51 protein-coding genes (1 of these 51 only partly in view) are annotated in these 57,102 nt (G+C 68.7%); 26 read left to right on the top strand and 25 right to left on the bottom strand.

The window, feature by feature from the left end:
* Positions 1–56: 56 nt before the first annotated feature.
* From ACWCOV_RS17815 to ACWCOV_RS17825, 3 genes are read right to left on the bottom strand one after another with little or no spacing between them, the layout of a single operon-like run.
* Positions 57–2,015 (bottom strand): vWA domain-containing protein, encoded by a 1,959-nt coding sequence (locus ACWCOV_RS17815; RefSeq protein ID WP_449830356.1) that lies wholly within the window; start codon positions 2,013–2,015, stop codon positions 57–59.
* Between the two features lie 2 nt (positions 2,016–2,017).
* Positions 2,018–3,415, bottom strand: coding sequence for a sigma 54-interacting transcriptional regulator (locus ACWCOV_RS17820; RefSeq protein WP_449830357.1), 1,398 nt, complete (start codon positions 3,413–3,415; stop codon positions 2,018–2,020).
* Positions 3,416–3,460: 45 nt separating this feature from the next.
* Positions 3,461–4,738, bottom strand: coding sequence for a serine hydrolase domain-containing protein (locus ACWCOV_RS17825; RefSeq protein ID WP_449830358.1), 1,278 nt, complete (start codon positions 4,736–4,738; stop codon positions 3,461–3,463).
* Positions 4,739–4,792: 54 nt separating this feature from the next.
* On the opposite strand from ACWCOV_RS17825, the gene mug reads away from it, so the two are divergent.
* Positions 4,793–5,275: a G/U mismatch-specific DNA glycosylase gene (gene mug / locus ACWCOV_RS17830; RefSeq protein WP_449830478.1), complete on the top strand. Its 483-nt coding sequence runs from the start codon at positions 4,793–4,795 to the stop codon at positions 5,273–5,275.
* Here the strand turns inward: mug and ACWCOV_RS17835 are convergent.
* Positions 5,268–6,197: an alpha/beta hydrolase gene (locus ACWCOV_RS17835; protein ID WP_449830359.1), complete on the bottom strand. Its 930-nt coding sequence runs from the start codon at positions 6,195–6,197 to the stop codon at positions 5,268–5,270. The two genes, mug and ACWCOV_RS17835, sit on opposite strands and share 8 nt — an antisense overlap.
* A gap of 107 nt (positions 6,198–6,304) precedes the next feature.
* On the opposite strand from ACWCOV_RS17835, the gene ACWCOV_RS17840 reads away from it, so the two are divergent.
* Positions 6,305–6,877 (top strand): TetR/AcrR family transcriptional regulator, encoded by a 573-nt coding sequence (locus ACWCOV_RS17840; RefSeq protein WP_449830360.1) that lies wholly within the window; start codon positions 6,305–6,307, stop codon positions 6,875–6,877.
* Between the two features lie 30 nt (positions 6,878–6,907).
* Positions 6,908–10,219, top strand: coding sequence for a hypothetical protein (locus tag ACWCOV_RS17845; RefSeq protein ID WP_449830361.1), 3,312 nt, complete (start codon positions 6,908–6,910; stop codon positions 10,217–10,219).
* 274 nt (positions 10,220–10,493) lie between these two features.
* On the opposite strand, the gene ligD is transcribed toward ACWCOV_RS17845, so the two are convergent.
* Positions 10,494–11,474 carry a non-homologous end-joining DNA ligase gene (ligD, locus tag ACWCOV_RS17850; RefSeq protein WP_449830362.1) on the bottom strand — a complete coding sequence of 327 codons (981 nt, stop codon included), beginning with the start codon at positions 11,472–11,474 and terminating at the stop codon, positions 10,494–10,496.
* Between the two features lie 234 nt (positions 11,475–11,708).
* A complete protein-coding gene (locus tag ACWCOV_RS17855; RefSeq protein ID WP_449830363.1) occupies positions 11,709–12,587 on the bottom strand; it encodes a helix-turn-helix transcriptional regulator in 879 nt (292 codons plus the stop codon).
* 137 nt (positions 12,588–12,724) lie between these two features.
* Here ACWCOV_RS17855 and ACWCOV_RS17860 point away from each other — a divergent pair, with 137 nt between their 5' ends.
* Genes ACWCOV_RS17860 through ACWCOV_RS17870 form a run of 3 tightly spaced genes read left to right on the top strand, consistent with a single transcriptional unit; the run spans position 12,725 to position 15,509 of the window.
* The gene (locus ACWCOV_RS17860) at positions 12,725–13,750 is read left to right on the top strand and encodes a zinc-dependent alcohol dehydrogenase family protein (protein WP_449830364.1); all 1,026 of its coding nucleotides are present in this window, start codon (positions 12,725–12,727) and stop codon (positions 13,748–13,750) included.
* Entirely contained in the window at positions 13,747–14,985 is a 1,239-nt protein-coding gene (locus tag ACWCOV_RS17865) for a multidrug effflux MFS transporter (protein ID WP_449830365.1), read from the top strand. Before ACWCOV_RS17860 ends, ACWCOV_RS17865 begins: the two co-directional genes overlap by 4 nt.
* Before the next feature lie 44 nt (positions 14,986–15,029).
* Positions 15,030–15,509, top strand: coding sequence for a lipocalin-like domain-containing protein (locus tag ACWCOV_RS17870; protein WP_449830366.1), 480 nt, complete (start codon positions 15,030–15,032; stop codon positions 15,507–15,509).
* Between the two features lie 236 nt (positions 15,510–15,745).
* On the opposite strand, the gene ACWCOV_RS17875 is transcribed toward ACWCOV_RS17870, so the two are convergent.
* The 7 genes from ACWCOV_RS17875 to ACWCOV_RS17905 form a co-directional block, all read right to left on the bottom strand.
* Positions 15,746–16,717, bottom strand: coding sequence for a glycoside hydrolase family 43 protein (locus tag ACWCOV_RS17875; protein WP_449830367.1), 972 nt, complete (start codon positions 16,715–16,717; stop codon positions 15,746–15,748).
* The gene (locus ACWCOV_RS17880) at positions 16,714–18,738 is read right to left on the bottom strand and encodes a beta-L-arabinofuranosidase domain-containing protein (RefSeq protein ID WP_449830368.1); all 2,025 of its coding nucleotides are present in this window, start codon (positions 18,736–18,738) and stop codon (positions 16,714–16,716) included. Before ACWCOV_RS17880 ends, ACWCOV_RS17875 begins: the two co-directional genes overlap by 4 nt.
* On the bottom strand, positions 18,629–20,065 hold the full coding sequence (locus ACWCOV_RS17885) for an alpha-L-fucosidase (RefSeq protein WP_449830369.1): 1,437 nt from the start codon (positions 20,063–20,065) through the stop codon (positions 18,629–18,631). Before ACWCOV_RS17885 ends, ACWCOV_RS17880 begins: the two co-directional genes overlap by 110 nt.
* Before the next feature lie 66 nt (positions 20,066–20,131).
* Complete coding sequence (locus ACWCOV_RS17890; protein ID WP_449830370.1) at positions 20,132–21,814, bottom strand: ABC transporter substrate-binding protein; 1,683 nt, start codon at positions 21,812–21,814, stop codon at positions 20,132–20,134.
* A 36-nt stretch (positions 21,815–21,850) separates the two neighbouring features.
* A complete protein-coding gene (locus tag ACWCOV_RS17895) occupies positions 21,851–22,801 on the bottom strand; it encodes a carbohydrate ABC transporter permease (protein ID WP_449830371.1) in 951 nt (316 codons plus the stop codon).
* Positions 22,798–23,790: an ABC transporter permease gene (locus ACWCOV_RS17900; RefSeq protein ID WP_449830372.1), complete on the bottom strand. Its 993-nt coding sequence runs from the start codon at positions 23,788–23,790 to the stop codon at positions 22,798–22,800. Before ACWCOV_RS17900 ends, ACWCOV_RS17895 begins: the two co-directional genes overlap by 4 nt.
* Before the next feature lie 26 nt (positions 23,791–23,816).
* Positions 23,817–26,189: a glycoside hydrolase family 95 protein gene (locus ACWCOV_RS17905; protein ID WP_449830373.1), complete on the bottom strand. Its 2,373-nt coding sequence runs from the start codon at positions 26,187–26,189 to the stop codon at positions 23,817–23,819.
* Between the two features lie 137 nt (positions 26,190–26,326).
* Here ACWCOV_RS17905 and ACWCOV_RS17910 point away from each other — a divergent pair, with 137 nt between their 5' ends.
* The 6 genes from ACWCOV_RS17910 (at position 26,327) to ACWCOV_RS17935 (ending at position 32,573) form a co-directional block, all read left to right on the top strand.
* A complete protein-coding gene (locus ACWCOV_RS17910; protein WP_449830374.1) occupies positions 26,327–27,646 on the top strand; it encodes an L-fuconate dehydratase in 1,320 nt (439 codons plus the stop codon).
* Positions 27,643–28,368, top strand: a complete 726-nt coding sequence (locus ACWCOV_RS17915; protein ID WP_449830375.1) for a FadR/GntR family transcriptional regulator — start codon at positions 27,643–27,645, stop codon at positions 28,366–28,368. The genes ACWCOV_RS17910 and ACWCOV_RS17915 overlap by 4 nt, the downstream gene beginning before the upstream one ends.
* Before the next feature lie 10 nt (positions 28,369–28,378).
* The gene (locus ACWCOV_RS17920; RefSeq protein ID WP_449830376.1) at positions 28,379–30,412 is read left to right on the top strand and encodes an alpha-galactosidase; all 2,034 of its coding nucleotides are present in this window, start codon (positions 28,379–28,381) and stop codon (positions 30,410–30,412) included.
* A 95-nt stretch (positions 30,413–30,507) separates the two neighbouring features.
* Entirely contained in the window at positions 30,508–30,786 is a 279-nt protein-coding gene (locus ACWCOV_RS17925) for a twin-arginine translocation signal domain-containing protein (protein WP_449830377.1), read from the top strand.
* Positions 30,787–30,801: 15 nt separating this feature from the next.
* Positions 30,802–32,181, top strand: a complete 1,380-nt coding sequence (locus tag ACWCOV_RS17930; RefSeq protein ID WP_449830378.1) for a DUF4331 domain-containing protein — start codon at positions 30,802–30,804, stop codon at positions 32,179–32,181.
* A 47-nt stretch (positions 32,182–32,228) separates the two neighbouring features.
* Complete coding sequence (locus ACWCOV_RS17935) at positions 32,229–32,573, top strand: hypothetical protein (RefSeq protein ID WP_449830379.1); 345 nt, start codon at positions 32,229–32,231, stop codon at positions 32,571–32,573.
* Between the two features lie 60 nt (positions 32,574–32,633).
* Here ACWCOV_RS17935 and ACWCOV_RS17940 read toward each other — a convergent pair whose 3' ends face one another.
* Entirely contained in the window at positions 32,634–35,078 is a 2,445-nt protein-coding gene (locus ACWCOV_RS17940; protein WP_449830380.1) for a X2-like carbohydrate binding domain-containing protein, read from the bottom strand.
* A 403-nt stretch (positions 35,079–35,481) separates the two neighbouring features.
* Here ACWCOV_RS17940 and ACWCOV_RS17945 point away from each other — a divergent pair, with 403 nt between their 5' ends.
* Positions 35,482–36,234 carry a class I SAM-dependent methyltransferase gene (locus tag ACWCOV_RS17945; protein WP_449830381.1) on the top strand — a complete coding sequence of 251 codons (753 nt, stop codon included), beginning with the start codon at positions 35,482–35,484 and terminating at the stop codon, positions 36,232–36,234.
* A 327-nt stretch (positions 36,235–36,561) separates the two neighbouring features.
* On the opposite strand, the gene dusB is transcribed toward ACWCOV_RS17945, so the two are convergent.
* From dusB to ACWCOV_RS17975, 6 genes are all read right to left on the bottom strand, one after another.
* Positions 36,562–37,683: a tRNA dihydrouridine synthase DusB gene (dusB, locus tag ACWCOV_RS17950; protein WP_449830382.1), complete on the bottom strand. Its 1,122-nt coding sequence runs from the start codon at positions 37,681–37,683 to the stop codon at positions 36,562–36,564.
* Positions 37,684–37,685: 2 nt separating this feature from the next.
* Complete coding sequence (locus ACWCOV_RS17955; RefSeq protein WP_449830383.1) at positions 37,686–38,363, bottom strand: hypothetical protein; 678 nt, start codon at positions 38,361–38,363, stop codon at positions 37,686–37,688.
* A 2-nt stretch (positions 38,364–38,365) separates the two neighbouring features.
* Positions 38,366–39,751: a glycine--tRNA ligase gene (locus ACWCOV_RS17960; RefSeq protein WP_449830384.1), complete on the bottom strand. Its 1,386-nt coding sequence runs from the start codon at positions 39,749–39,751 to the stop codon at positions 38,366–38,368.
* A gap of 82 nt (positions 39,752–39,833) precedes the next feature.
* The gene (locus ACWCOV_RS17965) at positions 39,834–40,115 is read right to left on the bottom strand and encodes an antibiotic biosynthesis monooxygenase family protein (protein WP_449830385.1); all 282 of its coding nucleotides are present in this window, start codon (positions 40,113–40,115) and stop codon (positions 39,834–39,836) included.
* 98 nt (positions 40,116–40,213) lie between these two features.
* Positions 40,214–40,885: a hypothetical protein gene (locus tag ACWCOV_RS17970; protein WP_449830386.1), complete on the bottom strand. Its 672-nt coding sequence runs from the start codon at positions 40,883–40,885 to the stop codon at positions 40,214–40,216.
* The gene (locus tag ACWCOV_RS17975; protein WP_449830387.1) at positions 40,882–41,376 is read right to left on the bottom strand and encodes a hypothetical protein; all 495 of its coding nucleotides are present in this window, start codon (positions 41,374–41,376) and stop codon (positions 40,882–40,884) included. Before ACWCOV_RS17975 ends, ACWCOV_RS17970 begins: the two co-directional genes overlap by 4 nt.
* Positions 41,377–41,452: 76 nt before the next feature.
* Here ACWCOV_RS17975 and ACWCOV_RS17980 point away from each other — a divergent pair, with 76 nt between their 5' ends.
* On the top strand, positions 41,453–41,761 hold the full coding sequence (locus tag ACWCOV_RS17980; RefSeq protein WP_449830388.1) for a DUF6703 family protein: 309 nt from the start codon (positions 41,453–41,455) through the stop codon (positions 41,759–41,761).
* Between the two features lie 189 nt (positions 41,762–41,950).
* On the opposite strand, the gene eboE is transcribed toward ACWCOV_RS17980, so the two are convergent.
* A complete protein-coding gene (gene eboE, locus ACWCOV_RS17985; protein WP_449830389.1) occupies positions 41,951–43,099 on the bottom strand; it encodes a metabolite traffic protein EboE in 1,149 nt (382 codons plus the stop codon).
* 124 nt (positions 43,100–43,223) lie between these two features.
* Entirely contained in the window at positions 43,224–44,519 is a 1,296-nt protein-coding gene (locus ACWCOV_RS17990) for a YibE/F family protein (protein WP_449830390.1), read from the bottom strand.
* A 51-nt stretch (positions 44,520–44,570) separates the two neighbouring features.
* Here ACWCOV_RS17990 and ACWCOV_RS17995 point away from each other — a divergent pair, with 51 nt between their 5' ends.
* The 7 genes from ACWCOV_RS17995 to ACWCOV_RS18025 all read left to right on the top strand — a co-directional run bounded on the left by ACWCOV_RS17995 (position 44,571) and on the right by ACWCOV_RS18025 (position 49,945).
* On the top strand, positions 44,571–45,548 hold the full coding sequence (locus ACWCOV_RS17995) for a metal ABC transporter substrate-binding protein (protein ID WP_449830391.1): 978 nt from the start codon (positions 44,571–44,573) through the stop codon (positions 45,546–45,548).
* Positions 45,545–46,300, top strand: a complete 756-nt coding sequence (locus tag ACWCOV_RS18000) for a metal ABC transporter ATP-binding protein (RefSeq protein WP_449830392.1) — start codon at positions 45,545–45,547, stop codon at positions 46,298–46,300. Before ACWCOV_RS17995 ends, ACWCOV_RS18000 begins: the two co-directional genes overlap by 4 nt.
* Entirely contained in the window at positions 46,300–47,304 is a 1,005-nt protein-coding gene (locus ACWCOV_RS18005) for a metal ABC transporter permease (protein ID WP_449830479.1), read from the top strand. The genes ACWCOV_RS18000 and ACWCOV_RS18005 overlap by 1 nt, the downstream gene beginning before the upstream one ends.
* A gap of 69 nt (positions 47,305–47,373) precedes the next feature.
* Positions 47,374–47,769: a Fur family transcriptional regulator gene (locus tag ACWCOV_RS18010; protein WP_449830393.1), complete on the top strand. Its 396-nt coding sequence runs from the start codon at positions 47,374–47,376 to the stop codon at positions 47,767–47,769.
* A 65-nt stretch (positions 47,770–47,834) separates the two neighbouring features.
* On the top strand, positions 47,835–48,323 hold the full coding sequence (locus ACWCOV_RS18015; protein ID WP_449830394.1) for a MerR family transcriptional regulator: 489 nt from the start codon (positions 47,835–47,837) through the stop codon (positions 48,321–48,323).
* Positions 48,324–48,396: 73 nt separating this feature from the next.
* Positions 48,397–49,377: an aldo/keto reductase gene (locus ACWCOV_RS18020; protein ID WP_449830395.1), complete on the top strand. Its 981-nt coding sequence runs from the start codon at positions 48,397–48,399 to the stop codon at positions 49,375–49,377.
* Positions 49,378–49,456: 79 nt separating this feature from the next.
* Positions 49,457–49,945: a GNAT family N-acetyltransferase gene (locus ACWCOV_RS18025; RefSeq protein WP_449830396.1), complete on the top strand. Its 489-nt coding sequence runs from the start codon at positions 49,457–49,459 to the stop codon at positions 49,943–49,945.
* Here the strand turns inward: ACWCOV_RS18025 and ACWCOV_RS18030 are convergent.
* Positions 49,942–51,036, bottom strand: coding sequence for an S-(hydroxymethyl)mycothiol dehydrogenase (locus tag ACWCOV_RS18030; RefSeq protein ID WP_449830397.1), 1,095 nt, complete (start codon positions 51,034–51,036; stop codon positions 49,942–49,944). The two genes, ACWCOV_RS18025 and ACWCOV_RS18030, sit on opposite strands and share 4 nt — an antisense overlap.
* Before the next feature lie 723 nt (positions 51,037–51,759).
* Between ACWCOV_RS18030 and ACWCOV_RS18035 the strand changes: the two genes are divergently transcribed.
* From ACWCOV_RS18035 to ACWCOV_RS18050, 4 genes are read left to right on the top strand one after another with little or no spacing between them, the layout of a single operon-like run.
* Positions 51,760–52,602, top strand: a complete 843-nt coding sequence (locus ACWCOV_RS18035) for an ABC transporter ATP-binding protein (protein ID WP_449830398.1) — start codon at positions 51,760–51,762, stop codon at positions 52,600–52,602.
* A 23-nt stretch (positions 52,603–52,625) separates the two neighbouring features.
* Complete coding sequence (locus ACWCOV_RS18040; protein WP_449830399.1) at positions 52,626–53,435, top strand: ABC transporter permease; 810 nt, start codon at positions 52,626–52,628, stop codon at positions 53,433–53,435.
* A gap of 34 nt (positions 53,436–53,469) precedes the next feature.
* Positions 53,470–54,675, top strand: coding sequence for an ATP-binding protein (locus ACWCOV_RS18045; RefSeq protein WP_449830400.1), 1,206 nt, complete (start codon positions 53,470–53,472; stop codon positions 54,673–54,675).
* The gene (locus tag ACWCOV_RS18050; protein WP_360531588.1) at positions 54,672–55,313 is read left to right on the top strand and encodes a response regulator transcription factor; all 642 of its coding nucleotides are present in this window, start codon (positions 54,672–54,674) and stop codon (positions 55,311–55,313) included. Before ACWCOV_RS18045 ends, ACWCOV_RS18050 begins: the two co-directional genes overlap by 4 nt.
* 114 nt (positions 55,314–55,427) lie before the next feature.
* Here the strand turns inward: ACWCOV_RS18050 and ACWCOV_RS18055 are convergent, their stop codons facing one another.
* Together ACWCOV_RS18055 and ACWCOV_RS18060 are read right to left on the bottom strand one after the other, a co-directional pair.
* On the bottom strand, positions 55,428–55,583 hold the full coding sequence (locus ACWCOV_RS18055; protein ID WP_449830401.1) for a hypothetical protein: 156 nt from the start codon (positions 55,581–55,583) through the stop codon (positions 55,428–55,430).
* A gap of 148 nt (positions 55,584–55,731) precedes the next feature.
* Positions 55,732–56,568 (bottom strand): isoprenyl transferase, encoded by an 837-nt coding sequence (locus ACWCOV_RS18060; protein WP_449830402.1) that lies wholly within the window; start codon positions 56,566–56,568, stop codon positions 55,732–55,734.
* A 109-nt stretch (positions 56,569–56,677) separates the two neighbouring features.
* Between ACWCOV_RS18060 and ACWCOV_RS18065 the strand changes: the two genes are divergently transcribed.
* Positions 56,678–57,102, top strand: the 5' portion of a protein-coding gene (locus ACWCOV_RS18065) for a hypothetical protein (protein ID WP_449830403.1). Its footprint extends 25 nt past the window's final position; only the first 425 of its 450 coding nucleotides appear in the window; it begins with the start codon at positions 56,678–56,680; its stop codon lies off the right edge, out of view.

Raw genomic sequence — 57,102 nt, forward strand, 5'->3', positions numbered from 1 at the left:
TCTTCCCCACGTCAACCCACCAACCCCACCGTCACCAACCTCCCGGCCGAGTACATCTAGAGCTTGCGGCGGGTCCGGAGGTAGTCGCCGACGACGGCGGCGCCGAGGCCGTCGGGGTCGGGAGCGAGGACGCGGCCGCCGCTGCGGCGGGCCAGGAGATCGACGAAGGCGTTGAGGCGCGGGTCCTCGCCGAGGCGGAAGACGGTCAGCGAGGCGCCGAGCTTGGCGAGCCGGTCGACCTCGAAGATCGTCTTGCGCAGGGTGGCCGGTTCGGGCGGGTAGGAGAACTCGGCCGTGCCGTCCGGTTCGAGATGCGCCGTCGGCTCGCCGTCGGTCACCATCAGCACGACCGGCTGCGCATCGGGATGACGACGCAGATGACGGCCGGCCAGCAGCAGGGCGTGGTGCGCGTTCGTCCCCTGCTCCCAGGTGCCTTCCATCCCGATCAACTGCGGTAGCTCGACGACTCCGGCGTACCGTCCGAAGGTGATCAGCTGGAGTGCGTCGTTGCGGTAGCGGGTCGAGATGAGCTGGTGCAGCGCGAGCGCCGTCCGCTTCATCGGCAGCCAACGGCCCTCCTGCACCATCGACCACGAGGTGTCCACCAGCAACGCGACCGCGGCCCGGGCCCGGTGCTCGGTCTCGGCAATCTCCACGTCCGACACGTCGAGCTTGACCGACCCGCTCCGTGAAGCAGTCCGCAGTACGGCGTTCCGCACCGTCCGCGGCACGTCCCACGGCTGCGTGTCACCGAACTCCCATGGCCGCGACGATCCGCTCAGCTCACCGGCCGCGCCGGCGTTCGCCGCGTCCCGCTCACCCGAGCCCCGAGCACTCCGCAGTACGTCGGCCAGCGCGGTCTGACCGAGTTGCCGCAAGGCCTTCGGCGACAACCGCAGCGAACCGTCCGGCGCCCGCTCCAGCAATCCCTGGTCGCGAAGCTGCCGCTCGAGCTCGGTCAGCCGACGCGCGTCGACCGTCGCCTCGTCGCCGAGCTGCCGAGTGAGCGCATCCAGGTCGATGTCCTCGAGCCGCGCACCCGGGTAGGACTGCGCGAGCTGCTCGGCCAACGCGTCCAGCTCGGCCAGATCCGACATCGCCCGCGCGCCCTCGGCGAGGCCGAGCGGATCGTCACCACTCATCTGGTTCGAGCCGCTCCAGTCCTCCCCCGGCCGAAGCGCCTGCAGCTGGGAGTCCAGCTGCGCCAGCTGCTGGGCGAGCTGCGGACTGCCGAACGCCTGCTGCGACAGCTCCATCAACTCGGCCCGCTGCTCAGGCGTCATCGAGTTCAGCATCCGCTGCGCCGCGGCCGCCCGCTGTGCGAGGACGTCGATCAGCTCGTCGACGTCCCGCGGATTCTCCGGGAAGAACTCGCCGTGCTTGGCCATGAACTCGTCGAACAGCTGCGGGACGTCCGGCCGGCCCTGCGCGTGCGCGGCGAGCAACGCGTTCAGGTCGGTCAGCATCTCGTTGATCCGGGCAACGTCCTCCGGAGTGGTCTGCTGCAACGCCTCCTTCATGCCCTCGAACCGCGCGCCGAGCAGCTCCTTGCCGAGCAGCTCCCGGATCTGCTCGTACTTCTGCCGCGCCTCCGACGACTCCCACTGGTAGTTGGCGAGCTCCCGTACGGCGGCCGCCGTCCCGGACGGAAGCGCGTCGAGCTCGGCCTCCTTGAAGCGGGCGTCGTCGGACGGGTTCGGGAACAGCTCCCGACGCTCGGCCTCGAGCGCCTCGTCGAGCAGCCGCTGGACGTCGCGCAACGTGCCGTCGAGGTTGTGCCGCCGCTGGATCTCGCGGCGGCGCTCCCACAGCCGGCGGGTGAGATCGTCCAGGCCTTGCGTACTCCGGGTGCCGCGCCGGAGCATCTCCTCCAGCGCGGACCGTGGCGACGAGCCGTTCATCACGTCCCGGCCGATCTCGTCCAGCGCGTCGCGCAGGTCCACCGGCGCGGCGAGCGGATCCGGACCGTCGTGCCACGGCCCGTACGACCAGCCCTCTGGAATCGACGCGGTCACGATCAGGCTCCGTATACCGTGGTGTCGTTGTCGGCGTCTTTGGCCAGCCGTTTCGAGAGGTAGAGCGCCTCCAGAGCGAGCTCGACTGCGGCGGCGATCCGGCCGGGCGACTCGTCCGGGTCCACGCCGGCCCGGGCAGCCACGTCATGCAGCACCGGCAGCTCGGGCAACGCCGCGAGCACGTCCCGGCCCGGCACCCGTTCACCCGTCGTCACCATGTTGCCGTCGGCAACAGCGTGGGCCAGCGGGCTGAGGTCGAGACCGGCGAACCGCTCCCGCGCGGTGTCCGCCACCGAGCGACGCAGCAGGTACTCGAGCAGCTCGATCTCGCGCCCTTCCTCGCCGGGCTCGAACTCGAGCTTGCCCCGCAGGACGGCGGGCACCGCCTCCAGATCGACCGGACGCGCAACCGCCGGCTCCTCGCCGGTGATCGCACTGCGGCGCAACGCGGCCGCGGCGATCGTCTCGGCCGCGGCCACCGCGAACCGGGCCGACACGCCCGACCGCTGGTCGATCGCGTTCGAATCCCGCAGGTGCCGGACGAACCGCGCCAGCACCTCCAGCAGCGGCTCGCCGACCTCGGCAGTGAACTCGGCCTCCTGCCGGATCACGTCCACCTCGGCGTCGATGTCGAGCGGGTAGTGGGTCCGGACCTCGGCCCCGAACCGGTCCTTCAGCGGCGTGATGATCCGGCCCCGGTTGGTGTAGTCCTCCGGGTTGGCCGTTGCCACCAGCAACACGTCGAGCGGCAGCCGCAGCGTGTACCCACGGACCTGGATGTCACGCTCCTCCATCACGTTCAGCAGCGCGACCTGGATCCGCTCGGCCAGGTCCGGCAGCTCGTTGATCGCGACGATCCCGCGGTGCGACCGCGGGACCAGGCCGAAGTGGATGGTCTCCGGATCACCCAGGCTGCGGCCCTCCGCCACCTTCACCGGGTCCACGTCGCCGATCAGGTCGCCGACCGACGTGTCCGGGGTCGCGAGCTTCTCGGCGTACCTCAGGTCGCGATGCAGCCACGCGACCGGCAGGTCGTCACCGAGCTCGGCGGCCCGGCGCCTCGACTCGGGCGTGATCGGGTCGAGCGGGTGCTCAGGCAGCTCCGCCCCCTCGATCACTGGGGTCCACTCGTCGAGCAGGCCCACCAGGGTGCGCAGCAGCCGGGTCTTGCCCTGGCCACGCTCACCCAGCAGTACGACGTCATGCCCCGCGAGCAGGGCGCGTTCGAGTTGCGGAATCACCGTCCGGGTGAATCCGACGATCCCGGGCCACGGGTCCCGCCCGGCCCGGAGCTCTTTCAGGAGGTTGTCACGAATCTCGGCCTTGATCGACCGTGGTAGATACCCGGCGGCCCGGAGGTCACCGGCCTTACGGGGCAGTTCAGCAGGTGCGCTAGTCACCCTGAAGACGTTAGCTCGGTCACCCCAAACCGCACACGGTTTATCTCACCGCCTGGGGGTAACCCGGCCGGACGTGAAGACGTGGGTGGGGGTGAAGGTGACCGGGACCCACGGGTGCGTCGCGGACTCCCGGGTGACGAAGTGGTCGCCGTCCGCGGGCGCCGTCGGTCGCAGCTCGTACTCGTGCACCGGGTCCTCCGAGAACGCCAGCCGGTTCCCCGTGGCCTGGTAGGTCATCACCAGGAAGTCGTCACGCCGTACTACGTCCAGCCGGACGCTGGCGCGCTCGTACCGGCCGACGTGGCGATCGTCGATCGGTACGTCGATCGGTTCCGGCGACCGCGGGTGCGCGACGCCGACGTAGTGGGTGAAGACTTCGGACGCGAGCGGCTCGAACAGACTGGTGCCGTTGCCCGAGTTGGTCAGCAGGCACATCACGAGCCGGGCCTCGGGGTCGATCCGCAGGAACGCCAGCTGCGAGATCGTCGTACCGTCGTGGCCGAACAAGGTGCGGCCGCCCCAGTCGTAGATCCGCCAGGCCAGGCCGAGGTCGGTGAAGCCACCGATCCCGCCGGCGCCCGGGACCTGCGGCTCCTGCATCGCGGCGTACCGCTCGTCGGTCAGGTGCATCCGGGCGAACTCGAGCAGGTCGCCCGCACTCTGCGTGATCAGGCCGGCCGGACCGATGCTGCGGGGAAGCTGCCAGGTCTTGACCGGGGACCCGTCGGTCAGCAGGTGCCCGCGGGCCGCCCGGTGCAGGATCGCCTCCTCCGGCAACGTCACCGTGTGCGTCAGCCCGAGCGGCTCGATCAGCCGGGCCTTGAGCGACTCGTCCCAGGTCCGCCCGTCGAGGACCTCGACGATCCGGCCCAGCAGCACGAATCCGGCGTTGCAGTAGGAGTACGCCGTACCGGGCTCGAACAGGCTGTCCACGTCGCGGAGCAGGTCGACGTACTTCGCCAGGCAGTCGTCACCGCGGCCGGTGTCGGTGAAGACGTCGCCGTCGATCCCGCTGGTGTGCGTGAGCAGCTGCCGGACGGTGACCCGCGGATCGATTGGTGCCTCAGGCAACAGCTTCACCACCGGGTCGTCCAGCCGCAGCCGATCCTCGGCGGCGAGCTGCACGATCATCGTCGCCGTCCACGGCTTGCTGATCGACCCCATCTGGAACACCGAGTCCGCAGTCGTCTCGACCCCGGTCGCCGCATTCAGCACGCCGTACGGCGCAATCGTCGTCCCCCCGTCCTGCCAGATCCCGAGCACCGCCCCCGGAACCGCCGCCGCCTCCGCCAACTCCCGCAACCGCCCAGCCCAGTCAGCCATACGGCAAACCTACGTCAGCCGGTTAGGGTGGCAACTGTGCAAGGGATCGCGGATGTGATCGACAGCGGGTTGCGGGTGCTGTTCTGTGGAATCAATCCTGGGTTGATGTCCGCGGAGACCGGGCATCACTTTGCGCGGCCGGGCAACAGGTTCTGGCCGGCGTTGCACCTCAGCGGCTTCACGCCTCGGCAGCTGAAGCCGGCCGAGCAGCGTGAGCTGCTGAACTATCGGCTCGGGATCACGAACGTCGTGGACCGTCCGTCCGCGCGGGCCGATGAGCTGACCCGCGCGGAGTACGTCGCCGGCGGGGAGAACCTGGTCGCCAAGGTTCTCACCTACCAGCCGGAGTGGCTGGCCGTCGTCGGCGTCACGGCGTACCGGGACGCCTTCGGTGAGCGTACGGCGCGGATCGGCAAACAGGACCGCCTGATCGGCGACACCCGGGTCTGGATCCTGCCGAACCCGAGCGGCCTGAACGCGCACTACACGCTGCCCAAGCTCGCGGCCGCCTTCGCGGAGCTCGAGCGGGTCAGTTGAGCGCCGTCCGCAGGGTCGAGATCGCCAGGTTGATGGCGGCGTTGGCCGCGTAGGTGTCGCGGAGCGCGTCCAGCATGACGAAGTCGTGGATGATCGCGGCGAACCGTACGGCGGTCGTCGGGACGCCGGCCTCGAGCAGCTTGGCGGCGTACGCCTCACCCTCGTCGCGCAGCACGTCGGCCTCACCGGTGATCACCAGCGCCGGCGGCAGGCCGGCCAGCTGCTCGGTGGTGGCGCGCAGCGGGGACGCCGTGATCTGGTTCCGCTCCTGCTCGTCGGTCGTGTACTGGTCCCAGAACCACTTCATGCCTTCCCGCATCAGGAAGTAGCCCTCGGCGAACTGCTTGTAGGAGCCGGTGTCGAACGACGCGTCCGTGACCGGGTAGAACAGCACCTGCTGGACGAACCTCACGTCACCGCGCTCCTTGGCGAGCAGCGTCACCGCGGCGGTCATGTTGCCGCCGACCGAGTCGCCCGCGATCGCCAGCCGGTTCGCGTCCAGGCCGTGATCCTTGCCCGAAGCGATGATCCAGCGCGCGACCGCGTAGTTCTGCTCGAGCGCATGCGGGTAGCGGACCTCGGGCGACCGGTCGTACTCCGGGAACACCACGGCCGCGCCCGCGCCGACGGCGAGCTCGCGGACCAGGCGGTCGTGGGTGTGCGCGTTGCCGAACACCCAGCCGGCGCCGTGGATGTAGAGGATGACGGGCAGCACGCCGGTCTCGCCGGCGGGCTTGACGACGCGGGCCTTGGTGCCGTCGGCCGCGGTCACCCACTCCTCGTCGACCTCGAGCTTCGGGTAGTCGGTGGTCTGCACCTCGTCGACCAGCTTGCGGCCCTCCTCGGGGGCCAGCTGGAACAGGAACGGGGGCTTGGCGGTCGCATCGGCGAAGGCCTGGGCAGCGGGCTCCAGCACGGTCATCTTGGTCTCCTTCGACAGCGGAGAACGGACGTTCTCTCGATGTCCTGTACTCTAGGAGAACGATGGTTCTCCGCGCAAGGTGGCGCGGGTCACTCGGAGGTTGGTGGATGGCGATCGACACGGCGACCGCGCAGCGGCAGGTGCTGGATGCGGCGGACGAGTTGTTCTACGAGCGCGGCGTCCAGGCGGTCGGGATGGACGCGATCCGGACCGCGTCCGGCGTCTCGCTGAAACGGCTCTACCAGCTGTTCCCGTCCAAGGACGCCCTGATCGAGGCGTACCTGGACCGCCGCGACGCGCTGTGGAAGTCGATGCTCGCCGAGCACGTCGACGCGGCGACCGATCCGCGGGACCGGATCCTGGCCGTGTTCGACTTCCTGGACGACTGGTTCCGGCAGCGCGACTACCGCGGCTGCGCGTTCATCAACTCCTTCGGCGAGCTCGGCACCGTCTCACCCCGGGTCGCGGAGCTCGCGCTGGAACACAAGGAGGGCTTCCGCCAGGCGCTGACCCAGCTGTCCACAGCTGCCGGCGCACCCGACCCGGAGCGCCTCGCCGACCACCTCATCCTGCTCAGCGAGGGCGCCATCACCCGCTCCGCGATCTCCGGCTCCCCGGATCCCGCGATCCGCGCTCGCGAAGCCGCCGTCCTGCTGCTCGACGCCACCCTGCCGCGCTGATTGACACCCGCGCTCGGCAGGATTGGGCGCATGCGTGCGAGTGACCTACTGCGATCGATCGACGGCCTCTCGCACGGGCAACGGGTGCGGTACGTCGCCGACCGGGCGCAGGAGCTGAGCGGCCTGCTCGACGAGCTGGGCCGGGGCGACGCGTTCGAGCGGATCGTCGGCATCCAGATCGCCGAGGTCGTCCGGGACACGTCGTACGTGACTCGGCGTCTCCGCGACCCGGAGCCGGCTGTGCAGTCGCGCGCGCTGGCTGCGGTCTGGCGGGGCGTGCCGGTGTCGGACGACGACCTCCGGATCCTGTACGACGACGCACCCGCGGCACTGCGGTCGAAGCTGGTGGCCCTGGTAAGACGCACGCGTCGAGAGCACCTCGCCAATCGGCTGATCGACGAGCACCGGGCGCGGTGGGGTGACGTGGCCGCGGTCGGCCTGCTGGAAGCCACCTCTCGGGCGACCGTGGCTCGTTTGCTGCCTGAGCTGGCGTACTGCGTGACGCCGGCCGGCTGGCGTGGTCTGGCCAGGCAGCACCCCGACGAGGTGCTGGCCTTCGCGGCGCAGACGCTCCCCGCGGGTGAGGACCGGGACGAGTGGTGGGACGGGGTCGGGCACGGTGTCACCGCGGCGCTGAAGCACGACCCGGATGCGGTGCTCGCCCTGATCAAGCAGGCGATTCCGACGCATGAGCTGCCGGTCGCCGTACTCGACATCCTCGGGCGGCTGGCCGATCACGACCCGGCTGGTGTGCTTGCTCTGCTGCTTGCGCCGGACCGGCAGGCCGTGGTTTGGAAGGCGCTGACTCCCGGGTTCCGTCGCCGGTTGCACCGGTACTCGGATGACGAGCTGGCCGCGCTTGGCCGACTCGTCTGGCCGGACCTGGCCGGGCTGCTGGCCGACCTCGCGCCGTCCCGCCGTACGACGATCTTCGAAGCGGTCACGAAGGACGTCGAGCTCGGGCAGACTGTGCTCGGCGATGATCTGCTCCAGGTACTGCCGCACCGGGTGCGGGTCGAGCAGGCGCGCCGGATGCTGGCGCTGCCGCTCGTCCGCGCGGACGACTCGGTGCGTCGCGGCATCAGTAGCTATCTGCCCTACGACGAGGCGTTCGTGCTCCTCGAGTCCGAGGTGCGCGCTCCCGATGCCGGGGCGCGGTCGGCGGTCTACCGGTCGATTGTCCGGTCGGCTGGTCATTCGAGGGCGCCGGAGCTGGTCGTGCGGGCTTTGAGCTGGTCCGCTGAGCAGGTCCGGAACGACAAGGACCCGGTGCGTTGCGCCGTCCTCCAGGCCGCGGCCGGGGTGTCACCGACGCTCTTCACGGATCCGCTGACGGGTCCGCTGGAGACGCTGCTCACCGACGCGCTGAACGCCCGCGACACGTCGTGGGCGACGCGGCGTGCTCTCACCAGTCTCGCCGAGCACGCCGTCGTACAAGGTGCCCTCGGCAACTATTCTGCCTTGCTGGACTGGGGTCTGCAGGCTCATGCCCGGCTGACAGACAACCGCGGCCGGATCGACCTGGACCGGCTGGTCGACAATCTCCCACGCGGCCGGGAGACCTCCGTGTACGACGCTCTGCGGCCGGCCATCGAGGCTGCCGCGAAGCGGGACGAGTACATGCTTGCGTTCACGGTGGCTGCGGCGTTGGGGCGGCGCGGTTGGTCGCTGGAGCATCTGCACGGGGTTCTGGAGCAGGCAGTCTGGTCGGACAACGAGTCCACCGTCGACCAGGCCTGCCGGTACTGGCTCGATCCGCTGCCGACCCGGTCCGAGCGGGTCCGGCAGATCATCGACCGCGATGTCACAATGGCTCGCTTCCATCCGGTGTGGTGGATCGTGACCGAGATCTACACCGACCTGCTCGACCCCGTGCTCGCTGCTGCGGACCGCATCCGGCGCTTCGACCGCAACAGCACGTCGTGGCAGGTGCCGGACTACGCACTGCGCACGTGGCTGCCGCGCCAGCAGGCCCGGTACGGCGAACTTCTCGTCGCGGCGGCTCGGGACGAGCGGATGCACGAGTGGTACCGGGCGCTGGCGGTGCGATCGCTCGGTCGGGTCCCGGGTGCTGCTCTGGGCGAGTTCCTCGGCAGTGACGAGGTGTTGTTGCAGGAGGCTGCTCTCGCGGGGTTGGCGTGGTCCGCTCGGCCTGACCGTGCACTGCCGGTGCTGCTCTCACATGCAGGTGATGACCGTGCCCGGGTCGCTGTGTACGCGGCGGCGCGTGCTGCACGGTACGTGCGGCCGAGTCTGCTGCCCGGTCTGCTGCAGCCCGTGCTGGCGGGTTCCGGCGCGAAGATCACGTCGCGGAAGGCGGCGGTGCGGATGCTGGGCGAACTGCGTGCACCTGGCGCGGGCGCCGTACTGACTGAGGCTTGGGCGCCTGCACATCGGGATGTGCGGGCGGCGATCGCCAGCACGATGGCGCAGTACCTGCTGTATGACCCGGCCGCATGGGCCGTGCTGGAGCAGGCGGTGCACGACTCCGCCGCTACGGCTGTGGTGCTGACCGAGCGGCGGGCGTACGACGTACCGCTGGTGTATCGGGGGCGGTATGCGGACCTGTTGATCGCGGTGACGACCAGGAGCGAGCCGGACGTCGTTGGGCCGGCGCTGCTCGCGTTGCGGCAGTGGGCACGCTACAACCGCGCGGCCGCTCGGGTGTGCGCCGACTTCGTCAGCGACCTGTCCATCCGCAGCCGGATCTGGAGTGACGCACTCACGTCGCTCGTTTCCATCGTCGCCACGAATCCGTCGGACGGTCTCGACGAGCTGCTCGAGGCGGTCCGTCTCCTCGTCCGCCTGGAAGCCGCGCCCGACCTCCCCAACGCAACCCCGGACCGCGACCACCCCGCCCGCCAGCGCCTCACCCGCCTGGTCAACCAGCTGACAGCCCACTTCGGCGGCCGCTCAGCTCAGGTCCGCCAACGCCTCAAGCAGGTAGCCGCCGAGCTGACCGCCCCGGACTTCCACCACCTGCACCTACAACTGCTGGTCACCTCTCTCCAGCCCGACCAGCTCCCCCAGCAACTCGCGACCCTTCACCAGGCGATTGTCGACAATCCAATCGCAGCATTGTCAGCAGCCGACCTCCTCTACAACCGCCTGTCCGCCACCGAATCCGCCTGGACCCCCCAGGAGCTCCACCCCACGGCCGAGTCGCTGGCAGCGTCCGCCGACGCGGCCGCAGGCATCCTGGCCCACGCCCTCCTCCGCGCCGCCGGCCCCCGCACCGGCTGGCCCACCGAGTGGCGCCAGGTCTTGATTGCCCTCCGCAACCACCCCCACCCCGCCATCCGCCACCAAGCCCTAGACCTGACAACCGCCCCCGAGAACTAACGCACAGCCTCACGGCTCCGCCTTGCTCGCCCCACCCCGCCGGGCTGGGCTCGCCTCACTCCAGCCGGGCTGAGCCCGCCCCACCCGCCGGGTTCGCCCCACCCGGGCTGAGCTCGCCCACCCGCCGGACTCGCTCCACCCCGCCGGGCTCGCCTCACCCCAGGCGGGGCTGGGCTCGTCCCACCCCGCCTTGCTCGCCCCACCCCGCCCGGCTCGCCTCACCCCACCCGGGCTGGGCTCCCCCACGCCAGAATGCCCAGCCCCAGCTCGCCGGTTAGCCCTCGCTTGCTTCTTTCTCGGCGGCTTCCTTGGCGCGTTTGCGGCGTTTGCCTTCGTGCATGGCGGCTACCCGGGCGATCGGGATGGCGCGGCCCTCCTCCAGCAAGTCTTCGGGGAGGGTTTGGGGAGCAGGCAACTGGTCGGCCCACCGGTCGGCGTCGCCCAACAGATCCGGTGCCGTCCGGACGGTGAAGTCCCGCGGTGTGACCCGGTCCAGGTCGTCCCAGCCGACCGGGAACGACACCGGCGTACCAGGCCGGACCCGCGGGCTGTACGCGGCGACCACCGTCGCACCACCCGAGCGGGTCGAGTCGACGAACACCTTCCCGTGCCGGTCCTCCTTGATGTACGCCGTCGTCGCGACCTCCGGGTCGACCCGCTCGGCCCGGGCCGCGATCGCCCGGGTCGCGGCCGCCGCGTCCTCGATCGACACCGACTCGTCGATCGGCACGAAGACGTGCACCCCCTTGGCCCCGCTCGTCTTGACCGCCCCGGCCAGCCCGGAGTCGGTCAGCGCCTGCCGGACCAGGAACGCCGCCTGGACCGCCATCGCGAACGTCTCTCCCTCCGGCGGATCCAGGTCCAGCACCAGATGCGTCACCCGGTCCCAGCGTTCGGCGCGCATCAGCGTCGGGTGGTACTCGACCGCCCGCTGGTTGGCGAACCACAGCAGCGTCCGCCGGTCGTCGCACAACGCGTACGACACCTCCCGCTTGGACGCCTCCGCCCACACCGACACCGTCTTCACCCACTCGGGCGTGTACTTCGGCACGTTCTTCTGCATGAAGGCCGGCTGCCCCGGCCGGATCCGGATGACCGACAGCGGCCGCTCCCGCAGCTCCGGCAGGATCCGCTGGTGTACGGCGTCCAGGTAGTCGACCAGATCCCGCTTGGTCGCGTCCGCGCCGTCGAACAACGGCTGGTCCAGGTTGGTCAGGTCAACCCCGTCACGCGTCTCGTCCGGCTTCCTCGCCATCCCCCGAGCTTAGAAGCCGCAGGAGTGCATCGAGAACCACAACATCCCCTCCCGGCTCGACCGTTTGCGGGTTCAGCGCGATCTCGTCCTCCCGCGTCCACTCAGAGGTTGTCAACAATCGGACAACCGCGCGGGGTCAGGTCAAGAGCTCAGCCCAAACAAATCCGCCGGAAACACTGCGGTCACGCGAACGGCGAGCGCCGGCCTGGCAGCTGCGCCGGCCGGCCCGCGCGCCTATTTCGCAGGGTGTGCCGAGGTGGTCGGGGTCGCCCAGGAGGCGAGCAGGTCGAGGGCTTGGGCCGTGGGTGAGCCGGGCTCGGCGGCGTACAAAGTGAGCGTCAAGCCAGGGTCGGAGATCATGTCGACGCTCTCGTAGGCAAGCTCCAGGTCGCCCACGTCGTGGTGGTGGAAGCGCTTCGTGCCCGCGCCGTGCTGGCGGACGTTGTGGGCACTCCAGAGGCGCCGGAAGTCCTCGCTGCGGGTGGACAACTCACCGACCAGGTCGTGGAGCTCCTTGTCGTGCGGGTCGCGGCCGGCTTCGGTGCGCAGGATGGCGACGCAGGTGTCGGCCGCGGTGTCCCAGTCGGGATAGAAGTCGCGGGCGGCGTCCAGGTCCAGGAACGTGAACCTGGCGAAGTTCGGCTGCGCGCCGGCCGCGGACTGGTACACCGCTTCGTGCATCGCCCGGCCGAGGTGGTTGCAGGCCAGGAGATCCATCCGGCCGTTGCGGACGATCGCCGGCGCGGTGAACCTGTCCAGCACCCACTGCAGGCTCGGCCGCGGGGTCCAACGCTTGCCGGCGCGGCGGCGTGGGCGCATCCCGGCGCTGGTGCCATCCGCTGCGTGGGCCAGGTGGAACAGGTGGGCCCGTTCGGCGTCGTCGAGCTGTAACGCGCGGGCGATCGCGTCGAGGACGGAGGCGGAGACACCGCCGAGCGCGCCGCGTTCGAGCTTGGAGTAGTACTCGACGCTCACGCCCGCGAGCGCCGCCACCTCGACCCGGCGCAGTCCCGGCACTCGGCGCGAGCCCACGTCCGGCAGCCCCGCCTGCTGCGGGGTGACCTTGGCTCGTCGCGAGACCAGGAACTCGCGGACCTCGGCACGATTGTCCACAGCAACGACAGTACGACGTTCTCCGTCCGCCTGGGATGCCCTGTCAGTACACCTCACGACAGAGACTCCCTCTTCGCGGTGGGGCCGGGTTCCCTGGAATCGGCAAGTCCCCACTTCCTGCAAGGAGAGTTCCACCGATGCGTGGTGTCGTGATGTACGCCCCGGGCGAGGTCCGGGTCGAGGACCGGCCGGAGCCGGCCATCCTGAAGCCGACCGACGCGATCATCCGGCTGTCGGCGACCTGTATCTGCGGGTCGGACCTGTGGCCGTACCGCGGCGCGGACAGGATCGACCAGCCGATGACGATGGGCCACGAGTACGCCGGGATCGTCGAGGCGGTCGGCTCCGCGGTGACGTCGGTCAAGCCCGGGCAGTTCGTGGTCGGGTCGTTCTTCGCCTCGGACAACACCTGCGAAATCTGCCAGGCCGGGTACCAGACGTCCTGCGTCAACCGGGAGGTCCTGGGTACGTCCGGCGCCGCGCAGTCGCAGCGGATGCGGGTTCCGCTGGCCGACGGGACGCTGGTCGCGACTCCCGAGGTCCCGGACGCCGACCTGGTGCCGGATTTCCTGGCGGCTTCCGACGTACTGGGCACTGGTTGGTTCGCTGCTGTCGCCGCTCAGGTCGGTCCGGGCAAGACGGTCGCCGTCGTGGGTGACGGGGCGGTCGGGCTGCTCGGGGTGATGGCTGCGCAGCAGCTCGGCGCCGAGCGGATCATCGCGATGAGCCGGCACTCGGACCGTCAGAAGCTGGCGCTCGAGTTCGGCGCCACCGACATCGTCACCGAACGCGGTGATGCGGGCGTCGAGCAGATCAAGGCGCTGACCAACGGCCTGGGCGCGCATTCGGTCATCGAGGCCGTCGGCACCCAGGAGTCCATGCTGCAAGCGATTCGCTCCACCCGCGCGGGCGGTCACATCGGGTACGTCGGGGTCACCCACGACGTCACGTTGAACGGCGACGAGCTGTTCTTCTCCCACGTCCACCTGCACGGCGGCCCCGCCCCGGTCCGCCAGTACCTCCCCGACTTGATGGACCGGATCTCGAACCGCACCATCCGCCCCGGCCGAGTCTTCGACCTCGAACTCCCCCTCGAAGAGGCCGCCGCCGGTTACGAAGCCATGGACACCCGCAAGGCCATCAAGGTCCTCCTCCGCCCATGACCACTGCGCCGGCGACTCAGCAGTCTGTCGTGCGACCCGAGGCGCGGCTGACGGTCGGGCTGGTGGCGACCGTGGTGTTCTTGACTGCGATTGCGCCGTTGGCGACGGATATGTACGTGCCGGCCTTCCCGCAGGTCGCCGGTGAGCTGAGCACGACGGCTACCCAGGTTCAGCTCACGCTCACGACGTTCTTCGTCGGGATGGCACTCGGGCAGTTGGTCGGCGGGCCGGTCTCGGATCAGCGCGGCCGGCGCCGGCCGCTGCTCGCCGCGATTCTCGCGATGACTGCCGCCTCGGTCGTGTGCGCCCTGACGCCCACGATCGGGGTGATGACCGCGGCCCGGTTCGTGCAGGGCTTCGCCGGCGGCTGGGCCATGGTGATCGGGCGGGCAGTCATCGTCGACCTGGCCCGCGGCGCGCAACTCGTCCGTGTCATCAACGTGATCGCCGCCGTCGGCGGCATCGCCCCGATCGTCGGCCCGCTCCTCGGCGCCGTCATCCTGCAGCTGTCACACTGGCGCGTCTCGTTCTGGGCGGTCGCCGGCCTCGGCGTCGCCATGATCGTGGCCGTCCTGGTCGCCGTACCCGAGTCGCTCCCGCCCGAGCGCCGCCACGGTGGTGGCCTGCGCAACTTCGGCACGGCAGGCCGAGTCGTCCTCGGCAACCGCGAGTACGTCGGCTACGTCATCGTCGCCGGATCCGCCATGGGCGCGCTCTTCGCCTACGTCGCCACGTCGGCGTTCGTCCTGCAATCCATGAATGGCCTGTCGCCGGTTGCCTACTCGATCGACTTCGCCGCCAACGCCGCCGGCATGACCGTCGCCGCCCTCCTCGCGGCCCGTCTCGCCGGCCGCATATCCACCCGCAAGCTCATCCTGACCGGCCAGCTCGCCGCCCTCACCGCGGGTCTCGCGATGCTGACCGGCGCCCTGTGGTTCGACACCCCGCTCATCCTGGCCGTCATCTGCTTCTTCGTCCTGATGACCGCCCAAGGCCTGATCATCCCGAACGGCGGTGCGCTCGCGTCGGCCGCCGTACCCGACCATCCCGGCACCGGCTCCGCGATCCAAGGCTTCGCCCAATGGACCGCCGCCGGCACCATCGCCCCGCTCGCCGGCCTAGGCGGAGAACACACCGCCGTCCCCATGGCCACCCTGATGATCGCCGGCACCGCCACGTCCATCATCGGCCTCCTAGCGGTGGCGAGACACCGACCGCACCAGACGCCCGTCTAGTGGCAGTCCTCTCCAATCCCCTGAAGAACAGGAACTCACTAACCATGACGACGAAGCTCAAGAGCGCCCGGCTTCCGGTGGCGCTCGCCCTTGCCCTTGCGCTTGCCCTCCTGGTGTTGGCGCCCCCGTTCGCCCAGCAGAGCCAGGCCGATCGCGGCGCCGGTGCGCTGATCGGCGCGTGGCGCATGACCTCGTTGGAAGCCGGCACCGAAGGCAACCTCCAGCCTGTGCCGTACTCCGGCCAGATCGTGTTCACGAAGGCGGGCACCATGTCGGTGCAGGCTCTGAACCCCGACACCGACGCCCCGGATACGCCGTACACACTGAACGGCTACGAAGCCTTCTACGGCACCTTCGACGTCGACCGCTCCGCCGGCACGTTCGATGTGACCGTCGAGTCATCGCTGGTCCGCGACCTCATCGGCCAGCGCCTGACCCGCGTCTTCGAGGTGAACGGCGACAAGCTCGTCCTCACGCCACCGGATCCCGCCGAAGGCTGGCGCGTCACCTACGAACGCGTGTGACCGGAAGTGGCCCCGCTGTTCAGCGGGGCCACCTCAGTCGTTGAGGTCGAGGGCGAGACAGTTTGCGGTGTCGAGGGGACGGGTCTCGGGGAGTCGGGCCACGAGGACTCCGTGGGCCTGGTCGCTGGGCTACTCCGACGACAAGCTGCGGACCTTGGGCCGGCCACGCTGTTGCCGACGGCTACACGCACCTCGAGCTGAAGGTCGGTGGAAACCTGGAGGACGAAGTTCGGGCCTCACGTCCAAGCGGTACTGAGCCGCTCGTACTCTTCGGCGGTCACCGGCAGCACGACGCCATGACAGGGGTCATCCGGCAGGCGGTGTTGCTCGGCGGGGAACCACTCGCCGCCGGCGAGGTCGGTCGTCTCGAAGGGTACGTACCGGCGTTCGGATGTGAACTCGTCGATCCAGAGGTACCACTTCTCCTCGGTGTTCGACTTGTACACCAGAGGGCCCTCGCCCTGGCTGATCGGGCCCAGGCCGATGCCTTCGGCCAGCGGCTCCCACTCGGTGGCAGTCAGGGAGGTCGAGGTCTCGCAGAACACCGACTTGCCGAACGGCACATCGCCACTGCGGCCGCGTTCGTCCTTCAGGAAGCGGTAGTAGACGCCCTCGTGGTCGATCACCGTGGTATCGATCGTCTGCCACCCCCGGTCGATCCACACCCGCGGCTCGGAGAACTCCCGGAAGTCGCGGGTAGTCGCAGACATGATCCGGTTGTAGCTCTCACCCCCGTGTTCGAGGTTGTCGTAGAGCGTCGAGGACCAGTGGACGAGGTAGGCATCCTGCTCGGGGTCCCAGACCGCCTCTGGAGCCCAGGTGTTGCCGGCCTCGGGCGGTGCGACCTCGACGAGTCGCCCCTCCCCCCAGTTCACAAGATCCGCCGACTCCCAGACCATGATCGAGCGGCTGCCCCGGCGCTGGTGCCGGTCCCAATCGCGGTTGGCGTACAGGCGCAGGTCGGTCGCGACCAGGTAGAACCGGTCGCCTTGCGGGGAACGGACAATGTGCGGATCACGGACGCCGCATTCGCCGAAGCTGGAGTACAGGACCGGCTTGCCGCCGTTGAGGTCGTCGAAGTGCAGTGGATCGTTGCCGTCGCTCAAGGCGAAGTAGATCTGCTCACCGTCGGCTGATTCACGTTTGAAGTGCGCGTAGAGGTAGCCCGCGTATTCGGGCTGTTGCCGCGCCACCCCATAGGTCGTCATCGGACTCGGTCATCCTTCTGGGTCGTTGATCGTTGCGACCGTCGCACCGGGAAGTACACGGTGTACGGCTCGTCGCGGATCTCGGCGAGTGGCATGAAACGCAGGCCGCCGGTTTGGCCGACGGTTCGGTATGTCCCGGTCCGCCACCAGCTGTGGTGTCGCTCTTGATCAGGTGTCAGGAAGGACGTCGGTTGCGCGGGATCGCCGTACAGCAGCGTCTCCTGCTCGGTCAGCCCGGCCAGGACGATCGGGCCGTCGAGCAAAGCCACCAGGTCCGGCCGGTCGGGTAACGGTACCGTGGTCAGTCCTGACGGCACGGTCAGCCGGATGCGTTGTGAGCTCCACACCTGGGACAACACGATCCAGCCGTCCCGGACCTCGGCCGGACGTGACTTCCCGTCCACCTCGAGCACCGGCGAACCGGCAGCCCAGCTCGGGACCCGGAGCCGGACCTCGAAGGCGGACGGTCGCTCGCACCGTACGTCGACGACGTAGACCCGGTCGTTCGGCCGCCGGCCCGGCAGCGGTCGTGTCGACAGCTCCTGGATTCCGGCGGCACCGTGGAAGGTCTGCCGTTGCCCGAGAGCGACCCCCTGGTCGGTGTCCGCGGCGATCGCGAGCTCGACGAGGCCACCGAACAGATCGGTCCAGGACGCGACCGAGTCCAGGTACTGGCAGATCGAGATCCCCGTGTCGTCGACGAACACCGCGGCCTCGTCGACCGAGGCATGTGCTTGGAGCAGAGTGCCGTGACAGCACCAGAAGTCCTCCGTCGGCCGCCCCCACTGTTTGCGGCTCGCAGTTGCCAAAGGCAAGAAGTACGCCGGCATGCCCGTGTCTGGATGTTGTTGCGCCCAGATCCCGTTGACCAGATTGCGTTCCCAGTAATCCCCGTAGCGGTGATCGCCGGTCCACCGGAACAGTACGGCGGCGAGGCGCATTAGGTTGTAGACCAGGCAGTGCTCCTGGACCGCGTGCAGACGTGCGGACTGTTCGCCGGTCGGCTGCCACACCTCACCGCAGCTGCTACCTCCGGTGCAGTAGGTTCCGCGTGCGTCGACAGCAGAGTCCCAGAAGGCTTCCACGATGTCGCGCCACCGCTGTTCTCCGGTGACCTCCCAGGCCCTGGCCGCGCCCAGAACCTCAACGATCTGTGTGTTGGCATGCTTGTTCGTCAGCACATCGGCACCGGCGAGCAGTGGCTCGAAGAACCGCCGCCGGTCGTACCGCTGGATCAGGTCCGCGGCCGGCTGATCGCCGGTGAACGCGAGGAGGTCCGCCCAGACCTCGAGCATGCCGCCTGTCTCGCGGTCGAGGATGTCGTCGAGCTGCTGTCGGGACAGTCCATCGGTCCAGGTGTGGAACCACCCGGCGAAGGCAGATGCTACCTCCAGGGCCTCTTCGTTGCCGGCGAACCGATACTGGTCGAGCAACCCCATCAGCGTCTTGTGTACGACGTACTGCGGTGCCCACACCTCACGACCCGCGGCCAGGCGGTCGAAGTACGCCGGTGGGATGGAACCTGCCCATTGCCCTCCGTTGGCCTGCTGGCAGGTCGCGAGCTCGCCGACGATGGTCGCGGCTCGTGCCGCCACCTCGCCGTCGTACTCGCCGACCCGCGCCGCTGCGGACAGCCAATGCCCGAGGATGTGGCCGCGCAGATCGCAGGTCGGCGACTCCCATCCCCAGTGCCACGTCTCCGGGCCATCGGGCGACACACCGCCCACCGTCGTGCCCCACGAGCCGGAGTAGCTCCACAGACCGGCCTCGGCCCGGTAGGGCCGCAGCAGGTTGTCGGCGCTGAGGCTGCGAAGATAGCGAGCGCTGAGCAACCATCGATGCCTGGCCGGCCCATCCGACAGCCTCGTTCGACCGCCCGACGCACGGACAGTGCGCAGCAATCCATTCATGTCAGCCGACGCGGAGGTCGACAGCGAGGCAGTTCGCGACATCGACCGGACGTGCCTCGGGCAGCCGGACCACCAGAATTCCGTGCGCCTGCTCGAAGGGAACGCGACCATGGCCGAGCAGGCGGACGCCGCTCACCACCTCATGGTCGGCGAGGCTGCGGATCACGGCGCGGCCGTCGTCCGGCCAACCCATCTGGAACGCGTAGAGGGTGTTGTGCTTGCGCGTGAAGCGGAAGTCGGAGCTCGTCCAGTTCACCCGGTCTTCGGTGAATCCACGGATGACCACACCCGACGGCCCTTCGCCGAACACGCGGAAGGGTCTCGTGCCGTAGATGCCTTCGCCGCACACCCGGATCCACGTACCGAGGTCGTCGAGCAATTGCGTGCACTCGACATCGAGCGTGCCGTCCGGCAACTGCGGCACATTGAGCAACAGGTTGCCGTTCTTCGACACGATGTCGACGAGCATCTCGATCACGTGTCCCGCGGTCTTGTAGACGTCGCGGACGTTGTAGAACCAGTCGCCGACCGAGGTATCGGTCTGCCACGGCGCCGGATAGATGCCGGGAGTCTGACTCCGTTCGATGTCCAGCACACCGACCGCGCTCACCTCGGGCCGACGGTCCTTCTGCTGGTAGACGGCCCGGTTCGCTCCGTGAATCTGCGCGCTGGTGTTGTAGAGACGTGCGACCGCGCTGAGCCCCGGTGCGTATCCGACCTCGCCGAACGGCAGCGGCCCGTCGGAGTACAGCAGGTCGGGCTGGTAGCGGTCGATCATCTCGGTGACCGACTCGAGCCAGTACTTGTGCCACTCGGCATCGTCGCAGTACCACGGGTCCGGAACCTCGACATCCCGCTCGGGCAGGTAGCGGCTGTTGTCGAGGTACAGGTCCAGGTTGGCGGGATCGGCGCCGTCGTACGGCACGCCGGCGAGCGGCCCATGCTGGTCACTGCCCTTGTTGACCGCCGTCCACCCCAACGCGGCGCCGAGATGCTCGGTGATCCCGAACGGCAGTCCGCGCTCGTCCGCGGCAGCCTTCCACAAAGCCAGGATGTCCTTGCCCGGCCCGATCTTCGCGGAGTTCCAGCGATTCACCGACGACTCGTAGTTGAAGAAGTTGTCGTGGTGCACGGCCTGCGCCACGAAGTACCGGGCGCCCGCGGCCACGAACTGGTCCATCAGGGCATCCGGATCGAACCGCTCCGCCCTCCACTGCCGTATGACGTCCTTGTAGCCGAACTGCGACGGGTGTCCGTAGGTCCGCAGGTGGTACCGGTACTGGTCGGAGCCTTCCCGATACATGTTGCGCGCGTACCAATCGCCGTACCGCGGCACCGACTGCGGTCCCCAGTGCGACCAGATGCCGAGTTTCGCGTCCCGGAACCAGTCCGGGCACTCGAACGTGGACAGGGACTCGAACGTTGCGTCGAACAGCACTGGTCGCTCCTGGTCGGTGATGGGAGGGTGAGCCGGCCGGTCCACTCCGGCCGGCTCACGGTTGACCTACTTGTTGGGCATCTTGTCGTAGGCGGCCTGCTGGATCTCGAGGTAACGCTTCAGGCCGAGGCCCTCCAGGCCCTTCACGTAGGAGTCCCACTCACTGTCGATGTTCTTCGAGCCGGTGATGAACTGCAGGGCGTTCTGCTGCACGTAGTTCTCGATGTTGGTCTGCAAGGTGGCGACCTCACCGGCCAGGGACGGGTCGATCCACACCTTCCAGTACGGGTAGATCAGCGACTTGTCCTCCTTGCCCTCGTACAGCTTGGTTGCCTCGAACAACCGCCGCTCGTACCCGGCCGGGCTGTAGATGTCGGTCGCGATCGCCTCGGAGTTGCGGTACTTCTCGGTGTTGTTGTACTGCGCCAGCGCCTGCCACCCGGAGTTCGGCGGAGTACCGCCCTCTGGCTGCGGGATCACCTTGAACGTCGGCTTCAGCGACTTGTCGAGCGCGACGTCTCCGGGCTGTGGTCTCACCCAGGTCTTGCCCTCGGTGCCCCAGAAGGCGTTCATCTGCCCTTCGTCGGTGAAGATGTAGTCGAGCAGCTTGATCGCCTGGATCTGCTCCTCCTGGGTGGCCTTGTTCGTCAGCACGAACGTCGCACCCGGCGCGCTCGGGAAGTTGTACCCGGTGTGGTTCACCCCTTTCGGTCCGGTGAGCGGCGGAACGGCGTCGTACTGCTTCTGCCGACCGTCAGGCAGGTTGCTGACCGCGATGCCCAGGTGCAGCACTGCCGCCGAGCCGAGGAGAGGCTCCTTGCCGCTGTCACCCTGCTGCTGCAGCGCGTCCGGGTTCTGGGTGAAGGCGCCCTTGTCGATCAGGCCCTCCTTGTAGAGCGAGTTCATGTACGCCAGACCCTCACGCCAGCCGTCCTTGTTGGCCTGCAGGTCGACCTTGCCGTCCTTCAGGACCAGGGTCGAGTTGTTGTTGCCGCTGGTGCCCTGCGGGTTGTAGATGAAGGCGTTCATGAAGTACGGGATCAGTGCGTCTCGCACGCTCGCGCTGAGCGGGATCTCGTCGGCCTTCCCGTTCCCGTTCGGGTCCTGGGTCTTGAAGGCCTGCAGCACCTTGCGCATGTCTTCGGTGGTCTTCGGCTGCTCGAGTCCGAGCTTCTTCAGCCAGGCCGTGTTCATCCACAGCTTGCCCTGGTACGAGCAGTGGTAGCAGTCCACCCACTGCGGCATGCCGTAGATCTTGCCGTCCGGCGCGGTCGCCATCGCCTTCCACTCCGGCTCCGCGTCGAGGGCCTTCTTGATGTTCGGCCCGTACTGGTCGATCAGCTGGTTCAGCGGTACGAGGACACCCTGGTTGCCCAGCTTGAGCAGCTCGGCCGGGGTGAACTGGTCGACCCACGGGATCAGCAGGTACAGGTCCGGGTAGTCACCGCTGGCCAGCGAGATCTGCCGCTTCTCCTTGGCCGGCCCGCCGTCGAACGTGGTGGTCTGCCACTTGAAACTGATGTTGAACTGCTTCTTGACCTTCTGGGTGAAGTCGTTCGTGGCCAGGTTCCAGTCCGCGGCCTGGGGTGCGAAGACGTCCAGTGTCACGGCCGGGTTGCCGGTCACGGTGGGCAGCGGCTTGCTCTCCTCCGCGGTCGTGCCAGACCCGCTGCACGCGGCCAGGGCGAGTGCCAGCACGCAGAGCCCGGCGACCGCCGCCGATCTGGTTCTCCTGAGCTGAGTTGTCATGTTGTCCCTCACAGGGGGTAGAGATGGTGCGAAGGATCAGCCCTTGACGGCGCCGATCATGATTCCCTTGGTGAAATAGCGCGCCACGAACGGGTAGATGAGCAGCACTGGCACACTGGCCACGACGATCAGCGAGTACTTGAGCAGATCGGCCAGTTGCTGCCGTTGGAGGACGACGGAAGCGTCGATCGCGCCGCCGCTGTAGGTGTTGAGGATCAGGATGTTGCGCAGCACGAGCTGCAGCGGGAACAGGTCCGGGTTCTTCAGGTAGATCAGCGCGTCGAAGTACGAGTTCCACTGCGTGATCGCGTACATCAGCGCGACCACCGCGATCATCGGCTTGGCCAGCGGAATCACCACCGACCACAGGAACCGCAGGTCGCCGCAGCCGTCCAGCTGGGCGGCCTCGGCCAGCTCGTCCGGGATCACGGTGCGGAAGTACGTCCGGGCGATGATGACCTGCCAGACCCCGATGGCCTGCGGGACGATCAGCGCCCACCGGGTGTCGAGCAGCCCGACCTGCTGGACCACCAGGTACGTCGGGATCAGCCCGCCGGTGAACAGCATGGTGAACACGATCAGGCTCATCACCAGGTTTCGCCCGACCAGCGTACGGCGCGACATCGGATACGCGATCGCGATCGTCATCACGACACTGACGATCGTGCCGACGACCGTGTAGAACAACGAGTTCGCGTAGCCGCGGAGGATCTGCGGGTTCTCGAACACCGCGTCGTACCCGCGCAGCGAGAACTCCACCGGCCAGAACAGCACCCGGCCGGCCGACACTGCCTCGGGGCTGCTGAACGAACTCGCCACGATGTAGAGCAGCGGCATCAGAACCACCGCCAGGAACACCGCCAGCAGCAGATAGACACAGAACATGAAGATCCGGTCCGTGCGCGATTCCCGGATCCGCCGAGCCCGAGACGCGCGGCGCTCCTTCCGCGCGCTCACCCGCGTCGCGGTCTCGCTCCCGGCGCTCATGACCACAGTCCGTTTCCGGTGATGCGCTTGGCGATCATGTTGACCCCCAGCAGCAGAACCAGGTTGATGACGGAGTTGAACAGACCGACGGCAGTGGCCAGGCTGAAGTCGGCGTTCAGCAGTCCGGTCTTGTACACGTAGGTGGCGATGATCTCGGACTCACTGAGGTTCAGCGGGTTCTGGAACAGGAAGGCCTTCTCGAACCCGATCGCCATGATGTTGCCGACAGCAAGCACCAGGATGATCACCGCGGTCGGCATGATGCCGGGCAGGTCCACGTGCATGATCCGCCGGAGCCGTCCGGCGCCGTCGACCTTGGCGGCCTCGTGCAGCGCCGGATCGATCCCGGCCAGGGCCGCGAGGTAGATCACCGCCGAGTACCCGGTCGTCTGCCAGACGTCCGACCAGACGTAGATGTGCCGGAAGTAGTCCGGATTCCCGAGGAAGTCCACCGCCGGTACGCCGAAGAACCCGAGCCCCTCGTTGACGATGCCCAGCCGCGGCGACAGCACCAGGATCGTCATCGAGACGACGACCACGGTGGAGATGAAGTACGGCGCGTACGTCACCAGCTGGACGGTCTTCTTGAACAACCCGGTGCGGACCTCGTTCAGTGCGAGCGCGAGGATGATCGCGAGCGGGAAGCTGGCGGCCACCGTGTAGACCGACAGCAGGAAGGTGTTCTTCAGCAGGTTCCAGAACACCGGGTTTTCGAAGAACAACTGGAAGTTGCGCCAGCCGATCCACTCGCTACCCCAGATGCCGGCCACCACGTTGTAGTTCTTGAACGCCAGGACGGCGTTCGACATCGGGATGTACTTGAACACCACGAACCAGGTGAGCGGCACGATCATCAGGAGATAGAGCGTCCAGTGCCGGCGCAGACTCCGTTGCAGACCGGTGAGAGTGGTGCGTTCACGACGCCGGCGCCGACGCTGTTGCGGTGGTGCCTCGCCGACGGGCGGCGGGATGCTGGTCAGGACTGCCATCAGGGTCTCCTCCTTCCTCGGCCCGGTCAGCTCAAGCTGAGACGGTGGGCGGTGCGGGCTCTCAGCTGGACCATGACCCGCTCGCCGCCGTAGCGGACGACGCGTTCCTGGTCCTGATCCGCGGTGAGCACCACGTCGATGCCCTCGGTGTTCCAGGCGATGGCGACGGTGACGCCGCCACGGGCACGCAGGCCCGTCACCCGGCCCATCGGCCAGTCGTCCGGCCGGGCCGGCAGCACCTCGATCTCGCCGGTATGGCTCTGCAGCAACATCTCCGCGATCCCCGCGGTCGCTCCGAAGTTGCCGTCGATCTGGAACGGCGGGTGCGCGCAGAACAGGTTCGGATAGACCCCCGCGCCGCTGCCCACGTAGTCCGTCGAGGTGTCGTCGGCTGGGCTCAGAAAGGCACGCACCAGCCGATGCGCCCCGGCCGCGTCGCGCAGCCGGGCCCGCAGGTTGATCTTCCAGGCCAGCGACCAGCCGGTGGCCTGATCGCCCCGGAGGTCGAGCGTGCGGGCTGCCGCGGCCGCGAGGGCCGGTGTGCCGTCCGGTGTGATCGCATCGCCGGGGTGCAGGCCGACGAGATGCGACATGTGCCGGTGGTGCGGGTCCTCCTCGGGCAGGTCCGCGGCCCACTCCTGCAGTTGCCCTTGGCCACCGATCGGCGGGTCCGGGATCCGCTTGCGGGCCAGCACGAGTCGCTCCACCAATGGATCGATCAACCCGAGCAGTCCGGCGGTCTGCGCACACCGGTCGAACAGGTCAGCGATCAGCGCCAGGTCCATCGTCGCCGAGACCGTGACCGACGCGGGCTTGCCGTCGTCGGCGAGGTAGTCGTTCTCCGGCGACGTGGACGGCGACGTGCCCAGACTCCCGTCCGGCAGCTCGACCAGCCAGTCGAGGCAGAATTCCGCGGCGCCCCGCAGCACCGGCCAGGCCCGTTCGAGGAACTCCAGGTCGCCGGTGAACGCGTAGTGGTCCCAGAGGTGGCGGACCAGCCAGGCGCCGGCCATCGGCCAGTTCGACCACCGGGGGTCTCCCTCGACCGGAAGCGTCCAGCACCACGCGTCGGCGTTGTGGTGAGCCGTCCAGCCGCCGCAGCCGTACCGCTCTCTCGCCGTACTGCGGCCTGCCTCGGCGAGGTGGCCGACGAGGTCGAGCAGCGGCTCATGGCATTCGGAAAGATTCGTCGTCTCGGCCGGCCAGTAGTTCATCTCGGTGTTGATGTTGACCGTGAAGTTGGAGCTCCACGGCGGCCGGAGGATGTCGTTCCAGATCCCCTGCAGATTGGTCGGCAGCCCGCCGGGGCGCGAGCCGGCGATCATCAGGTAGCGGCCGTAGTTGAACACCAGCGCGGCCAGCGCGGGGTCGTCGCCGTGCTGGGACAACCGCACGTCGGTGGGCAGATCCGCCACGTCCGCGGGACCGGCCAGCTCGAGCGACGCGCGGCGGAACAACCCCTGGTGGTCCTCGGTGTGCTCGGCGGCCAGTTCGCCGTACTCACGGCCGAGTGCGGCGCGCACCTTCTCGTCGGCGGCCGCCCAGCACTCCTCCGCCGTCCGGGTCGGCACAGCTGACGGACCGTCGTACCCGGTCGCGGTGGAGAGGATCAGCATCAGCTCGCCGGCTCCACGGATGGTCAGACCGGACTCGTCGGCGGCCACCGCACCATCGGTCCGTGCGCGCAACGCGATCGCCGCTGCCATCCCGCGATCCGGGCCGTCGGAGTACCGGATCGGCTCCGGCACGTCGCGATGCGGCGGGGCGACATCGGCCGGAGCCTGAAGCAGCAGACCGGCCCCGTCGGCGACCAGGTGCGGTCGCGATCGCAACTGCGAGGTGAGCCGCGCGGTCACGCTGAGCGCAGCCGGTTTCGACGCAGTCATTCGCAGCACGAGCACCCCGGCCGGTGCGCTCACGAACACGTCCTGCCGGACGGCCACTCCCCCGATCTCGTACTCCGCCACCGCCGTCGCGGTGTCGAGGTCGAGCCGCCTGCGGTACTGCGTCACCTCCTCGGCAGCCGGCGTGGAGCCGCCGACCGCGACGTCCAGCAGCAGATCGCCGAGCGGCAGATACGCCTGCGAGTAGCCGGAATGGAATCCACCGGCCAGTTGATGCGCGCGCCGGAGGTCGCCGGCGGCCAGAGCCGAGCGGACTGCCTGCACGGCCTCGGCTCCGACGGCGCCGAGCGGCTCCGACAGCCTCCGCGCCGTCTCCGGACCGCCGGACCAGCAGGTCTCGTCGTTCAGGCCGATCCGGTCGGCTCCGACCCCGCCGAAGCACATCGCCCCGATCCGCCCGTTGCCGAGCGGCAACGCCTCCAGCCAGGTTCCGGCCGGCCGGTCGTAGCGCAGCGAGGACCCATCCGTCCGGTCCGAGCCCACCAGGTCGCTCATCCCAGGCCTCCATCGAGTGTGATGGTGCTTAATCGTCATACGAATTCTGGGGATCGTAGCGCTGTGACGGCAGATGGTCCATACTGAGCCGCATCTGGATGCCAAATCATCTTACCTATCGGAGCACAGGGGGTCTCATGCCACGCATCACGTCGGTCGAGGTCGTCGACGTTCGTTTCCCGACCTCGCTCACCCGCGACGGCTCCGACGCGATGAACAAGGACGGCGACTACTCGGCCGCGTACGTCGTACTGCACACCGACGACCCGGCGCTGGCCGGACACGGCTTCACCTTCACGATCGGGCGCGGCAACGACCTGTGCGTCGCGGCCGCGGAACAGCGCGGCCGTGCACTGGTCGGGCGGGACGTCGACGAGCTCAGCGCCGATCTGGGTGGGATCTACCGGGAGCTCCAGTCGGACACGCAGCTGCGCTGGCTCGGGCCGGACAAGGGCGTCGTCCATCTGGCGCTGGCCGCCGTCATGAACGCGGTCTGGGACCTGGCCGCCCGACGCGCCGGGAAGCCGCTGTGGCGACTCCTGGCCGACATGTCACCCGAGGAACTGGTCGCGGCGGCCGACCTGCGGTACCTGTCGGACGTGCTCACGCCGGAGCAGGCGATCGCCCTGCTCGCCGACCGCGAGCCTGGCCGGGCGCAGCGGATCAAGGAGCTCGAGGCCGGCGGGTACCCGTGCTACACCACGTCGGCGGGCTGGCTCGGGTACTCCGACGACAAGTTGCGCCGGCTCTGCGAAGAGGCCGTGGCCGCGGGCTACAAGCACGTCAAGCTCAAGGTCGGCGCCGACCTGACCGACGACATCCGCCGGTGCGGAATCGCCCGCGAGGTGCTCGGCCACGACGGGCACCTGATGATCGACGCGAACCAGGTCTGGGACGTGCCGGAGGCGATCGACTGGGTCCGGGCACTGGCGCCGTTCAACCCGTTGTGGATCGAGGAGCCGACGCATCCCGACGACATTCTCGGCCACGCGGCGATCCGGCGTGCGGTCGCGCCGATCGGCGTCGCGACCGGCGAGCACGGCATGAACCGGCTCCTGTTCAAGCAACTGTTCCAGGCCGGCGCGATCGACTACTGCCAGCTCGACGCCGCCCGGCTGGGCAGCGTCAACGAAGTCCTCGCCGTCTACCTGCTGGCCGCCTCGTTCGACGTGCCCGTGTGCCCGCACGCCGGCGGAGTCGGCCTGTGCGAGCTGGTCCAGCATCTCGCGATCTTCGACTACGTGGCGGTCTCCGCCTCCCTCGACGGCCGCGTCACCGAGTACGTCGACCACCTGCACGAGCACTTCACCGACCCGTGCGTGGTCCGGGACGGGGCCTACCTGCTGCCCTCGATGCCCGGCTACAGCGCCGAGATGCACCGGCCGTCACTCGCGACGTACACCTTCCCGACCGGGTCCTACTGGGCTTCGCGGGACGGCGCGGAGTCGGTGGCATGACGATCGGTGTTTCGCAGACCGACGTCGTCGTCCAAGGCATCAAGAAGCTGATCGTCGACGGCGCGCTCCGGCCAGGCGACCGGCTGCCGATCGAGAAGGACCTCGCCGAGGCCTTGGGAGTCTCCCGCGGTCCGCTGCGCGAAGGCGTCCGCGCGCTGTCCATCATGGGCGTGCTGGAGACCCGTCAGGGCGACGGCACCTACGTCACCGCCCTCGACCCCTCGTTGCTGCTGGCACCGGTGGGTTTCGTGGTGGACTTGCAGGACCACAGCGGCGTTCACCACCTGCACGCCGTACGTCGAATGCTGGAGACTCAGGCCGCCGGACTGGCGGCGACCCGGATCAGCGACGAAGCACTCGCCGCGGCGGACGAGATCCTGCGCCGGACCGAGGCCGAACTGATCGACGGCGTGCCGGACCACGAGGCCTTGATCGACAACGACATCGCGTTCCACCGCGTCATCGCCCAGGCATCCGGCAACCCCGTGCTGGCGGCCCTGATCGAGGGCCTCGGCGGCCGGACCACCCGGGACCGCCTGTGGCGCTCGATCAGTCAGGAAGGCGCCGACCAAGCCACCCACGGCGAGCACCGGGCGATCCTCGACGCCCTGGACAGTCGCGACCCCGAGCGGGCTCGCGTCCGCATGGCCGCCCACCTGTTCGGCGTCGAGGACTACCTCCGCCAACGACCACCCGGCCACGAACCCATCCCCGATCTCTGAGGAGTGCTGAATGCCCTTCGCCTGGCGCACCGCGAACCTGACGCTGACGTTCAGTCTCGACGACGGCCCGGTCCGGCTGGAATCCGTGCACTGGGATGCTGAGGCGTCGACCGGACCGGTCGACCAACCACTCGTCGAGGTGTCCGCGCTCGGTCACGGCCGCACCGTCAGCACCCACCGCCACGTCGGCACAGTCATCGGCCACCGGCTGCGCTACACGAGTCACGAAGCCACCGGCAGCAGTCTCCGCATCGTGCAGCAGGACGCGACGACCGGGCTTCAGATCACCAGCTACTTCGAGGCGACCGACGGAGTACGCACCTGGACCGAGGCCCGGCTGACCGGCCCCGGCATCCTCGAGCTGACCAGCCTGTCGTCGGTCGTCGTCGCAACCGACTCGGTCGACTTCGACCTGATGTCCGGCGACAACGACTGGATGGCCGAGAGCAGGTGGTCCGTCCGGCCGCTGCGCGAGATCGGACTGCCCGACATCCAGCGCCCGCCGCACCATCCGCCACCGCGCACGCAGTACGCGGTGACGAGCCGGGGATCGTGGTCCACCGGCGAGCACCTTCCCACCGGCGTTCTGGAGCGCGACGGGTACGCGCTGGGCTGGCAGATCGAGCACAACGGGCCCTGGCACTACGAGATCGGCGAGACCCCGCGCGGCGGTTACCTGCTGCTCAGCGGACCTACCGATCAAGAGCACCAGTGGACGGCGACCATTACCGCGGACCGCCCGTTCACGACCGTGCCAGTGTCGCTCGTTGCGGCCAGTGACCGCGACGGCGCCTTCGCCGCGCTGACCCGGCAGCGCCGCGCCATCCGGCGGCGCCGTTCCGCCGACGACAAGCTGCCCGTGATCTTCAACGACTACATGAACACCCTGATGGGGGATCCGACAACCGAGCGGCTGCTCCCGTTGATCGACGCCGCGGCAGCAGTCGGGGCGGAGTACTTCTGCATCGACGCCGGCTGGTACGCCGAGGGCAACTGGTGGAGCACTGTCGGCGCCTGGCAGCCGTCCACCACCCGCTTCCCGGGCGGGCTCGGCGAAGTCATCGACCGCATCCACAAGTCCGGTATGGTGCCCGGACTCTGGCTCGAACCCGAAGTCGTCGGCGTGGACTCGCCGCTGGCACGTGACCTGCCGGACGACGCATTCCTCAGCCGGCGCGGTGTCCGGGTCGCAGAGAACGGCCGGCACCTCCTCGACCTCCGCAGCCCCGCGGCCCGCCGGCACCTCGACGACACCGTCGACCGGTTGGTGGCCGACTACGGGATCGGGTTCTTCAAGCTGGACAACAACACCATGACCGGACCGGGCACCGACTCCGACGGACAGTCGCTCGGGCAAGGCCTGCTGGAGCACCAGCGAGCACTGCTGGACTGGCTGGACGACGTCCAGGCACGACATCCCCGGCTGCTGCTCGAGAACTGCGGGTCCGGCGCGTTGCGGATGGACTACGCGATGCTCTCCCGACTGCACCTGCAGTCGACCTCCGACCAGCAGGATCCGTTGCTCTACGCAACGATCGCGGCCGCGGCGCCGGCCTCCGTGCTGCCCGAGCAAGCCGGCAACTGGGCCTATCCGCAGACCGGGATGTCGCGCGAGGAGTTCACCCTCTGCCTGGTCAACGGCATCCTCGGCCGCATGTACCTGTCCGGCCACCTGGACCGCATGACCCAGGCCGAGCTCGACCTGGTCCGCTCGGCTCTGGCCGCCCATCGGACCGTGCTGCCCCACCTGCCACGACTGGTCCCCTTCTGGCCGCTGGGCCTGCCCGGCTGGACCGACGAGTGGGTGGCGCTCGGGCTGCAGGGGCCCGCAACGTCGTACCTCACGGTATGGCACCGCTCTGCTGAACGGTCCCAGGTAGATCTGCGACTACCGCGGTGTGAGGTCAGGAGCCTCTTCCCGGCCCGGCCCGACGGCTGGACATACGAGTGGAACGACGACACCCTCACCATCATCGCCGACACCGCCGAACCATCAGCCCGCGTCCTGGAACTCGTCACCCACCGCTCCGACCACGTCGGCTGACCAGTACTTGTCTTTGGGCGGTTCACATTCGTACCCATCTGGTCCTGGGGTGGCTCCGAAGGGTCTGCGTCAGTTCAGTTGATGGGAGGAAGAGCATGAGTGACGCGACCCGGCGGGGGTTCTTGGTGTTCGCGGGTGCGGGGACCGCGGCGGCTGCTGTGGGGGCGGTGGCCGGGGCGAAGGTGCTGACGGGGCACGGGGCTGAAGGTGGCGTGGAGCAGTTGACTGCGGCGGACCTGGCGGGGGCCGAGTCGTTCGTCGTACACGTGAAGGACGTCCGGTCGGGGCGGATGGCGATCATGGTCGGGGAGCGCGAAGTGCTGGTGACCGATCGCGAGCTCGCCGGCCGGCTGGCCGGCGTGACGACGAAGTGATCGGGAGGAGCTGCCATGTCTTCGCACCGTGAGGCACCGGAGATCTCGAAGGACCCGGTCGCCGACAACACCGACACCTACGCGTTCGTCAGCCCGGACCAGCCGGACACCGTGACGATCATCGCCAACTTCATCCCGTTCCAGCTCCCGTACGGCGGGCCGAACTTCTACGAGTTCGGCGACGACGTGCTGTACCAGATCCACATCTCCAACCGCGGGACCGGCAAGGCCGACATCAGCTACCAGTTCCGCTTCCAGGCCCGGATCCGGAACAAGAAGACGTTCCTGTACAACACCGGCCCGATCACCTCGCTGCGGGACTCGAACTGGAACCGGCCGCAGTCCTACTCGGTCACCCGGGTCGAGAACGGCAAGTCCCGGATCCTCGCCCGCGACCTGGCCGCTCCCCCGGTCAACGTCGGAGTCCGCAGTACGCCGGACTACGCAAGGCTGGCCGCCAAGGCCGTCCACACGATCGGCCGCAACCGCAAGGTGTTCGCCGGTCAGCGCGCCGACGCGTTCTACGCCGACCTGGGCAGCATCTTCGACCTGGGCACGCTCCGCCCGTTCCAGATGGCACACCTGATCCCGTCCGCGGCAGCAGTCGGTGTCAACGGGCTGCAGGGTTCGAACGTGCACACCATCGCGCTGCAGGTCCCGATCACCGACCTGACCCGGGACGGCCGCCGGCCGACCGACGTACTCGACCCGAAGTCGGTCATCGGGGTCTACGCGAGCGCGAGCCGCCGGCAGTCCGCGCTGATCGACGGCGAACGCGGCACCCGGATGTGGCACGGCCCTTACCGGCAGGTGTCGCGGCTGGCGAACCCGCTGTTCAACGAGGTGATCGTGCCGATGGCCGACAAGGACCGGTGGAACAGCCGGCCGCCGTCGGAGGACAAGCGGTTCGCCAAGTACGTCGCCAAACCCGAGCTCGCCGGATTGCTGCCGGTGCTCTACCCCGGCGTGTTCCCGAACCTGGCGGCGTACAAGAAGGACCGCGCCGACCTCGCCGCGATCCTGCTGACCGGCATCCCGAAGGGCGTCGTCCCCGGCTTCCAGAACTTCACCGGCCCGGTCCAGGCCGACCTGCTGCGCCTGAACGTGGCCGTGCCGCCGACCTCGTCGCCGAACCCGCTCGGTCTGGTGGCGGGCGACCCGGCCGGATTCCCCAACGGGCGCAGGCTGATCGACGACGTTGTCACAGTCGAGCTGCGCGCGGTCGCCGGACTCACGATCCCGTTGGTCGACCCGTCGTACAAACCCGATGGCGCGGCCTCGGCGATCAAGGACGGTACGTCGAACACGAACCCGCCCCTGCTGGACCGGTTCCCGTACCTCGGCACGCCCGCGGGTGGCTACCAGTCCACACCCGGCACGCCGGCCGCGTCATGACGGGCAACAACGCGGTGGAGAATCCTCATGCGGGTAAGGGTTCCTCGGTGCTGCTGGACATCGGCGGGGACGTCGGCGCCCTCGTCATCGACCTGCCGGCCGACCTCGAGGACCAGGAGATCGAGCTCCGCCCCTCCGGAGGTACGACGCAGCACGAGCACGAATTCGGGCATGGGCACGGACACGGACATGGGCACGGGCACGGGCACGGCCACCACTTGCCGCACGTCGCGGTCGTGCCCCGGCCGGTAGCGGACGGCACGCTGATGTACTCGGCCGTCTTCGACGCCGTCCCGACCGGCACCTACGAGCTGTATGTCCGGCCGGACGGTCCCGTCCAGCTCACCGTGGACATCCACGGCGGCCAGGTCACCGAGGCAACCTGGCCGTGATCCCCAGACCAGCGTGCCCGCCGCCGAGAGATCGTCGGCAGCGGGCACGCTGTTCCAGTTCTACTTGGCGGTCGTGTAGCGGATCGTGTCGTTGCGCAGTACGTCGCCCGACACCTTGACGATCCGCAGGGTGTGCGAGCCGTTCTTCACCGAGGTGGTGAAGACCTGCCGCGCCGTCACCCGCGCATCGTTGTGCAGGTTGACCCTCCGAACGAGCTTCCCGTCCAGGTAGACGTCGGCCTCGCCCTGGTCCGGACCGAGCGCCGTGATCCACTCGACCCCGGTGCCCTGAAAGGCGAACTCGACCGCCGCGCCGTTCGCCGTCGCGAAGTGCACGTCGTCGCGGTAGTCACCACGGAACCTGAAGTCCAGCGCCTTACTCCCGACCGACTGGGTCGCAAGGTACGCCGCCTTGATCGTCACGACGTTTCCGTCGACCGTGTAGTCGGTTCCCTTGACGAGCTCCTGGCCTCCCTTCGAGATCCCGACCAGCTCGCCCGGATCGCGGCCGATCTGGACGCTGACGTCGGCCGGAGCGTTCTTGTCGAAGGTCGCGGTGTCCGGGTTCAGCAGGCTCTGCTGCCGGACGTTCAGCTTGTCCAGCAGCATGAACTGACCGGACTTCTTCACGCCGCGGATCGTGTGCGTCCCGTTCGGCAGGTCCGAGATGCTGTACACGACCTGTTGCGCGCCGCGCCCGTCCGCCTGGTAGGTGCTCACGGTCTCCTTGAGCTGACCGTCGATGTAGATCTCGACATCGCCCTGCGAGTTGTGCTTCTCGGTCACGTAGTCGACGCCGGTCCCGACGAAGCTGTACGAGAACGCGTCGCCGTTGGTCTCGGTGTACTGCACGTCGTCCTGGTAGTCGCCGAGCCCGCGACCGGTGCTGCGGCTCCACGAACCGGTGTAGACAATCTGCGAGTTGTCGTTGTTCACCTCGATCGTCCGGGTGCCGATGTCGCTGGTCGTCGCGGACGACTTCGCCGACGAGTCGGTCACCGCGACGGTCAGCGGCTCGGACACGGCCGGCACCTCGTGGTTGGCGTTGCGCTCCCAGGCGCCGTCGTACGTCACCCGCAGGTCGTCGTCGTTGACCCGGATGCCCGAGTTCTTCTGCGGTGTCACCTTCAGCAGGCGTACGCCGTGAATCGGCACGTCGTTCGCGGTGAAGCCGGACGCGAACTGCCCCAGGTCCTTCTTCGCCCAGAGGTCCCGCACCGTCGCGGCGCCGTCCAGGCCGAGATCCGCCCAGTTCACCGTCATGTCCGCGTCGGTCTGCCCGAGGTTGAACAGGGCAACGGTGTAGGAGTTGTCGGGGTTGAGCGAGAACCAGACCTGCCGGTTCGTCTTCGTCGACAGCGGTTGCGCCGGCCGCCCGGCCTGGTTGACCGCGATCACCTCACGGTTCGTCAGCAGCTCGAGGCCGTACGAGTCGAGGTTGGTCATGTCGTTCCCGATGTACATCGGCGCGGCTGACACGGCCCACAGTGTTGCCGCCGTACGACGCTCGTCGCGCGTCAGACCGTCCATCTGGCCGTTGCCGACGTTCAGGGAGTCGAGGTCGTTCCAGCCGCCCGGTCCGCCATGCCGCCACCAGTCGGCCAGCTTCGGGAACAGCCGTGCGATGTTCTGCCAGGTCGTCAGCGCCTGCCCCGGGCAGTAACACTCCACGTCCCAGTCGATCCGCCAGCCGTTGGCGTACTGCTTCCAGTAGTCGGCGTAGTTGATGTCGAGCGCCCAGGACAGCTCGAGCCAGATGCCGTGCTTGGCAAGGGCCTGCGACCACGCCTTCACGTCATCACGGGCGTCCAGCGACAGGTCGCTGATCCCCGAGCCCGGCGTCACGCTGTCGAACTTCAGGAAGTCGATGCCCCACGCGCCGTACAGGTCGGCGATCGAGTCGATGTACTTCTGCGCGCATGGCTTCGAGAAGTCGATCTTGAAGCCGATCCCCCAGTAGTCGGCCTTCGTCAGCGGCTGCACGGGCAGGTCCCCGGTCCGGCACTCCGGAGCGCCGTACACCGGCAGGTTCGCGTCGATGAGCGACTTGCTGATGCCCGGGATGCCGTACAGCCCGATCTTCTGGCCGTTGCCGTGGATGTGGTCGATCACGGCCTGCAGGCCGTCCGGGTACAGCGTCGTGCTCGGCACCGGCCGGCCGTACCCGTCGACGTCGCCGTTCCACCCGGCGTCGACGTTGATGTACTCGTACCCGTACGGCTGGAGCTTCTCGTGCATCGCGTCGGACTGAGCCTTCAGCCGCTCCGCGGAGATCCAGCTCTGCCCGTTCCCCGAGTACACCTGCATGCTGTAGCTACTCCACCCCATGTAGGGCTTCAGCGCCTTGTCCCCCGCCGGCCCACCGGTGGCGCTCACCGTGGCGGTCGTCTCGCGCGGCAAAGGTACGGCGGACGACGTCGCAGTCAAACCGGCCGGAAGCAACCCGGCAACGGCAAGCCCCACGAGCACACGTCGCAGTCCCCTGTTCCGTACGGATCTGGTCATGAGCGGTTGACCTCTCTGCTGATCTGATCCGAAAGCCGGATCCGATAGGATATTGGAACTATTACTTAACTCTGTCAAGATTCTGGCCCGAACTACCCGAGATCCCCCAAAGGTCACCGCTCCGCGGCGGCTCTTCTGCTGGCCGCCTCCAGCGGCGCGCGAACCGTGGACCCAGGCGGCTGCGGTCGGCGGAACAACTGCGCCAGCGGCAGGCGCGCCCGCACCGAGACCGCGACACCGCGATCAAGCACATCAGGCGCACCGGACGCGGCTACCGCAACCACCGGCACTCAGGCTCGTATCCTGCTACGCAGCCACCGGCAGACATGCCGGCGGCGCACACGCTTGAATCAGCAGTCCACCACGGCCAACCGCGGATGAGCCGGAACGGAGGCGGCGCTCAATGAGTCAAGCGTTCTACTCGCACGCGAGGCTGTACGACCTGATGTTCCCGGGCGGCGGGCCCGCAGTCGACTTCTACCGTGCCGACGCCAATCGGCAAAGCGGGCGCGTATTGGAACTCGGGTGCGGCACCGGGCACAAGCTGATCCCCATCGCGTCCGACGGGCATCCGTGCGTCGGCCTGGACTTCTCGTCAGACATGCTGGCTGAGGCTCAGCGTAAGGCGAACGAGCGTGGTGTAGCGGTGGAATGGATGCAGGGCGACATGCGGGCCTTCGATCTGGACCGCACGTTCGACTTCGTGTTCATCACAGCCAATTCCCTACTGCATCTGCACGAGGCTGAGGATCTGGTGAGCTGCTTCCGGTCGGTTCGACGACACCTGGCACCTGGAGCACGGTTCGTCTTCGATGTCTTCAACCCGAGCGTGCGCCTACTTGCCGAGGCAGATGGCGTACGGCGCACCCGGGGGTCGTTGTCGTTCGTGGATCCCGACCGTGGCAACGTCAGCGTCGATGTCGCCGAGATCTACGATGCGCCCGCGCAAGTTACCCGCGGAACGTGGTACCTCTCGACCGACTCCGAGCCCGACTTCGTCGTCGCACCGCTCGAAATCAGGAGCATCTTCCCGCAGGAGCTGCCGCTGCTCGTCTCGCTCGGCGGCCTTCGGCTCGTCGATCGCCTCGGCGACTGGTCCGGTCGACCATTTGCCGTGGATTCGCCGCTTCAACTCTGCATCTGCGAATCCGCGTGATCGAAGGCGAGAGCACAATCAGCATTCCTCGTCGGCGATGTCCATCGGCAGCCGACGTCCAACACCCACCGCGCAGCGGTGACCCTTTGCCGGCGCCACACCCCCGCCCACAGCTCACCCGCCGACCACACCACCCGCGCCCACGATGCACGGCGCCGCCGAAGGCGGCCAACAGAACAGCCACCGCGCAGCGGTGCCCTTTGCCGGCGCCCCCCGCCCACAGCTCACCCGCCGACCACACCACCCGCATCCACAGTCCACGGCGCCGCCGAAGGCGGCCAACAGGACAGCCGCCGCGCAGCGGTGTCCGTTTGGACCGACCGCCGTTCAGCCGCCGGAGATGCCTAGTTCGGCTTCGGCCAGGTCGGCGGTTAGGCCGTCGGTGTCGTCGAGCCAGCCTTGGGGCAGGACGATGTGGTCGCGGGGGCTGCCCTGGCGTCCGCGGGGTGCACCCAGCTCGGCGACCGGGAAGGGGACGGTCGGGTCCAGTTGGGCCAGCAGGTCGTCGAGTTGGGTCAGGGACTCGACCATGCCCAGGGCCGCGCGAAGCTCGCCACCAGCAGGGAAGCCTTTGAGATACCAGGGGACGTGCTTGCGGAAGTCGCGCCACCCGCGCTGCTCCCCCATCAGGTCCGCCAGCAGCTCACCATGCCGCCGCATCACCCGCGCGACCTCGCCGAGCGTCGGCAGGTTCAGCGCCTCACCACCAGCGAACGCAACCGCAAGATCGCGGAACAACCACGGCCGACCGAGACATCCACGACCAACGATCACACCTGCGCACCCGGTCTCCGCGACCATCCGCAGCGCGTCCCCGGCCTCCCAGATGTCCCCGTTGCCGAGCACCGGGATGCTCACGTGCTGCACGAGCTCGGCGATCGTGTTCCAGTCCGCCTGACCCGAGTACGCCTGCGCCGCCGTACGACCGTGCAGCCCGATCGCCGCAGCACCCGACTCCTCCGCGATCCGCCCGGCGTCGAGGTACGTCTGGTGTGCGTGATCGATCCCGATCCGCGTCTTCATCGTCACCGGCACGCCGTACGGCGTGGCAGCGTGCACAGCCGACTGCAGAATCGCGCCCAGCAGGTTCCGCTTCCACGGAAGCGCAGCGCCACCGCCCTTGCGCGTCACCTTCGGGACCGGGCAGCCGAAGTTCAGGTCGATGTGCGCGACGCCGTACTGGTCGCACAGGATCTGTACGGCGCGACCGATGTAGACCGGGTCCACGCCGTACAACTGCACCGACCGGACCGTCTCGCGATCGTCGAACGTCAGCATGTCCAGCGACTTCTGGTCGCCCTCGACGATGCCGCGCGACGTGATCATCTCGCACACGTACAGCCCGGCGCCCTGCTCCGCGCAGAGTCGCCGGTACGCCGCGTTCGTGATGCCGGCCATCGGCGCGAGCACCACGGGCGTGTCGATCGTGAGGTTGCCCAGCTTCAGCATGGTCAGGCTTTCGCCACCAGGACCTGCCCGTTGCCGGAGACCTGGGCCTTGTACGGCTCGACCGCGTTGGCCGTCGTGGTGACGTCACACGCGATCGGCTCGCCGGAATGCTTGACCACGGCAACATCATCCATCGTGCAGGTCACCTTGGCCGCGCCGGGGGCGCTGCGCAGTACGGCGTCGACGACCTTCGGCTTGACGATCGCGACCGACTCGGAGGTGAACTTGTACGACGCGGAGTATGTCTTCGCGTCGACGACCAACGTGCCGGTGTACGGCTTCCCGGCGTACGTGACCGTGCAGGTCAGCTCGTGCTTGCCCTGCTTCTCGGCGTCCGCGATGCCCGGGCACTTCACCGTCGTGGCGGCGGCCTTGCCGGCCGCGATCTGCGCCTGCTTGGCGATCGCGAACTCGATCCGCTCGGCGAGCGGTGCGTCGTTCTCCGGGGCACCAGTGACCTTCGGCGTCGGCCACGGCTTCGAGGGGGTCGGCAGCGGCGTCAGCGACGGCGTCGAGGCGGTCGGGATCGGCGCGTTCGAGCTCGCCGGAGCGGACGGCGCCGGGGTGTCGCTCGCCGCGGGCTCGTCGTCCGAGCAGGCGGTGAGCCCGAATACCGCGACCGCGGACAGGCCGAACACAGCCAGCCCGAAGCGCACGTTGTGACCCGACAGAAACCGCATCGTCAGCAACCGACCAGGTGCTGGGCGAGGTAACCGGTGACCTCGGTGAGGGCGACCCGCTCCTGCTTCATCGAGTCACGTTCGCGGATCGTCACCGCCTGGTCGTCCAGGGTGTCGAAGTCGACGGTGATGCAGTACGGCGTGCCGATCTCGTCCTGGCGGCGGTAGCGGCGGCCGATCGCGCCGGCGTCGTCGAAGTCGACGTTCCAGTTCTTCCGCAGCTCCTGCGCGAGCTCCTTGGCCTTCGGCGACAGGTCGGCGTTGCGGGACAGCGGCAGCACGGCCGCCTTGACCGGGGCGAGCCGCGGGTCGAACCGCAGCACCGTGCGCTTGTCCACGCCGCCCTTGGCGTTCGGCGCCTCGTCCTCGGTGTACGCGTCGAGCAGGAACGCGAGCACGTTACGGGTCAGGCCGGCCGCGGGCTCGATCACGTACGGCGTCCAGCGCTCGCCCTTCTCCTGGTCGAAGTACGACAGGTCGGCGCCGGAGTGCTTGGAGTGCGTGGACAGGTCGAAGTCGGTGCGGTTCGCGATGCCCTCGAGCTCGTCGAACTCCTTGCCGCCGAAGTTGAACCGGTACTCGATGTCGACGGTGCGCTTCGAGTAGTGGCTGAGCTTCTCCTGCGGGTGCTCGTAGTAGCGCATGTTCTCCGGGTTGAGGCCGAGGTCGAGGTACCAGTCCCAGCGGGTCTTCAGCCAGTACTCGTGCCACTCCTCGTCCGACCCGGGCGCGACGAAGAACTCCATCTCCATCTGCTCGAACTCACGGGTCCGGAAGATGAAGTTGCCCGGGGTGATCTCGTTGCGGAAGCTCTTGCCGACCTGCGCGATGCCGAACGGCGGCTTCTTCCGGGCGGTGCCCATCACGTTCGCGAAGTTCACGAAGATGCCCTGCGCGGTCTCCGGGCGCAGGTAGTGCAGCCCTTCCTCGGACTCGACCGGGCCGAGGTAGGTCTTCAGCAGGCCGTTGAACATCCGCGGCTCGGTGAACGTGCCCTTGTTGCCGCAGTTCGGGCAGGCGATCTCCGCCAGTTTGACGTCGTCGGGGTCCTTGTTCTTGCGGCGGGCGAAGTCCTCCCGCAGGTGGTCGTCGCGGAACCGCTTGTGGCAGGACTGGCACTCGGTCAGCGGGTCGACGAACTCGGACAGGTGGCCGGACGCTTCCCAGACCTTGGTCGGCAGGATCACCGAGGAGTCCAGGCCGACGATGTCGTCACGGCTGGTCACCATCGCCCGCCACCACTGGGTCCGGACGTTGTTCTTCAGCTCGACACCGAGCGGTCCGTAATCCCAGGCCGACTTGGTACCGCCGTAGATCTCGCCGCACGGGTAGACGAAGCCCCTCCGCTTGCTGAGGCTGACGACGGCATCGACGGTTTCCACGGGCACTTTTCGACTCCAGTGACGAACACAGTTGGCAGTACGGAAGGGTCCAGGCTATCGGTCCACCCGGGCCCTCGTCGCATCCGTGCTACGGAAGCAACTCGGCGAGGTCCTCGTACGCGGTGGGCTCGTCGATGGCCTGCGAAAGGAGCGGCACCGCGGTCACCTTCACCTCGTACGGCGACAGCGCGCGACGGTAGTTCCCGATCGAGTCCCACTCCAGGTTGAGCGCGATCAACTCCGGGTCGTCCACGTTCCGCCCGGTCTGGGCCGCCACGAACCCCTTCTGCTTCCGCAGTACGTCGACCGCCGCCTCCAACCGCGCCGCGAACGCCGCCTGCTCCCCCTCAACCACCCGAAACCTGATCACCACGAACACCCCCACACCCTAATCACCCCGACCGTCCCCAACCACCGGGTGGGTGCCGGAGGAGTCGGCCCCACGCGCGGGGCGGCCGGTGGGCCGGACTAGCGACCGGCGGTGCGGGTGGGCCAGCCGGTGGGGGTGAGGCGGGTTTGTGGAGGGCGGGGGCCGGGTGGGGTGTGGAAGGTGGGACGGGCGGCGGAGGGGTGGGCGAGGGGCTTCGGTGGGGCGTTGATGAGGGTCAGGGGGCGGGAGGAGGTCAGGGGTTGCTGGCCGGTCCAGGCGTGGGCGATGGCGCGTTTGGTGTCGAGCTCGGCCTGACGGCTGGCTTGGCTGCGGCCTGAGTCGGCGGGGCGGTTGCCGAAGCGGTTGAGGCCGGGTTGGCGGTCGGCTAGGTGGCGGGTCAGGCGGGCGCAGACGTGGGTGTAGATGTTGTTGACGCCGTGCCGGGGTTTGACCGCCAGCAGCTCGCGGCGGGGCAGGTCACCGGATCCGGCTGGAGCGATCTCGCGGAAGACCAGGCGGTAGTCGGCCTTTCGCTCGGGATCAGACTGCACGTAACCGACCACGCAGTCCCGTAGATCGCCCTTGCCAGGCTCGTATCCCAACGCGTGATGCCCGTCGGTGGCACCCGTGCTGAGGTGCTCGATCTGCCGCAGGACCTGCTGACGCAGGAACACCTTCGTGGGATCGCGGCGGGCGTCAGCCGCCAACCGGCGCAGATCGTCGGCGAACCTGTCGGTGAGCAGGAGCTCGTAGGCCGGCAGGCCGCTCACGGGTTGTCGCCTTCACGGCGAATCTCCTCGAGGTCTCGGACAGCTTCGGGGCCCATCAGCGCCGCAATTTCGTCAACGTTCATCGGGCGGCTGGTGGGCAAGGGTTGGGTGGGGTAGGTGGGGGTTGTGGGGTCGTCGGGGGTGCCGGGTGGGGGGTTGTCGTCGCCTCGAAGGTGGCGGTACTGGGTGGTCGAGAGGAGGACCGCCTCGGGTTCGCCGGAGTCGCCCCAGACGACGGGGTCGAGGGTGTCGGTGCGGGCGGCGGTCATCACGGTGGGCAGGCGTTGGGCCAGTTGGGCCGGATCCAGGACCTCCGCGGCGACGGTGAACTTCGACTCGCCGCCGAGGTCTTCGAACTCGTCGTACGTCAGCAGCACCGCCTCGGGCACACCGGCGCCGAAGCTGAAGGCGCGCGTGCGCCCCGCGCGGAAGCGAGCCAGTACGGCGGGCAGGTCGGCGCGGATGTCGTCTACGGAGGGCAAACCGTTCATGCCCTTGAAGATATTGGTTCCCGGGCGGGTGGGTGCGGAGTTATCCACAGGGGTGGGGGCCTGGAACAATGGGGAGATGAGTTCCCCGAGCAGTCAGCCGGTGAGTCCGCTGCGGCAGCGGATCACCAAGGTCAGTTACCCGTACGTGGCGAAGCTGCACGGGATGCCGAAGCTCACGCTGCCCGCCATCACCCTGGTGCTGGCGCTGGTCGGAGTCTTCGCTCCGGTTCCGGTCGCTGTTCCCGCGCTGATCCTGCTGGCCCTGCTGCTGGCCTGGCTCGGCTTCCTGTCCTGGCCGGTCGTCGGCAACGGCGCCCGCTTCCTGCGGATCTTCTCGATCCTGGTCATCCTCCTGTTCGCGGTCTCCCGCATCGCGGGCGCCTGAGCACGGCGTACCGGGACACCCTGCAGGGCACCGGTCGCCGGTCGATCGTTGCCCTCGGCGACTTCACCCGGATCTCCGGCGCCGAGGCGATGCGGCAACTACTGGACGACGACCCGCCTGCACAACGACGGCGCGGCCGAGTCGGTCGTCCTGCCGACCGAGCTCGTGATCCGCGAGTCGGCCTGAAGCCTAGAGCTGGTCGAGTCCGAGGCCGACCAGGCGATCGCGCAACCACGCCAACTCGCGAGCGATCTTCTTCGCCAAGGTCTCGGGAGTCCGAGGCTTGCGCGTCCAGGCGTACGTCTCGGACTCGAGGTGATGCGTGAGCGGCTGACCACATCCGACCAGCCGGGTCAGACAGTCCTCCAGTACGGCGTTCGTGCTGCTGAGCGGATCCGGCAGCGAGCAATGGGCCGGCAAATGAGCGTGCATCCGCCAAGCCGCATGCCCCGACAACTGATACGCCAGATCCACATCGTCTACTCCAGGACCGCACCACTCCCGGACCTGACGCAGGTACTTCGGATCACCCAGATCAGCCAGCCGCCGCCGGGCAGCCATGTCGGACGGATCCACGAGCTGCGGAGCCGACGCCAACTGCGCCTTCACCACATCCACCCCGGCCCGCCACAAGGTCTCGAACGCATCGACCGGTTCCTCGAACTGCACGGCCAGGTGACACGTGTCGAACCCGAGTCCGATCCGCGACGCACCGCCGTACGGGCTCGCGTAGCGGCTCAGCCAGCCGGCTGCCTGCGGGATCATCTCCAGCACGCAGCCCGGCTCGGGCTCGACCGCGATCCGGATCTTGCGGCCGGTGCGCTGCTCGGTCCGCTCCAAATGCCAGTCCAGCCGCTCGAACGCCTTCTGCGCGGCGGCATCCCGCGACTTCGACCACGGAACCCGCCACGCCAGCGGGATCGTCGAGATCGATCCGTACGACGCGTCCCGCGGCAGCAGGACGGCCAGTACATCGACCAGGTCGAGGGTGTACCGGAGTCGCTCGGGCTCGGTCCAGTCCGGGCAGTAGAGCTTGGTCCCGACGACCTTGTCCTTGGACGCGGAGTGCGCGATCCCGTTGAGCGTCACGACTTCCAGCTGGTTCCGCTTGAGCGCGCGGCGCAGCTTGTTGATCGCAGCCGGCGAGTTGGCCAGCCGGTCGGCCAGCGGGCTCGCGAACCACAGCCCGACCCCCAGCAGCGGTACGTCGAGCTCCTGGCGCACCAGCGACGCACAACCGTCGAGCTCGGCGATCACCCCGTCGAGGTCCTCGGCCGGGTGCACGGTCGAGCTGTAGCCCAGGTGGACGGTCGACCCGTCCCGATGCCGGAACCTCATCCGACCTCCTCACCCCGTCGAGCCACGGAATGTGAGTGAGGGCGGACTTTCCGTGACTCTAATACGCACTGTAGGAGTACAACGACTGAGTGTGAAGGCCTGGTTCCCGTTTGTGACAAGGGATTTAGGCGCCGAGATGCTCGGGCTCGGTGGTGACCAGGTCGCGCGACCGGTCGGCCACGGCCATCGCGGCCAGGGCAGTCGTCAACGGTACGGCGGCGATGATGCCGAGGCTCCCCACCAGACCACGGACCACTTCCATCGCCACCATCTCGGTCGAGATGATGCTCCGGCTGGGCAGGTCCTGGATGGCGAAGACGAGCAGCACCGGCAGCGCGGCACCCGCGTACGCGAGGACCAGGGTGTTGACCACCGAGGCGACGTGGGTCCGGCCGATGCGGAGCCCGGCGCCGATCAACTCGCGCCGGCTTGCCGCCGGGTTCGCCGCGGACAGCTCCCACACAGCCGCCGCCTGCGTGACCGTCACGTCGTCGAGCACACCCAACGCGCCGATCACCATGCCTGCGACCAGCAGACCGGTCAGGTCGATGTTCGGCGCCAGTTGCTGGGCCGCCGACGCCCCCTCGGAGGCCAGCCCACTCAGTTGGCAGAACTTGGTGAAGAACCAGCCCAGCCCGACGGTCATGCCCAGCGCCGCGATCGTGCCGGACAGGGCTATCGAACTCTCCGCGTTGATCCCGTGGGTCAGGAACACAGCGATCGTCATGATGACCGCACCCCCGACCACCGCGACCAGCAACGGGTTCGAGCCCCGGAGAATCGCGGGCAGGATGAACTGGGTCAGCATCACCGCGGTGACCGCCAGCGCGATCAGCGCCGCGAACCCACGCCAGCGCGACAGCGCCACCACCGCGATCGCGAAGATTCCGGCCAGCAGCAGCAGCGGCTTGGTCCGGTCGTGGTCGACGTACACGTATCGCCCGTCGATCGTCTTCGCGTCGGACTGGACGCCGAGCATGACGGACTGGCCGACCTCGATCGGAATCGCGGCCTGCCCGGTCTTCGGGATCTGGACCGGCACCAGTTGCCCCTTGTCCGCACCGCTGGTCAGCTTGACCGACGCCTCGTCGCACTGATCCTTCGCCTCAGCGCACGCCTTGATCGACACGACCTCGCCACGGACGGTCTCGGTCTGGTACGACGCGACCTTCACCCCACTGCCGGGCCACATCACGATCATCGCGATCACCGCGGCCGCGATCAGCGGGACCAGGACCGCGGCGACCACTATCCGGACGCGCCGGGCGACGACCGCGTCCGAGTTCACCACCGAGGTGTCGACCACGTGATCGCCGTGCCCGTGGCCGTGACCATGCCCGTGACCTGCGGGAATGTCGAGTCTGCGGCTGCGGTTGGCCTTGTGGTCGGCTCGTCTGCGCCCGACGTTGCGGCTGGCCATGGTCAACTCCCTGTTTTGACAACCAGTTCCGATTAAATGAAAATGATTGTCATGAGATCTAGTCTTCGTGCTGTCGTCGCCGGCGCCACCGCCTTGGCCGCCGCCCTCACCCTGGCCGGATGCGGCGGCGACTCGCCCGCCGGCTCCGGTGGCGGCAAGCTCGATGTCGTCGCTTCGTTCTACCCGCTCGAGTTCATCGCCCGCACAGTGGGGGGCGACGCGGTGAACGTGACGACCCTGACCGCGCCCGGTGTCGAGCCGCACGACCTCGAGCTCACCCCCAAGCAGGTCGGCGGGATCGCGGAGGCGAAGCTGGTCGTCTACGAGAAGGGCCTGCAGCCGGCCGTGGACGAGGCGATCGCGCAGAACGCGAAGGACGCCGGGTTCGACGTCGCGCCGGCCGCCAAGCTGGAGGACACCGGCGCCGACTTCGAGGAGCACGAGGAGGGCGAGTCGCACGCCGAGGAGGGCGGCGCCACGGCCACGCCGGCCGCGCACACCGACGAGCCCCTGGACCCGCACTTCTGGCTGGACCCGGTCCGCTACGCCGCGGTGATCCAGGCGGTCACCGACAAGCTGGTCGAGACCGACAGCGCGAACGCCGACGGCTACAAGGCCCGGGCCAAGACCCTGCTCGACGAGGTCGGCACGCTCGACTCCGAGTACAAGACCGGGCTGGCGAACTGCAAGCTCAAGACCTTCGTGACGAGCCACCAGGCCTTCGCCTACCTCGCGAAGCGGTACGGTCTGACGATGGTCGGTATCGCCGGGTTCACCCCGGACGCGGAGCCGGCACCGGCGCGGATCAAGGAGGTCCAGGACATCGTGAAGGCCCAGCACGTGACCACGATCTTCTACGAGGAGCTGGTCAGCCCGAAGGTGGCCGAGACGATCGCCCGGGACGTCGGCGTCAAGACCGCCGTACTGAGCCCGATCGAGGGCCTGTCGGACGCCAACTCCCAGGAGACCTACCTGACGCTGATGCGGGAGAATCTCCAGGAGCTCCGGAAGGCGAACAGCTGCGCGTGACACCACAAGAAACTGCGGGGAAGGCCGTCCAGGTCGCCGATCTCTCGGTCGACCTGGGCGGTCGTCTCGTGCTGCGGGGGGTCGATCTCCAGATCCGCCAGGGCGAGGTGGTCGCCGTCCTCGGCACCAACGGCTCCGGCAAGTCCACCCTGATCCGGACCGTGGTCGGCCTGCTGCCGGCGGCCCGCGGCGAGGTCCGCCTCTTCGGTACGCCGGTGCCGCGCTTCCGCGAGTGGCGACGCGTCGGTTACGTCCCACAGCGCATCACCGCGGCGGGCGGCGTACCGGCGACCGTGTTCGAGGTGGTGTCGTCCGGGCTGCTGTCGAAGCGGCGGCTGTTCACTCCGCTGCGCGCGGCGCAGAAGCAGGCGATCGACGAGGCGTTGCAGGTCGTGGACATGGCCGACCGGCGCAAGGACGCGGTCGCCGAGCTGTCCGGTGGGCAGCAGCAGCGGGTGCTGATCGCGCGGGCCCTGGTGTCCGATCCGGAGCTGCTGATCCTCGACGAGCCGACGGCCGGTGTCGACCTGGCCAGCCAGCAGATCTTCGCCGACGCGATCCGGGAGCGGGTCGCCCGCGGCACCACGGTGGTGATGGTCAGCCACGACCTGGGCCCGATGGACGCGCTGATCGACCGTTCCGTGGTCATGCGCCGCGGACGGATCGTGTACGACGGCCCGCCGCACGCCTCGCAGACGCATGCACACGTCCACCACTCCCACGGTGGCGACGAACCCGGGTGGCTGTCGTGATGACGATCTTCCAGCTCGAGTTCATGCAGCGGGCGTTGATCGCCGGGCTGCTGACCGGGCTCTCCGCTCCGGCGATCGGGACCTACCTGGTCCAGCGCCGGCTGTCGCTGATGGGCGACGGCATCGGCCACATCGCGATCACCGGTGTCGCCCTGGGACTGCTCACCGGCAGTGCGCCGGTCCTCACCGCGATCATCGTCTCCATCGCGGGCGCCACTGCGATCGAGCTCGTCCGCGCTCGCGGCAAGGCGAGTGGCGATGTAGCGCTCGCGTTGCTCTTCTACGGCGGTATTGCGGGCGGCGTACTGCTCATCGGCCTGGCTGGACAGGGCGCAGCCACGCTGAACACCTACCTGTTCGGCTCGCTGACCACGGTGTCCCCCAGCGACCTGTACGTCGTCGTCGGGCTGGCTGTCGCCGTACTTGTCGTCGCGATCGGTCTGGGACCGCAGCTGTTCGCTGTGTGCCAGGACGAGGAGTTCGCTCGAGTCACCGGGCTTCGTGTGCAGTTGCTGAACCTGCTGATCGCAGTGATGGCGGCTGTCACCGTGACGGTGGCGATGCGGACGGTGGGGTTGTTGCTGGTCAGTGCGCTGATGGTGGTCCCGGTGGCGACTGCGCAGCAGATCACCCGGTCGTTCCGCAGTACGTTCGTCACCGCCTGTCTGATCGGCGTGCTCGCCTGCCTGGCCGGCATCGTCACGTCGTACAACGCGGACGTGGCTCCCGGCGCGACGATCGTCGTACTGGCGCTGGCTGGGTTCGTGGTGGCGGCCACGGTCGGGACTTTGATCCGGCGGCGGCAGGGACGGGTCGCACCGCTCGCCGACGAGGAGCCGGAGATCGGCGTACCCGAGCCCGAGCCGCACGTGGTGAGCGCTGGGCACCCGCACACGCACAACGCGCAGTGCGGTCACAAGAAGGTCGACCACGGCGATCACGTCGACTACGTGCACGACGGGCACCTGCACGCGGCCCACGGAGATCACTGGGACGAGCACTAGCTTGTTGACTTCTGAGAGAATTGGCGGGGTTACCGGGGAAATCACGGTGACGGAGTGACAGGAGGAACGGTGGCCATCGGAACACGCTCGACCCGTCAGCGCGCTGCGGTCGCGTCCGCGCTCGACAATCTCGACGACTTCCGGACCGCCCAGGAGATCCACCAGGAGCTCCGGTCCGCCGGTGAGGCCGTCGGCCTGACCACGGTCTACCGGACCCTGCAGGCGCTCGCCGACTCCCGTGAGGTCGACGTACTGCGCACCGCCGACGGCGAAACGGCGTACCGGCGCTGCTCGAAGGGACACCATCACCACCTGGTCTGCCGCAACTGCGGCCGCACGGTCGAGGTCGAGGGACCGGCCGTGGAGCGCTGGGCGGACAAGGTCGCGGCCGAGCACGGGTACGCCGACATCAGTCACACCCTGGAGATCTTCGGCACCTGCCAGGAGTGCCAGAAGACCCCCTAGGGTCCCTGAATGTGGCCTAGGTCACCTTTGCCTTTGAGCGCGCTCCAAGGCGTACGGTCGAAGACATGAACACGAGCGGCGTCCTCACCACTCCCGAACGGCGGCAGGCCTTCGTCGACCGCTACGAGGTGCCGCCGCTGTCCCCGCTCGACCCCGAGCTGCTCAAGCTGCTGGAACTCCCGGACGGCCTCCCGGAGCAGCTGAGCATCGCGGAGGCGGCCGAGGTCACCGGGCTGACGGCCCACACGCTGAGGTACTACGAGCGGATCGGGCTGATCCGCGTCGGCCGCGACAGCGCCGGCTACCGGTCCTACGACCGGCAGGCGCTGGCCCGGATCGTGTTCATCACCAGGCTGCGGCTGTCGGACATGCCGATCAGCACGATCAGCCACTACCTGGAGCTGGTCGCGCAAGGCGAGGAGACCGCGCCGCAGCGGCTCGCCCTGATGGAGGAGCACCGGGCGACGATCCAGCGGCGGCTGCGCGAGCTGCAGGCGGCGCTGGCGGTGACCGACTACAAGATCAGCACGTACGGCGGTCACGCCAAACCCTGACCGAATCTCTCCGTGTCTTGGCGGGCCTGGCGGTCTGCCCTGCGGAGCTATGCCTTCTTCGAGGAGATCGACGATGAGACTGGGAAGCACTGGAGCCGAGGTCAGCCGGCTGGGACTGGGCTGCATGGGAATGAGCTACGCGTACGGCGCGACCGACGACACCGAGTCCGTCGCGACCCTGCACCGGGCGCTCGACCTCGGCATCACGTTCCTGGACACGGCCGACATCTACGGCTTCGGCAAGAACGAGGAGCTGGTCGGCCGGACCATCAAGGACCGCCGGGACGAGGTGTTCCTGGCGACCAAGTTCGGCATTGTCGGCAATCCGACGATCCCGGGACAACAGGGTGCCGACGGATCACCGGCGTACGTCCGGTCCGCGATCGACGCCTCCCTCGGGCGGCTGGGCGTCGACCACGTCGACCTGTACTACCAGCACCGCGCCGATCCCGCCGTACCGATCGAGGAGACCGTCGGGGCGATGGCCTCGCTCGTCGAGGCGGGCAAGGTCCGGTACCTCGGGCTGTCCGAGGCGTCGGCGGAGACGATCCGGCGGGCGCACGCCGTGCACCCGATCACCGCGGTGCAGAGCGAGTGGTCGCTGTTCAGCCGGGACATCGAGGAGTCGGTGCTGCCGACCTGCCGCGAGCTCGGGATCGGGGTCGTGCCGTACTCGCCGCTCGGGCGCGGCATGCTGACCGGCACGCTGCCGCGGACCACCGATCTGGCAGCCGACGACTACCGGCGGACGCTGCCACGGTTCTCCGACGAGAACTTCGACGCCAACGCCGCCCTCGTGGAGGAGATCAAGGCAGTCGCCGCGCGGTACGACGCGACGCCCGGCCAGGTCGCGCTCGCCTGGGTGCTTGCGCAGGGCAACGACGTGGCGCCGATCCCGGGAACGAAGCGGCGCAAGTACGTGGAGGAGAACGCGCGGGCCCTGGAGCTGACGTTGTCCGACGACGATCTGGCGTCGCTGTCCAAGCTGACGCCGGTCGGCACGCGGTACCCGGACATGACCTGGGTCAACCGGAGCACCGCACCGCTCGGGTGATAAACTGCTTCGCATCAAGGCCTCCCGCTTCCCGCGGGAGGCTTTTGTGCGTTCTGATGCAGGTCGAGTGAGGAGTCCGATGTCTGATCTGGTCGTACGGCGCGCCGGCTCGGGTGACCGAGTTGTGCTGGAGCGGTTGTGGTTGATGTTCCGGCACGACCTGTCCGAGTTCCAGGGGCAGTTGCCGCGACCCGACGGGAGTTACCGGAGTGAGTGGCTCGAGTCGGTGCTGGACGGCGATCCGAACTGGGCCGGGTACCTCTTCCACACGGGCGAGAACCCGGTGGGGTTTGCCTTCGTCCGGGCGTTGGCGCAGCCGGTGCGGGTGCTGAACGCCTTCTTCATCGTGCGGCCCATGCGACGGCATGGTGTCGGGCTGCGCGCCGTACAGGAGGTTGTCGCGCAACATCCCGGGCCGTGGGAGGTGGCGTTCCAGGAGAGCAACGCGACGGCGGTGCGCTTCTGGCGGCGGGTCGCCGAGTCGGTGTCCGGGCAGGCGTGGTCGGAGGAGAAGCGGCCGGTCGCGGGCGATCCGAGCACGCCGCCGGATGTCTGGATCTCCTTCTAGAACAGGACTACCGAGCGCAGGACGTCGCCGTGGTGCATCTTGGTGAACGCGGCCTCGACCTCGTCCAGCGCGATCGTCTCCGAGACGAAGCGGTCCAGCGGCAGCCGGCCCTGCAGGTGCAGGTCGATCAGCAGCGGGAAGTCGCGGGTCGGCAGGCAGTCGCCGTACCAGCTGGACTTGAGCGAACCGCCGCGGCCGAAGAAGTCGAGCAGCGGCATCTCCAGCGTCATCTCGGGTGTCGGCACCCCGACCAGGACTACGGTGCCGGCCAGGTCGCGGGCGTAGAAGGCCTGCTTCCACGTCTCCGGGCGGCCGACCGCGTCGATCACCACGTCCGCGCCGAACCCGCCGGTCAGCTCCTGGACCTGCGTGACCACGCCGTCGTGGTCGAGGTCCTTGGAGTTGACCGTGTGGGTGGCGCCGAGCTCCTGGGCGACGGCGAGCTTGCGCTCGTCGATGTCGACGGCGATGACCTTCGCCGCGCCGGCCAGGCGGGCTCCGACGACGGCCGCCGTACCGACGCCGCCGCAGCCGATCACGGCGACCGAGTCACCGCGGCCGACGTTGCCGGTGTTCAGGGCGGCGCCGAGGCCGGCCATCACGCCGCAGCCGAGCAGGCCGGCCACCTCCGGCTTGGCGGCCGGGTCGACCTTGGTGCACTGGCCGGCCGCGACCAGCGTCTTCTCGGCGAACGCGCCGATGCCGAGCGCCGGTGAAAGCTCGGTGCCGTCGGCAAGGGTCATCTTCTGCTCGGCGTTGTACGTGCTGAAGCAGTACCACGGGCGGCCGCGCAGGCAGGCGCGGCAGTTGCCACAGACCGCTCGCCAGTTCAGTACGACGAAGTCGCCGGGCTGCACGTCGGTGACGCCGGCGCCGACCGACTCCACGATGCCCGCCGCCTCGTGGCCGAGCAGGAACGGGAAGTCGTCGTTGATGCCGCCTTCGCGGTAGTGCAGGTCGGTATGGCAGACGCCGCACGCCTGCACCTTGACCACGGCCTCCCCCGGCCCGGGATCCGGGATCGTGATCTCCTCGATCGAGACCGGCTGCCCCTTACCCGCCGCCACCACACCACGCACCGTCTGAGCCATCCCCCGACGCTAGCCGCAACCACCCCACCCCGTCAGCACCCCCGGCGCGCCGCCCAGCCCCCAGAACCCACGCCCGCCGGGCACATCCCGCTCCCGCCCGGGGGTGCCGGCTTCCCCACCACAGCGCACCGCCGCAGGCGGCGCCCTCCCCACCAGTGCACACCGCTGGGGCAGGCGGCACCATCCCCACCACAGCGCGCCACCAGGGACGGCAGCCTCCCCACCACAGCACACGCCGCAGGCGGCGCCCTCCCCACCAGTGCACACCGCCGAAGCGGGCGGCACCATCCCGACCTCAGCACACCGCCGGGCACGGCAGCACCATCCCCACCACAGCGCGCCACCAGGGACGGCAGCCTCCCCACCACAGCGCACCGCCGCAGGCGGCGCCCTCCCCACCAGTGCACACCGCTGGGGCGGGCGGCACCATCCCGACCACGGCACACCGCCAGAGGCGGCCGCCTCCCCACCACAGCACACCGCCGGGGACGGCAGCGCTCTCCCCACCACAGCACGCCACCAGGGGCGGCGGCCTCCCCCACAACACCACCAGGGGCGGCGGCCTCCCCACCACGGCACACCGCCAGCGGCTCGGCGTCGTATCGGCGGTTGTCCACCGGTTGGGGGACAGGGGGTCAGCCGGGTGGTGCTCCCGGGGTGGGGTGGTTGGGCGGGAGGGTTGGAGGCATGGAAACAGATACAGCTGTGAGGGTGCGGGGGCTGGTGAAGCGGTACCCGGACAAGGTCGCGGTGGACGGGGTGGACCTGGACATCCACCGGGGTGAGGTGTTCGCGCTGCTCGGCCCGAACGGCGCCGGCAAGACGACGACCGTGGAGATCCTGGAGGGGTATCGCCACGCCGACGCCGGCGAGGTCAGCGTGCTCGGCGCCGACCCAGGGCGCGGTGACCGGCACTGGCGGTCGCGGATCGGGATCGTCGCCCAGACGTCCCGCGACGAGGCCGAGCTGTCCGTCGCCGAGCTCGTGAAGCACTACGCCGGCTACTACCCGAACCCCCGGGACCCCGACGAGGTGATCGCAGCGGTCGGCCTCGAGGAGAAGCGCCGTACCCGGACCCGCAAGCTGTCCGGCGGCCAGCGCCGCCGCCTCGACGTCGCGCTCGGCGTGATCGGCAACCCGGAACTGCTGTTCCTGGACGAGCCGACGACCGGTTTCGACCCCGAAGCACGCCGCCAGTTCTGGACCCTGATCGAGAACCTGCGGACCGCGGGCACCACGATCCTGCTCACCACCCACTACCTGGACGAGGCGGAGCACCTGGCCGACCGGGTCGGCGTGATCGCCGACGGCCGGATGGTCGAGGTCGCGACGCCGGAGACGCTCGGCGGGCGCGGCGCCCGGACCGCGCGGGTCTCCTGGCTGTCCGCGGACGGGATGCGCGAGATCCGCACCGACCAGCCGACCGCCGAAGTGGCCCGGCTGATGGCGGAGTACGGCGGTGAGGTGCCCGAGCTGGAGGTACAGCGGCCGAGCCTGGAAGACATCTACCTGGACCTGATCGGATCGGTCGCGGCCGCTCCGGTGCTGGAAGGAGCAGTGCAGTGAGCGTCATCGAAAGGAGTCGCGCGGTGAGCACCCCGTTGCCGTCGCCGATGAAGGTCGGGCTGTCCCGGACCGGGCTGGAGGTGAAGCAGTTCTTCCGCGAACGCGAGCAGCTGATCTTCACCTTCTTCTTCCCGATCATCTTCCTCGGCATCTTCTCCGCCGTGTTCAGCGGCACCGACTTCTCCGGCGGCGTCAACGCCGCCACCTACTTCACCCCGGGGATGATTGCGTCCGGCATCTTCCTGACCAGCTTCCAGTCGCTCGCCATCACGATCGCGATGGAACGCGACGAGGACCTGCTGAAGCGCCTTCGCGGCACGCCGATGTCGCCGCAGGCGTACTTCATCGGCAAGATCGGGCTGGTCCTGGTCACCTCGATCCTGCAGTTCGGCCTGCTGCTCGCGATCGCCGGACTGCTGCTCGGTGTCGACATTCCGACCGAGCCGGTGAAGTGGCTGCACTTCCTCTGGATCTTCGTCCTCGGTACGGCGTCCGGGTCGGTGCTCGGGATCGCGTTCTCCGTCGTGCCGAAGTCGGGCAAGGCCGCGTCGGCGGTGGTGACGCCGGTCGTCCTGCTGCTGCAGTTCATCTCCGGGGTGTACTTCGTCTACAGCAGCCTGCCGGCGTGGATGCGGTCGGTCGCGGAGGTCTTCCCGCTGAAGTGGCTCGCGCAGGGGATGCGGTCGGTGTTCCTGCCGGACGGCTTCGAGGCGAACGAGCCGGGCGGGTCGTGGCAGCTCGGTCTCGGCGCCGTGGTCCTGACGGCGTGGCTGGTCGTCGGTCTGATCGTCGCTCAGCGGGTGTTCCGCTGGACCCGCCGGGACGCGGGTTGATTGTCGACAATCAGATGAGAGGAAGATAGACATCGTGGAACAGACCCGGGTGGTGGACGAGCCGATCTGGATGCGGACGCTGATCGGCTGGCACATCGTGTTCTGGGTCCTGCTGGCGCTGACGTTCGCCGTCTCGTTCTCGGCCGACCTCAGCACCGGTCGCCGGATTGCCTACACGAGTGCGACCGTGGTGGCCGGGGCGGCGTACCAGTTCCTCGGGTTGCCCGCGATCACGTCCCGTCGGCGGCTGCCGTCGTACAGCTATCGGATCGTGTTGATCGCGTGCCTGATGGTGCTGGTCGCGCTGTATCCGCAAGCGGTGTTCCTGATGTTCATCGCGTCGGCGCAGATGTGGCTGCTCTGCGAGCGGGTGCGTGAGGCCGCGGCGTTCAGCCTGCTGCTGGTGGTCGGCGTCGGCTCGGCGCAGCTGTGGAGCGCCGGCTGGGGCTGGGACGCGTTCTGGTCGGTCCTGCCCTGGATGGCGGTCAGCCTGGTGGTGAGCCTGCTGTTCGGGATCTGGATCGAACGGGTGATCACCCAGAGCGAGCAGCGGGCCGAGCTGATCCGCGAGCTGCAGTCGGCGCGCGACGAGCTCGCCGAGGCGCACCACAGCGCCGGTGTGATGGCCGAGCGGGAGCGGATGGCGCGCGAGATCCACGACACCCTCGCGCAAGGCATGACCAGCATCGTGATGCTCGCCCAGACCGCCGCGGTCGAGCTGCAGCGCGGCGGGACAGACGGTGCCGCGGCCCGGCTGGCGGCGATCGAGGACACCGCCCGGGAGAACCTGGCCGAAGCGCGGGCGCTGGTAGCCGCGTTCACCCCGGTTGCGTTGTCCGAGGCAACGTTGACAGAGGTGCTGCGCCGGCAGGCCGAGCGGTTCGCGGCCGAGACCGGCGTCGACGTCCAGGTGTCGCTCGACCTGCCGGACGAGGAGGTCGCCGCGCTGCCGCAGGCTCAGCAGGTAGTGCTGTTGCGATCGGCCCAGGAGGCGCTGGCCAACGTGCGGAAGCACGCGGCCGCGACGCAGGTGCTGATCACGCTGGGTATTTCGGACGACGGCGTGTGGATCGAGATCCGCGACGACGGGACCGGGTTCACGCCGTCGACGGCCGATGCCGGGTACGGGCTGGCGGCGATGCGCGGGCGGGTCGAGGAGTCGGGTGGTTCGGTACAGGTGGAGAGCGCGCCGGGTCAGGGCACCCGGGTGCAGGTGTTGATCCCAGCGGAGGACGCGTGATTCGGGTAGTGGTGGTTGACGACCATCCGGTGGTGCGGTCGGGGCTGGCCGGGATGCTCGCCGTGACCGAGGACATCTCGGTCGTCGGCGAGGCAGGCGACGGCGCGGAGGCTCTGGCGCTGGTGGAGTCGACCAAGCCGGACGTCGTACTGATGGATCTGCGGATGCCGCGCATGGACGGGGTGGCCGCGACCGGGGCGATCGTTTCCGGGTACCCGTCGACGCGGGTGCTTGTTCTTACGACGTACGACACGGACACCGACATCCTGCACGCCGTCGAGGCCGGCGCCGCGGGCTACCTGCTGAAGGACACGCCGCATGCGGACCTGCTCGACGGGATCCGCGCCGCGGCGCGTGGCGAGACGGTCCTGGCGCCGCCGGTCGCCGCGCGGCTGATGTCTCGGCTACGCACGCCGGCCGCGCCGGCCAGCGCTCAACCGTCGCCTCGGGAGCTCGAGGTGCTGGCGGCGGTCGCCCGCGGGCTGAGCAACGCCGAGATCGGCCGCGAGCTCTTCATCGGCGAAGCCACCGTCAAGACCCACCTGCAACGCCTCTTCACCAAGCTCGACGTCGACGACCGCACCCGAGCCGTCACCGTAGCCATAGAACGAGGCCTACTCCCCTCCCCCGGCCGCTGAGCTATAGGTCGAGTCCGGCCACCAGCACGCCGGCCGTGTGACAGCGGCGCCTACTGACCTGCCGTCTGCGACTTGGGGATCGGCTAGTTGGTGCGGGGTCGACCGCACTGATGATCAGCGCTCGGTCTCGGTTGCCTCGCGGGCCAGGCGGTCGTCTTCGGCCAGGGCGGCGCGCAGGACGTCACCTACGCGACGGACCTCCTCCTGGGCGGCCCGCAGTTCCCGCTCCACCGCCTGCTGCGGCGTCTCATCCGTCGGCTGGTCCGGCACGTCGTACTCCCTTGTCCTGGGTCAGTCGTCCAACGAGCCTAGACGCACCTCAGTCCACCGCCGTTCCCCTGCGCGACCACGGTCCGACCTGCGCGGCAGCGCCGTACGGCGATCGGGTCTGGTGCGACGGTCAGAGTTTGTACTGCGGTCAGGCCGGGGCGACCGGGTTGGGGATGGCGCCGCCGTAGCGGCGATCGCGCTGGGCGTACAGCTCGATCGCGCGCCACAGGTCGCGGCGGTCGAAGTCCGGCCAGAGCGTGTCCAGGAAGACCATCTCGGCGTACGCGAGCTGCCAGACCAGGAAGTTCGACGTCCGCTGCTCACCCGACGAGCGGACGAACAGGTCCACCTCGGGGATGTCCGGCGCGTACAGGTGCCGGGCGACCGTCTGCTCGGTGATCCGGTCCGGCTTGAGCTTGCCGTCGGCAACGTCTCGCGCGATCGACCGCATCGCGTCCGCGAGCTCGGCGCGACCGCCGTAGTTCACGCAGAACTGCAGCGTGATCGTGTCGTTGTGCTTGGTCCGCTCCTGCGCGTACTCGAGCTCGTCGATCACGCTCTTCCACAACCGCGGCCGCCGCCCGGACCACACCACCCGCACACCCATCGCGTCCAGCTCGTCGCGCCGGCGGTGGATCACCTCCCGGTTGAACCCCATCAGGAAGCGCACCTCCTCGGGCGAACGGGCCCAGTTCTCGGTCGAGAACGCGTACGCCGAGATGTACTTCACCCCGATCTCGATCCCGCCCTTGATCACGTCCAGCAGCGACGCCTCGCCCGCCTTGTGCCCCTCGGTCCGCGGCAGCCCACGCTGCTTGGCCCACCGCCCGTTCCCGTCCATCACGATCGCCACGTGCTTCGGAACCAGCTCCGCCGGAATCACCGGCGGCCGAGCCCCCGAAGGATGCCCCTCCGGCGCCACCACCACCTTCTGCCCACCCCGCGACTCCAACCCCCGACCCCGACGACGACCAATAGGCGACATAACCAGCATCCTCCCCTACCCCCCAACCCTGTGGATAACCTCCCCCACCACCGACCCTCCGTGTGCCACGCTGACACCAACCGTCACCGGATCAGGGAGCCACAAGCTCGTGAACATCGACGTACTACCGAGTCAGTCCGAGGTCTTTCTGCTCGCCGGCGACGACGACAGACGACTCGTCCCGGGCGGTCCTGCCCTGACAACCCCAGATGGAACGAGGCACGAGATCCCGCCCACCGTCTTCGCGGCCATGCAGTACGTCGAGGCGGCGATGCGACAGGGCTTCGCCGTACAGATCACCGCGCTCCGCCACGAACTCCCCATCCACGAAGCGGCCGGCGCAATCGGCATGGCCTCTGACGAGCTACGGGCCTACGCTGCCGAGGGCGCACTGCCGTTCCGCACAACCGAGTACACCGACTGGGTCCAACTGACCGACGTTCTCGCCCTCGAAGCACGGCTGCGGACCCAACGCCGAGCCGCCCTGGACGAGATGCTCAAAGAGTCCGTGTACGACGATGACGACGCACCGGA

This window comes from Kribbella sp. NPDC002412 (genome assembly GCF_053592935.1).

What these genes read in the sequence shown, in the direction of transcription:
- ACWCOV_RS17825 (WP_449830358.1), bottom strand. Translation starts at nt 4,738, where the DNA reads ATGGCTGACTGGGCTGGGCGGTTGCGGGAGTTGGCGGAGGCGGCGGCG.
- ACWCOV_RS17835 (WP_449830359.1), bottom strand. Translation starts at nt 6,197, where the DNA reads ATGACCGTGCTGGAGCCCGCTGCCCAGGCCTTCGCCGATGCGACCGCC.
- ACWCOV_RS17840 (WP_449830360.1), top strand. Translation starts at nt 6,305, where the DNA reads ATGGCGATCGACACGGCGACCGCGCAGCGGCAGGTGCTGGATGCGGCG.
- ACWCOV_RS17845 (WP_449830361.1), top strand. Translation starts at nt 6,908, where the DNA reads ATGCGTGCGAGTGACCTACTGCGATCGATCGACGGCCTCTCGCACGGG.
- ligD (WP_449830362.1), bottom strand. Translation starts at nt 11,474, where the DNA reads ATGGCGAGGAAGCCGGACGAGACGCGTGACGGGGTTGACCTGACCAAC.
- ACWCOV_RS17860 (WP_449830364.1), top strand. Translation starts at nt 12,725, where the DNA reads ATGCGTGGTGTCGTGATGTACGCCCCGGGCGAGGTCCGGGTCGAGGAC.
- ACWCOV_RS17865 (WP_449830365.1), top strand. Translation starts at nt 13,747, where the DNA reads ATGACCACTGCGCCGGCGACTCAGCAGTCTGTCGTGCGACCCGAGGCG.
- ACWCOV_RS17870 (WP_449830366.1), top strand. Translation starts at nt 15,030, where the DNA reads ATGACGACGAAGCTCAAGAGCGCCCGGCTTCCGGTGGCGCTCGCCCTT.
- ACWCOV_RS17875 (WP_449830367.1), bottom strand. Translation starts at nt 16,717, where the DNA reads ATGACGACCTATGGGGTGGCGCGGCAACAGCCCGAATACGCGGGCTAC.
- ACWCOV_RS17880 (WP_449830368.1), bottom strand. Translation starts at nt 18,738, where the DNA reads ATGGTCGCGTTCCCTTCGAGCAGGCGCACGGAATTCTGGTGGTCCGGC.
- ACWCOV_RS17890 (WP_449830370.1), bottom strand. Translation starts at nt 21,814, where the DNA reads ATGACAACTCAGCTCAGGAGAACCAGATCGGCGGCGGTCGCCGGGCTC.
- ACWCOV_RS17895 (WP_449830371.1), bottom strand. Translation starts at nt 22,801, where the DNA reads ATGAGCGCCGGGAGCGAGACCGCGACGCGGGTGAGCGCGCGGAAGGAG.
- ACWCOV_RS17900 (WP_449830372.1), bottom strand. Translation starts at nt 23,790, where the DNA reads ATGGCAGTCCTGACCAGCATCCCGCCGCCCGTCGGCGAGGCACCACCG.
- ACWCOV_RS17905 (WP_449830373.1), bottom strand. Translation starts at nt 26,189, where the DNA reads ATGAGCGACCTGGTGGGCTCGGACCGGACGGATGGGTCCTCGCTGCGC.
- ACWCOV_RS17910 (WP_449830374.1), top strand. Translation starts at nt 26,327, where the DNA reads ATGCCACGCATCACGTCGGTCGAGGTCGTCGACGTTCGTTTCCCGACC.
- ACWCOV_RS17915 (WP_449830375.1), top strand. Translation starts at nt 27,643, where the DNA reads ATGACGATCGGTGTTTCGCAGACCGACGTCGTCGTCCAAGGCATCAAG.
- ACWCOV_RS17920 (WP_449830376.1), top strand. Translation starts at nt 28,379, where the DNA reads ATGCCCTTCGCCTGGCGCACCGCGAACCTGACGCTGACGTTCAGTCTC.
- ACWCOV_RS17925 (WP_449830377.1), top strand. Translation starts at nt 30,508, where the DNA reads ATGAGTGACGCGACCCGGCGGGGGTTCTTGGTGTTCGCGGGTGCGGGG.
- ACWCOV_RS17930 (WP_449830378.1), top strand. Translation starts at nt 30,802, where the DNA reads ATGTCTTCGCACCGTGAGGCACCGGAGATCTCGAAGGACCCGGTCGCC.
- ACWCOV_RS17940 (WP_449830380.1), bottom strand. Translation starts at nt 35,078, where the DNA reads ATGACCAGATCCGTACGGAACAGGGGACTGCGACGTGTGCTCGTGGGG.
- ACWCOV_RS17945 (WP_449830381.1), top strand. Translation starts at nt 35,482, where the DNA reads ATGAGTCAAGCGTTCTACTCGCACGCGAGGCTGTACGACCTGATGTTC.
- dusB (WP_449830382.1), bottom strand. Translation starts at nt 37,683, where the DNA reads ATGCTGAAGCTGGGCAACCTCACGATCGACACGCCCGTGGTGCTCGCG.
- ACWCOV_RS17955 (WP_449830383.1), bottom strand. Translation starts at nt 38,363, where the DNA reads ATGCGGTTTCTGTCGGGTCACAACGTGCGCTTCGGGCTGGCTGTGTTC.
- ACWCOV_RS17975 (WP_449830387.1), bottom strand. Translation starts at nt 41,376, where the DNA reads ATGAACGGTTTGCCCTCCGTAGACGACATCCGCGCCGACCTGCCCGCC.
- ACWCOV_RS17980 (WP_449830388.1), top strand. Translation starts at nt 41,453, where the DNA reads ATGAGTTCCCCGAGCAGTCAGCCGGTGAGTCCGCTGCGGCAGCGGATC.
- eboE (WP_449830389.1), bottom strand. Translation starts at nt 43,099, where the DNA reads ATGAGGTTCCGGCATCGGGACGGGTCGACCGTCCACCTGGGCTACAGC.
- ACWCOV_RS17990 (WP_449830390.1), bottom strand. Translation starts at nt 44,519, where the DNA reads ATGGCCAGCCGCAACGTCGGGCGCAGACGAGCCGACCACAAGGCCAAC.
- ACWCOV_RS17995 (WP_449830391.1), top strand. Translation starts at nt 44,571, where the DNA reads ATGAGATCTAGTCTTCGTGCTGTCGTCGCCGGCGCCACCGCCTTGGCC.
- ACWCOV_RS18005 (WP_449830479.1), top strand. Translation starts at nt 46,300, where the DNA reads ATGACGATCTTCCAGCTCGAGTTCATGCAGCGGGCGTTGATCGCCGGG.
- ACWCOV_RS18015 (WP_449830394.1), top strand. Translation starts at nt 47,835, where the DNA reads ATGAACACGAGCGGCGTCCTCACCACTCCCGAACGGCGGCAGGCCTTC.
- ACWCOV_RS18020 (WP_449830395.1), top strand. Translation starts at nt 48,397, where the DNA reads ATGAGACTGGGAAGCACTGGAGCCGAGGTCAGCCGGCTGGGACTGGGC.
- ACWCOV_RS18025 (WP_449830396.1), top strand. Translation starts at nt 49,457, where the DNA reads ATGTCTGATCTGGTCGTACGGCGCGCCGGCTCGGGTGACCGAGTTGTG.
- ACWCOV_RS18030 (WP_449830397.1), bottom strand. Translation starts at nt 51,036, where the DNA reads ATGGCTCAGACGGTGCGTGGTGTGGTGGCGGCGGGTAAGGGGCAGCCG.
- ACWCOV_RS18060 (WP_449830402.1), bottom strand. Translation starts at nt 56,568, where the DNA reads ATGTCGCCTATTGGTCGTCGTCGGGGTCGGGGGTTGGAGTCGCGGGGT.